This is a genomic window from Serratia sp. MF1(2023) (assembly GCF_030954545.1).
Lineage (GTDB): Bacteria > Pseudomonadota > Gammaproteobacteria > Enterobacterales > Enterobacteriaceae > Serratia > Serratia sarumanii.
In genome coordinates this window covers 1-57,671 of sequence record NZ_JAVHUX010000005.1, presented here as the reverse complement: position 1 = coordinate 57,671, position 57,671 = coordinate 1, and the positions used below count along the sequence as shown (strand labels likewise).

General features: G+C 60.6%; 43 protein-coding genes (1 of these 43 running past the window's edge). 11 read left to right on the top strand and 32 right to left on the bottom strand.

Going from position 1 to position 57,671, the window contains the following annotated elements; genetic code table 11:
- On the bottom strand, positions 1-2,445 hold the 5' portion of the coding sequence (gyrA, locus tag REA38_RS01710; protein ID WP_004935906.1) for a DNA topoisomerase (ATP-hydrolyzing) subunit A. Its footprint begins 198 nt before the window's first position; the window shows 2,445 of its 2,643 coding nt (coding positions 1-2,445); its start codon is at positions 2,443-2,445; the stop codon falls past the left edge of the window.
- Positions 2,446-2,657: 212 nt separating this feature from the next.
- Here gyrA and ubiG point away from each other — a divergent pair, with 212 nt between their 5' ends.
- From ubiG to yfaE, 4 genes are all read left to right on the top strand, one after another.
- Positions 2,658-3,383 carry a bifunctional 2-polyprenyl-6-hydroxyphenol methylase/3-demethylubiquinol 3-O-methyltransferase UbiG gene (gene ubiG / locus REA38_RS01705; protein ID WP_004935909.1) on the top strand — a complete coding sequence of 242 codons (726 nt, stop codon included), beginning with the start codon at positions 2,658-2,660 and terminating at the stop codon, positions 3,381-3,383.
- Between the two features lie 438 nt (positions 3,384-3,821).
- A complete protein-coding gene (gene nrdA, locus REA38_RS01700; protein WP_033635301.1) occupies positions 3,822-6,110 on the top strand; it encodes a class 1a ribonucleoside-diphosphate reductase subunit alpha in 2,289 nt (762 codons plus the stop codon).
- Positions 6,111-6,177: 67 nt separating this feature from the next.
- Positions 6,178-7,308: a class Ia ribonucleoside-diphosphate reductase subunit beta gene (nrdB, locus tag REA38_RS01695; protein ID WP_019453694.1), complete on the top strand. Its 1,131-nt coding sequence runs from the start codon at positions 6,178-6,180 to the stop codon at positions 7,306-7,308.
- A 3-nt stretch (positions 7,309-7,311) separates the two neighbouring features.
- Positions 7,312-7,572, top strand: a complete 261-nt coding sequence (gene yfaE / locus REA38_RS01690; protein WP_033635302.1) for a class I ribonucleotide reductase maintenance protein YfaE — start codon at positions 7,312-7,314, stop codon at positions 7,570-7,572.
- A 59-nt stretch (positions 7,573-7,631) separates the two neighbouring features.
- Here yfaE and REA38_RS01685 read toward each other — a convergent pair whose 3' ends face one another.
- The 3 genes from REA38_RS01685 to REA38_RS01675 form a co-directional block, all read right to left on the bottom strand.
- Positions 7,632-7,784 carry a Hok/Gef family protein gene (locus REA38_RS01685; RefSeq protein ID WP_004935921.1) on the bottom strand — a complete coding sequence of 51 codons (153 nt, stop codon included), beginning with the start codon at positions 7,782-7,784 and terminating at the stop codon, positions 7,632-7,634.
- A gap of 231 nt (positions 7,785-8,015) precedes the next feature.
- Complete coding sequence (locus REA38_RS01680) at positions 8,016-8,138, bottom strand: helix-turn-helix domain-containing protein (RefSeq protein ID WP_228657843.1); 123 nt, start codon at positions 8,136-8,138, stop codon at positions 8,016-8,018.
- Positions 8,139-8,273: 135 nt separating this feature from the next.
- On the bottom strand, positions 8,274-9,470 hold the full coding sequence (locus REA38_RS01675; protein WP_151265909.1) for a nicotinamide mononucleotide deamidase-related protein YfaY: 1,197 nt from the start codon (positions 9,468-9,470) through the stop codon (positions 8,274-8,276).
- A gap of 245 nt (positions 9,471-9,715) precedes the next feature.
- Between REA38_RS01675 and tyrP the strand changes: the two genes are divergently transcribed.
- Positions 9,716-10,924 (top strand): tyrosine transporter TyrP, encoded by a 1,209-nt coding sequence (tyrP, locus tag REA38_RS01670; protein WP_060430352.1) that lies wholly within the window; start codon positions 9,716-9,718, stop codon positions 10,922-10,924.
- A 47-nt stretch (positions 10,925-10,971) separates the two neighbouring features.
- On the opposite strand, the gene REA38_RS01665 is transcribed toward tyrP, so the two are convergent.
- Positions 10,972-11,511, bottom strand: a complete 540-nt coding sequence (locus REA38_RS01665; protein ID WP_004935943.1) for a YfaZ family outer membrane protein — start codon at positions 11,509-11,511, stop codon at positions 10,972-10,974.
- Positions 11,512-11,849: 338 nt separating this feature from the next.
- On the opposite strand from REA38_RS01665, the gene katA reads away from it, so the two are divergent.
- On the top strand, positions 11,850-13,286 hold the full coding sequence (gene katA, locus REA38_RS01660; RefSeq protein ID WP_308884739.1) for a catalase KatA: 1,437 nt from the start codon (positions 11,850-11,852) through the stop codon (positions 13,284-13,286).
- A 43-nt stretch (positions 13,287-13,329) separates the two neighbouring features.
- Here katA and menE read toward each other — a convergent pair whose 3' ends face one another.
- The 5 genes from menE to menD are packed head-to-tail and all read right to left on the bottom strand — an operon-like array spanning position 13,330 to position 18,998.
- Entirely contained in the window at positions 13,330-14,715 is a 1,386-nt protein-coding gene (gene menE / locus REA38_RS01655) for an o-succinylbenzoate--CoA ligase (RefSeq protein ID WP_308884738.1), read from the bottom strand.
- On the bottom strand, positions 14,703-15,686 hold the full coding sequence (gene menC, locus REA38_RS01650; RefSeq protein ID WP_060421934.1) for an o-succinylbenzoate synthase: 984 nt from the start codon (positions 15,684-15,686) through the stop codon (positions 14,703-14,705). The genes menE and menC overlap by 13 nt, the downstream gene beginning before the upstream one ends.
- Positions 15,686-16,543 (bottom strand): 1,4-dihydroxy-2-naphthoyl-CoA synthase, encoded by an 858-nt coding sequence (menB, locus tag REA38_RS01645; protein WP_033635308.1) that lies wholly within the window; start codon positions 16,541-16,543, stop codon positions 15,686-15,688. The genes menC and menB overlap by 1 nt, the downstream gene beginning before the upstream one ends.
- Positions 16,544-16,554: 11 nt before the next feature.
- Positions 16,555-17,325, bottom strand: coding sequence for a 2-succinyl-6-hydroxy-2,4-cyclohexadiene-1-carboxylate synthase (gene menH, locus REA38_RS01640; RefSeq protein WP_103829984.1), 771 nt, complete (start codon positions 17,323-17,325; stop codon positions 16,555-16,557).
- A complete protein-coding gene (gene menD, locus REA38_RS01635) occupies positions 17,322-18,998 on the bottom strand; it encodes a 2-succinyl-5-enolpyruvyl-6-hydroxy-3-cyclohexene-1-carboxylic-acid synthase (RefSeq protein WP_308884737.1) in 1,677 nt (558 codons plus the stop codon). Before menD ends, menH begins: the two co-directional genes overlap by 4 nt.
- Before the next feature lie 541 nt (positions 18,999-19,539).
- Between menD and REA38_RS01630 the strand changes: the two genes are divergently transcribed.
- Positions 19,540-28,200 carry a GH36-type glycosyl hydrolase domain-containing protein gene (locus tag REA38_RS01630; protein ID WP_308884736.1) on the top strand — a complete coding sequence of 2,887 codons (8,661 nt, stop codon included), beginning with the start codon at positions 19,540-19,542 and terminating at the stop codon, positions 28,198-28,200.
- A 36-nt stretch (positions 28,201-28,236) separates the two neighbouring features.
- On the opposite strand, the gene elaB is transcribed toward REA38_RS01630, so the two are convergent.
- The 3 genes from elaB to idnO form a co-directional block, all read right to left on the bottom strand.
- On the bottom strand, positions 28,237-28,548 hold the full coding sequence (gene elaB, locus REA38_RS01625) for a stress response protein ElaB (protein ID WP_025303653.1): 312 nt from the start codon (positions 28,546-28,548) through the stop codon (positions 28,237-28,239).
- A gap of 81 nt (positions 28,549-28,629) precedes the next feature.
- Positions 28,630-29,661 (bottom strand): L-idonate 5-dehydrogenase, encoded by a 1,032-nt coding sequence (idnD, locus tag REA38_RS01620; RefSeq protein WP_033653769.1) that lies wholly within the window; start codon positions 29,659-29,661, stop codon positions 28,630-28,632.
- A 22-nt stretch (positions 29,662-29,683) separates the two neighbouring features.
- Positions 29,684-30,448: a gluconate 5-dehydrogenase gene (idnO, locus tag REA38_RS01615; RefSeq protein WP_033648038.1), complete on the bottom strand. Its 765-nt coding sequence runs from the start codon at positions 30,446-30,448 to the stop codon at positions 29,684-29,686.
- Positions 30,449-30,716: 268 nt separating this feature from the next.
- On the opposite strand from idnO, the gene REA38_RS01610 reads away from it, so the two are divergent.
- Positions 30,717-31,700 (top strand): LacI family DNA-binding transcriptional regulator, encoded by a 984-nt coding sequence (locus REA38_RS01610; protein ID WP_060452520.1) that lies wholly within the window; start codon positions 30,717-30,719, stop codon positions 31,698-31,700.
- On the opposite strand, the gene REA38_RS01605 is transcribed toward REA38_RS01610, so the two are convergent.
- Together REA38_RS01605 and REA38_RS01600 are read right to left on the bottom strand one after the other, a co-directional pair.
- Positions 31,680-32,189 (bottom strand): DUF1097 domain-containing protein, encoded by a 510-nt coding sequence (locus tag REA38_RS01605; RefSeq protein ID WP_033648040.1) that lies wholly within the window; start codon positions 32,187-32,189, stop codon positions 31,680-31,682. The two genes, REA38_RS01610 and REA38_RS01605, sit on opposite strands and share 21 nt — an antisense overlap.
- A gap of 130 nt (positions 32,190-32,319) precedes the next feature.
- Complete coding sequence (locus REA38_RS01600) at positions 32,320-33,555, bottom strand: MFS transporter (protein WP_041036053.1); 1,236 nt, start codon at positions 33,553-33,555, stop codon at positions 32,320-32,322.
- A gap of 288 nt (positions 33,556-33,843) precedes the next feature.
- Between REA38_RS01600 and REA38_RS01595 the strand changes: the two genes are divergently transcribed.
- Positions 33,844-34,719 carry a LysR family transcriptional regulator gene (locus tag REA38_RS01595; protein WP_033653764.1) on the top strand — a complete coding sequence of 292 codons (876 nt, stop codon included), beginning with the start codon at positions 33,844-33,846 and terminating at the stop codon, positions 34,717-34,719.
- Between the two features lie 59 nt (positions 34,720-34,778).
- Here REA38_RS01595 and nuoN read toward each other — a convergent pair whose 3' ends face one another.
- From nuoN to lrhA, 14 genes are all read right to left on the bottom strand, one after another.
- A complete protein-coding gene (gene nuoN, locus REA38_RS01590) occupies positions 34,779-36,236 on the bottom strand; it encodes an NADH-quinone oxidoreductase subunit NuoN (protein WP_033635324.1) in 1,458 nt (485 codons plus the stop codon).
- A 6-nt stretch (positions 36,237-36,242) separates the two neighbouring features.
- Complete coding sequence (nuoM, locus tag REA38_RS01585) at positions 36,243-37,772, bottom strand: NADH-quinone oxidoreductase subunit M (protein ID WP_033648043.1); 1,530 nt, start codon at positions 37,770-37,772, stop codon at positions 36,243-36,245.
- A gap of 95 nt (positions 37,773-37,867) precedes the next feature.
- The gene (gene nuoL / locus REA38_RS01580) at positions 37,868-39,715 is read right to left on the bottom strand and encodes an NADH-quinone oxidoreductase subunit L (RefSeq protein WP_015378577.1); all 1,848 of its coding nucleotides are present in this window, start codon (positions 39,713-39,715) and stop codon (positions 37,868-37,870) included.
- Positions 39,712-40,014 (bottom strand): NADH-quinone oxidoreductase subunit NuoK, encoded by a 303-nt coding sequence (gene nuoK / locus REA38_RS01575; protein WP_004936014.1) that lies wholly within the window; start codon positions 40,012-40,014, stop codon positions 39,712-39,714. The genes nuoL and nuoK overlap by 4 nt, the downstream gene beginning before the upstream one ends.
- Complete coding sequence (gene nuoJ / locus REA38_RS01570) at positions 40,011-40,568, bottom strand: NADH-quinone oxidoreductase subunit J (protein WP_019453717.1); 558 nt, start codon at positions 40,566-40,568, stop codon at positions 40,011-40,013. The genes nuoK and nuoJ overlap by 4 nt, the downstream gene beginning before the upstream one ends.
- Positions 40,569-40,581: 13 nt before the next feature.
- Entirely contained in the window at positions 40,582-41,124 is a 543-nt protein-coding gene (nuoI, locus tag REA38_RS01565) for an NADH-quinone oxidoreductase subunit NuoI (protein WP_025160170.1), read from the bottom strand.
- A 14-nt stretch (positions 41,125-41,138) separates the two neighbouring features.
- Positions 41,139-42,116: an NADH-quinone oxidoreductase subunit NuoH gene (gene nuoH, locus REA38_RS01560; protein ID WP_004936022.1), complete on the bottom strand. Its 978-nt coding sequence runs from the start codon at positions 42,114-42,116 to the stop codon at positions 41,139-41,141.
- The gene (gene nuoG / locus REA38_RS01555; protein ID WP_308884724.1) at positions 42,113-44,851 is read right to left on the bottom strand and encodes an NADH-quinone oxidoreductase subunit NuoG; all 2,739 of its coding nucleotides are present in this window, start codon (positions 44,849-44,851) and stop codon (positions 42,113-42,115) included. Before nuoG ends, nuoH begins: the two co-directional genes overlap by 4 nt.
- A gap of 76 nt (positions 44,852-44,927) precedes the next feature.
- Complete coding sequence (gene nuoF / locus REA38_RS01550; RefSeq protein WP_033653762.1) at positions 44,928-46,274, bottom strand: NADH-quinone oxidoreductase subunit NuoF; 1,347 nt, start codon at positions 46,272-46,274, stop codon at positions 44,928-44,930.
- Positions 46,271-46,822: an NADH-quinone oxidoreductase subunit NuoE gene (gene nuoE / locus REA38_RS01545; protein WP_033635327.1), complete on the bottom strand. Its 552-nt coding sequence runs from the start codon at positions 46,820-46,822 to the stop codon at positions 46,271-46,273. Before nuoE ends, nuoF begins: the two co-directional genes overlap by 4 nt.
- A gap of 2 nt (positions 46,823-46,824) precedes the next feature.
- Entirely contained in the window at positions 46,825-48,621 is a 1,797-nt protein-coding gene (gene nuoC / locus REA38_RS01540) for an NADH-quinone oxidoreductase subunit C/D (RefSeq protein ID WP_004936036.1), read from the bottom strand.
- Positions 48,622-48,717: 96 nt separating this feature from the next.
- Positions 48,718-49,392 (bottom strand): NADH-quinone oxidoreductase subunit B family protein, encoded by a 675-nt coding sequence (locus REA38_RS01535; protein ID WP_004936039.1) that lies wholly within the window; start codon positions 49,390-49,392, stop codon positions 48,718-48,720.
- 15 nt (positions 49,393-49,407) lie between these two features.
- Positions 49,408-49,845, bottom strand: coding sequence for an NADH-quinone oxidoreductase subunit NuoA (nuoA, locus tag REA38_RS01530; RefSeq protein ID WP_033648046.1), 438 nt, complete (start codon positions 49,843-49,845; stop codon positions 49,408-49,410).
- Positions 49,846-50,553: 708 nt separating this feature from the next.
- The gene (lrhA, locus tag REA38_RS01525; protein ID WP_033653761.1) at positions 50,554-51,498 is read right to left on the bottom strand and encodes a transcriptional regulator LrhA; all 945 of its coding nucleotides are present in this window, start codon (positions 51,496-51,498) and stop codon (positions 50,554-50,556) included.
- A gap of 855 nt (positions 51,499-52,353) precedes the next feature.
- Here lrhA and REA38_RS01520 point away from each other — a divergent pair.
- Both REA38_RS01520 and yfbR read left to right on the top strand, forming a co-directional pair.
- Positions 52,354-53,568 carry a pyridoxal phosphate-dependent aminotransferase gene (locus tag REA38_RS01520; RefSeq protein WP_004936047.1) on the top strand — a complete coding sequence of 405 codons (1,215 nt, stop codon included), beginning with the start codon at positions 52,354-52,356 and terminating at the stop codon, positions 53,566-53,568.
- Positions 53,569-53,675: 107 nt separating this feature from the next.
- A complete protein-coding gene (gene yfbR / locus REA38_RS01515; RefSeq protein ID WP_025303666.1) occupies positions 53,676-54,275 on the top strand; it encodes a 5'-deoxynucleotidase in 600 nt (199 codons plus the stop codon).
- Between the two features lie 27 nt (positions 54,276-54,302).
- Here yfbR and REA38_RS01510 read toward each other — a convergent pair whose 3' ends face one another.
- The 3 genes from REA38_RS01510 to REA38_RS01500 form a co-directional block, all read right to left on the bottom strand.
- Positions 54,303-56,153 carry an SLC13 family permease gene (locus tag REA38_RS01510; protein WP_071883829.1) on the bottom strand — a complete coding sequence of 617 codons (1,851 nt, stop codon included), beginning with the start codon at positions 56,151-56,153 and terminating at the stop codon, positions 54,303-54,305.
- A gap of 79 nt (positions 56,154-56,232) precedes the next feature.
- Complete coding sequence (locus REA38_RS01505; RefSeq protein ID WP_308884714.1) at positions 56,233-56,889, bottom strand: sugar phosphatase; 657 nt, start codon at positions 56,887-56,889, stop codon at positions 56,233-56,235.
- A 17-nt stretch (positions 56,890-56,906) separates the two neighbouring features.
- Positions 56,907-57,401, bottom strand: a complete 495-nt coding sequence (locus REA38_RS01500; protein WP_016926898.1) for a YfbU family protein — start codon at positions 57,399-57,401, stop codon at positions 56,907-56,909.
- Between the last annotated feature and the right edge of the window lie 270 nt (positions 57,402-57,671).

Sequence of the window (57,671 nt, the reverse complement as noted above, 5' to 3'; positions counted from 1 at the left end):
CACCACGCTGACTTCCGAAACGCGGGTACGCACCAGCGTGCCGGCATCGGTGATCATCATGATCTGGTCGCTGGTTTCCACCTGCACGGCGCCGACCACCTGGCCGTTACGCTCGCTCACCTTGATGGAGATAACCCCCTGGGTGGCGCGCGACTTGGTCGGGTACTCGGTCACCGCGGTACGTTTACCGAAGCCGTTTTGCGTGACGGTCAGGATGTCGCCTTCGCCTCGCGGCACAATCAGCGAGATCACGCTGTCGCCCTCGCCGAGGTTGATGCCGCGCACGCCAGTCGCGGTACGGCCCATCGAACGCACCTGCGTTTCCGGGAAGCGCACCACTTTACCGTTGGCGGAGAACAGCATCACTTCGTTGCTGCCGTCGGTCAGATCGACACCGATCAGCTCGTCGCCCTCGTTGAGGTTGACGGCGATGATGCCGGCGCTGCGTGGGCGGCTGAACTCGGTCAGCGCGGTTTTCTTCACGGTACCGCTGGCGGTGGCCATGAACACGTGGCGCCCTTCTTCATACTCGCGCACCGGCAGAATGGCGGTGATACGCTCATCGGCTTCCAGCGGCAGCAGGTTGACGATTGGGCGACCGCGCGCGCCGCGGCTGGCTTCAGGCAGTTGGTACACCTTCATCCAGTACAGGCGGCCACGGCTGGAGAAGCACAGGATCGTATCGTGGGTGTTGGCCACCAGCAGACGATCGATAAAGTCTTCTTCTTTGATACGCGCTGCAGACTTGCCTTTGCCGCCGCGGCGCTGCGCTTCATAGTCGGACAGCGGCTGATACTTCACGTAGCCCTGGTGAGACAGGGTCACCACCACGTCTTCCTGATTGATCAGGTCTTCGATGTTGATGTCGGAAGTATTGGCGGTGATCTCGGTGCGGCGGCCGTCGTTGTACAGCTCTTTGACTGCCACCAGCTCTTCGCGGATCACTTCCATCAGGCGCTCTGGGCTTTCCAGGATAAAGATCAGCTCGGCGATAAAGTTGAGCAGCTCTTTATATTCGTCCAGCAGCTTCTCGTGCTCCAGGCCGGTCAGTTTCTGCAGGCGCAGATCCAGAATCGCCTGAGCCTGCTGCTCGGTCAGGTAGTACTTGCCGTCGCGGATGCCGAACTCCGGCTCCAGCCACTCAGGGCGGGCGGCGTCGTCACCGGCGCGTTCCAGCATGGCGCTGACGTTGCCCAGATCCCACGGCTGCGCCACCAGCGCGACTTTCGCTTCGGCCGGGGTCGGCGCACGGCGAATCAGCTCGATGATCGGATCGATGTTGGCCAGCGCGATAGCCAGCGCTTCCAGGATATGGGCGCGGTCGCGGGCCTTGCGCAGTTCGAAGATGGTGCGGCGGGTGACCACTTCGCGGCGGTGACGCACGAAGGCTTCGAGGATGTCTTTCAGGTTCAGCAGCTTAGGCTGGCCCTGATGCAGCGCGACCATGTTGATGCCGAAAGTGACCTGCAGTTGCGTCAGCGCATACAGGTTGTTCAGCACCACTTCGCCGACCGCGTCGCGTTTGACTTCGATCACGATGCGCATGCCGTCTTTATCGGACTCGTCGCGCAGCGCGCTGATGCCTTCCACACGCTTTTCTTTCACCAGCTCGGCGATCTTCTCGATCAGACGCGCCTTGTTCACCTGATACGGGATCTCGTGAACGATGATGGTTTCGCGCCCGGTCTTGGCGTCGGCTTCCACTTCCGCGCGCGCGCGCAGGTAGACTTTGCCGCGCCCGGTGCGGTAGGCCTCTTCAATGCCGCGACGGCCGTTGATGATCGCCGCCGTCGGGAAGTCCGGCCCCGGGATGTGTTCCATCAGCCCTTCGATGCTGATGTTTTCATCGTCGATATAGGCCAGGCAGCCGTTGACGACTTCCGCCAGGTTGTGCGGCGGGATATTGGTGGCCATGCCCACGGCGATGCCCGACGAGCCGTTGACCAGCAGGTTCGGGATCTTGGTCGGCATGACGGCCGGGATCTGCTCGGTGCCATCATAGTTAGGCACGAAGTCGACGGTTTCTTTTTCCAGATCCGCCAACAGTTCGTGAGCAATCTTGGACATGCGCACTTCGGTATAACGCATCGCCGCGGCGGAGTCGCCGTCGACGGAGCCGAAGTTACCCTGACCGTCCACCAGCATGTAGCGCAGTGAAAACGGCTGAGCCATACGCACGATAGTGTCGTAAACCGCGCTGTCACCGTGCGGGTGATATTTACCGATCACGTCCCCGACGACACGGGCCGATTTCTTGTATGGTTTATTCCAGTCGTTACCCAATACGCTCATCGCGTACAGAACGCGGCGGTGAACCGGCTTCAGTCCATCACGAACATCTGGCAGCGCACGTCCGACAATAACGGACATCGCATAGTCCAGATACGAGTTTTTCAACTCGTCTTCGATGTTTACCGGTGTGATTTCTCTGGCAAGGTCGCTCATGGAGCTGCTATCCCTCTACTAATGATTCATCTGCCCGCTGCCATAGTGGCAAAGGTGTAAAACTATATCACAAAGCACGCTTTACGGGAAAATAACCGCCGCTGTTTCACGGAAATTGTGCAGATAAGTGCGCTAAAAACGCATCGGCGCAGACGATGCCGCGCCGGAACATGTATAATCCGCGCAACGAGAACAAGGAGCCAGACAAGCCCATGAACGCAGAATCATCCAGCCGAGTGCAAAACGTTGACCACCAGGAAATCGCCAAGTTCGAGGCCGTCGCCTCCCGCTGGTGGGATCTGGAAGGCGAGTTCAAACCGCTGCACCGCATCAACCCGCTGCGCCTGAACTACATCATGCAGCGCGCCGGCGGCATTTTTGACAAGCAGGTGCTCGACGTGGGCTGCGGCGGCGGCATTCTGGCGGAAAGCATGGCGCGCGAAGGCGCCAAGGTGACCGGGCTGGACATGGGCGCGGAGCCGCTGCAGGTCGCGCGGCTGCACGCGCTGGAAAGCGGCATGGACGTCACCTATGTGCAGGAGACGGTGGAAAGCCACGCTCAGGCCAACCCGCAACGCTACGACGTGGTCACCTGCATGGAGATGCTGGAGCACGTGCCGGATCCGGCCTCGGTGGTGCGCGCCTGCGCCCAGCTGGTGAAACCGGGCGGCCACGTGTTCTTCTCCACCATCAACCGCAACACCAAAGCCTGGCTGATGGCGGTGATCGGCGCGGAGTACGTGCTGAAGATGGTGCCGCAGGGCACCCACGATCATAAGAAGTTCATTCGCCCTTCCGAACTGATCGGCTGGGTCGACGGCACGCCGCTGCGCGAAAAGCACATGATCGGCCTGCATTACAACCCGATCACCGATCATTTCAAGCTTGGGCGCAACGTTGACGTGAACTACATGGTGCACACCCAGCACGAAGGTTAAGCGCTGTAAACCGCGCCGGCCCTGCATTACCGGGGGGCGGCGCCGTTGGCGTATTCGGAAAAATACCTAATTTCCGCGATTTCGCTCAAAATACCCGTTGTAAACAGTTTTTTAGAATATTAAATCAGATCAATATGCCGTTTTTTTCTAACGTTTAATAAAGCGCCAAACGATCGATTTTTTCAGTTTTTCAGTAAAATCTGATCGCGCTTATTGACAAGCTTGTCGCGCCAGTCACGGCGCGCACTGCGAACGGCAAGTTACATTTCACCCCCAAGTTATCCACAAATTAGGCCGGTTTTGTTCACTTGCAAACGCCGTTTTTTCTCACTATCTTGTTACCTCACCGACATACAACCCCTATATATAGTGTTTACATACTGAGCAGAGCGACTACACTTCTGCTTAGGGGCACCATACGGACAGGTAAAACACCACATGAACCAAAGTCTGCTTGTAACTAAACGCGATGGCCGTAAAGAGCGCATCAATCTCGACAAAATCCACCGGGTCATCGATTGGGCCGCAGAGGGATTACACAACGTCTCGGTTTCTCAAGTAGAGTTGCGTTCACACATTCAGTTTTATGACGGCATCAAAACCGCCGACATTCACGAAACCATCATCAAAGCCGCAGCCGATCTGATCTCCCGCGATGCGCCGGACTATCAGTACCTGGCCGCTCGCCTGGCGATCTTCCACCTGCGTAAAAAGGCTTATGGCCAGTTCGAGCCGCCGAAGCTGCACGCTCACGTGACGCGCATGGTCGAGATGGGCAAATACGATAAGCATCTGCTGGAAGACTACAGCGCTGAAGAGTTCGAGCAGATGGATTCCTTTATCGATCACTGGCGCGACATGAACTTCTCTTATGCCGCCGTCAAGCAGCTGGAAGGCAAGTATCTGGTGCAGAACCGAGTCAGCGGCGAGATCTATGAAAGCGCCCAGTTCCTGTACATGCTGGTGTCCGCCTGCCTGTTCTCCAACTACCCGCGTGAAACCCGTCTGGACTACGTCAAACGTTTCTACGACGCGATTTCCACCTTCAAGATTTCGCTGCCTACGCCGATCATGTCCGGCGTGCGCACCCCAACCCGCCAGTTCAGCTCCTGCGTGCTGATCGAGTGCGGCGACAGCCTGGATTCCATCAACGCCACCTCCAGCGCCATTGTGAAATACGTTTCGCAGCGCGCCGGCATTGGCATCAACGCCGGCCGCATCCGCGCGCTGGGCAGCCCGATCCGCGGCGGTGAAGCCTTCCATACCGGCTGTATTCCGTTCTACAAACACTTCCAGACCGCCGTCAAATCCTGCTCGCAGGGCGGCGTGCGCGGTGGCGCGGCAACGCTGTTCTACCCGATGTGGCACCTGGAAGTGGAAAGCCTGCTGGTGTTGAAAAACAACCGTGGCGTTGAAGGCAACCGCGTGCGTCACATGGACTACGGCGTGCAGCTGAACCGCCTGATGTACCAGCGTCTGATCAAGGGCGAAGACATCACCCTGTTCAGCCCGTCCGACGTGCCGGGGCTGTACGACGCGTTCTTCGCCGATCAGGACGAATTCGAACGCCTGTACACCCAGTACGAGAAAGACGACAGCATTCGCCAGAAACGCGTGAAAGCGGTTGAGCTGTTCTCGCTGATGATGCAAGAGCGCGCCTCTACCGGCCGCATCTACATCCAGAACGTCGACCACTGCAACACCCATAGCCCGTTCGATCCGCAGATCGCGCCGGTGCGTCAGTCCAACCTGTGCCTGGAAATCGCCCTGCCGACCAAGCCGCTGGAAGACGTCAACGACGAAAACGGCGAGATCGCGCTGTGCACCCTGTCGGCCTTCAACCTGGGCGCGATCGACAGCCTGGACGATCTGGAAGAGCTGGCGACTCTGGCGGTGCGCTCACTCGACGCCCTGCTGGATTACCAGGATTACCCGATCAAGGCCGCGCACCGTGGCGCGATGGGCCGCCGCACCCTGGGCATCGGCGTTATCAACTTCGCCTATTACCTGGCGAAGAACGGCGTGCGCTACTCCGACGGCAGCGCCAACAACCTGACGCACAAAACGTTCGAAGCCATTCAGTACTACCTGCTGAAAGCCTCCAACCGCCTGGCTCAGGAACAAGGCGCTTGCCCGTGGTTCAAAGAGACCACTTATTCGCAGGGTATCCTGCCTATCGACACTTACAAGAAAGACCTGGATGCGGTCTGCAGCGAGCCGCTGCACTACGACTGGGAAACCCTGCGTAAAGAGATCCAGGAAACCGGCCTGCGCAACTCGACCCTGTCTGCGCTGATGCCATCGGAAACCTCTTCGCAGATTTCCAACGCCACCAACGGCATCGAGCCGCCGCGCGGCCACATCAGCATCAAAGCGTCGAAAGACGGCATCCTGCGCCAGGTGGTGCCGGAGTATGAGCGTCTGAAAGACAACTACGAGCTGCTGTGGGAAATGCCGAGCAACGACGGCTATCTGCAGCTGGTGGGGCTGATGCAGAAATTCATCGACCAGTCGATTTCGGCCAACACCAACTACGATCCGACCCGCTTCCCGGGCGGCAAGGTGCCGATGAAGCAGCTGTTGAAAGACCTGCTCACCACCTACAAGTTCGGCGTGAAAACGCTGTACTACCAAAACACCCGCGACGGTGCGGAAGACGCCCAGGAAGATTTGCAGCCTGCCAAGGCCGGCGATGACGACTGCGAAAGCGGCGCCTGCAAGATCTAAAGTTTGACCTAGCGGGCCGGAATTTTCCGGCCCCTTCATTTAGCCACGTTACGATGGATTCAGGCTTATGGCTTACACCACTTTTTCTCAGACCAAAAACGACCAGCTGCAAGAGCCGATGTTCTTCGGCCAGTCGGTAAACGTTGCGCGTTTCGACCAGCAAAAGCATGAAATCTTCGAAAAGCTGATCGAAAAACAGCTCTCCTTCTTCTGGCGCCCGGAAGAAGTTGACGTCTCCCGCGATCGCATCGATTACCAGGCGCTGCCGGAGCACGAGAAGCATATCTTCATCAGCAACCTGAAGTATCAGACGCTGCTGGATTCCATCCAGGGCCGCAGCCCGAACGTCGCTCTGCTGCCGCTGATCTCGATCCCTGAGCTGGAAACCTGGGTGGAAACCTGGTCATTCTCCGAGACCATCCACTCCCGTTCCTACACTCACATTATCCGCAATATCGTCAACGATCCGGCGCTGGTGTTCGACGACATCGTCACCAACGAAGAGATCAAAAAGCGCGCGAAAGACATCTCCGGCTACTACGACGATCTGATCGAGATGACCAGCTACTATCACCTGCTGGGTGAAGGCACCCACCAGGTGAACGGTAAAACCGTCACCGTCAATCTGCGCGCGCTGAAGAAACAGCTGTACCTGTGCCTAATGAGCGTGAACGCACTGGAAGCGATCCGCTTCTACGTCAGCTTCGCCTGCTCCTTCGCGTTCGCCGAGCGCGAACTGATGGAAGGCAACGCCAAAATCATCAAGCTGATCGCCCGCGACGAAGCGCTGCACCTGACCGGCACCCAGCACATGCTGAACCTGATGCGTTCCGGCGCCGACGATCCGGAAATGGCGGAGATCGCCGAGGAGTGCCAACAGCAGTGCTACGATCTGTTCGTGCTGGCTGCCCAGCAGGAAAAAGAGTGGGCGGAATACCTGTTCCGCGACGGCTCGATGATCGGCCTGAACAAAGACATTCTGTGCCAGTATGTGGAATACATCACCAATATCCGCATGCAGGCGGTCGGCCTCGGTCTGCCGTTCGAAACCCGCTCCAACCCGATCCCGTGGATCAACGCCTGGCTGGTGTCCGACAACGTGCAGGTGGCGCCGCAGGAAGTGGAAGTGAGCTCCTACCTGGTTGGCCAGATCGACTCGGAGATCAACGCCGACGACCTGAGCGACTTCGAACTGTAAGCGATGGCGACGCCAATCGTAACGCTGCGCGCCGCCGGCACGCAGCTCTCCTGCCCCAACAGTGAAAGCTGCCTGCTCGACGTGCTGGAGTTGCACGACGTGCAGGTGGAGTACCAATGCCGCTCCGGCTATTGCGGCGCCTGCCGCCTGAAGCTGGTGAAAGGCGAAGTGGCCTACCGCCAACAGCCGCTGGCGTTTATCAACGCCGGCGAGATCCTGCCCTGCTGCTGTATGCCGCTGACGGATATCGAGCTGGAAATGTAAAGTCGGGTGCCGGAAACCGCGCCTGGAGACCAGAAGGCGGGGTTGCCCCCGCCCTATGATTACCGCTTCACCTCACACGCCAACCTGATCAGGATAGTGATATTTTCCTGGTAGATTTTCAGCTCGCACAGCGAGTCTCTTATCATCCAGATAAATAACAAAACCGTAATACATACAACGGTTAGCGAGTGAAACACATGCCTTAAGCGCATGCTTGCCTCCTTGCTGTGAAGGGGCTACCATACCGGTGTCTAGGCGGTATGTGCAGCCCCATTCTGATTGAGAGTCAGTCTGGGGCTTTCATCTATCCGCCTTGTCACACAATGCCCAAGACGAACAGTCTCAAGCACCCGCCAAAAGAGTAACAGCATTCCCTCGCCGCGAATATCCCCTATAACATTATGATTAATCAGGGATATATAACTATCCTCAAAGTATTCCGCTTAGCGCCCCTTTCCTGCCGATGCGGAAAAATAACGCGCCGGAGAATCGCCAAAGGCTTTGCGAAACATGGCGATAAAATTACTCGGCGAGGCATATCCCAGCGTTTCCGCGATCTGCAGCACGGTTTCGCCGCGCAGGCACTCAGGAACTATGGTACAGAACTGCAAACGCGGGGCGCGGCGGCGATACGCCTTTCACGCCTGGCGTCCGAACGGCTGCAGCAAAACCGTGACGCCGGCAACTCGGCGCCATGACCGTCACTCGATAATTTCCACCACCTCCAGCCAGGCGTTTTTACCGCACGCCTGGCCCCCATTCAGCCAGCGGCGCAGCATATCCAGCGCCAGCATCGCCACCGACTCCTGACGCAGCCGCAAGCCGTGGCGCGACGCACGATAACGCACGGTCTGGCCAATGCCGCCGCGCGGCGTATGCAGCGCAATGCTCACCTGCTCGTCGCACATGGCGCTGACCGCCAACGCCAACGGCGCGCCGGTCAATTCCGCCAGCGAGCGGGCGCGCGCCAGCGTGGTTTCCAGCGTTTCGATGCAGTGCGCCGGCAGCAGTTCTCCCCCCGCCAGCGGCGCCCCTTCGCTCTGCAGCTGCAGATTGATCAACCCGGCGCTGAACTGCTCGCTCAACGCCAGCTTCAGCCCTTGCTGATTCAGGCGCTGCGTCAGCGTCGCCGGCAACCCGATAGTGCCTTCAAAGATGCAGTTGTCCCCCGCCACCTCGCGCACGCGCCGCCAGGCCAGTTCCATTTCCGCACGCCGGCTTTCCGGCCCGGTCAGCTTCAGCTCGATGATCGGGCTGGAGGAACGGTAACCCAGCACCACATCCGGCGGCAGCGGCATACCGTCCAGCTCGGCGGCCAGATCGCTCTCGGAGGTGCCGAAGGTGGTCAGGCGCAGGCAGAGCGGCGGCGTCGGCAGGGTGAAGCGCTGGCGCAGACGCGGCACGATCTGCTGTTCGACCATCACTTTGAATTCCGACGGCACGCCGGGGGTGAAGAACATCTGACATCGGTTCAGCTGCAGCGCGAACCCGCAGGCGGTGCCCACCGGGTTATCCAGCATTTCCGCGTTGGCCGGGATCTGCGCCTGCTTGCGATTGGAAGGGGCCATCGGCCGCCCGCGCTCGGCGAAATAGGCTTCCATGCGCGCCAGCCAGTCGGCCCGTTCAACCAATTCGACGCCACAGGCTTTGGCGGCGGCCAGCGCGCTGAGATCGTCGCTGGTCGGCCCCAGGCCGCCGTTGACGATCAGCACATCGGCGATATGGCTGCGTTCCTGCAGGATCTCGATCAAAGCAGAGAGGCTGTCCCCGACCGTTTCCCGCCCGCTCATCGGCACGCCCTGCCGGAACAGGTAGTCCGCCAGCCAGGCGGCGTTGGTATCAATAATTTGCCCGTGCAGCACCTCATCGCCGGTGCTGAGCATCTCCACCCTTAACATTGATCTCTCCCACATTTTTTGGTCATTCCACTATAGAAGCCCGTAAATAACTTTTCACTAGCCGCCTGCGGATAATTTCAGCCATGGGCCCGTTCCTCATGTGCCATGCAGCTCGCTGCAATGTAAACATTACTGTACATTATGCGTAACGTCGGTTTGACACAAATTAGGGCTTCCACTATCCTGCCATCCTCATAAATCGTTACCTATAATTTTCAAAATCTTTCGGCTGGTAGAGAAAAAACGTGAAGAATCGCACTCTTGGCAGTGTTTTTATCGTGGCGGGCACGACCATTGGCGCCGGGATGCTGGCGATGCCGCTGGCGGCGGCCGGCGTCGGCTTCGGCGTCACGCTGGCCTTACTGGTCGGGCTGTGGCTGTTGATGTGTTACACCGCGCTGCTGCTGGTAGAGGTTTACCAGCATGAGCAGGCGGATACCGGTCTGGGCACCCTCGCCAAACGTTATCTCGGCGGCGGCGGCCAGTGGCTGACCAGCTTCAGCATGATGTTCCTGATGTACGCCCTCACCGCCGCCTACATCAGCGGCGCCGGCGAACTGCTCGCCACCAGCATCAGCCAGTGGACGTCGCAGGACTTCCCGGTGTCGCTCGGCGTTCTGCTGTTCACCCTGGTGGCCGGCGGCGTGGTATGCATCGGCACCCACTCGGTCGATTTGTTCAACCGCATCCTGTTCAGCGCCAAAGTGGTATTTCTGGTGGTGATGCTCGGCCTGATGTTGCCGAATATCCACCAAACCAACCTGATGACGCTGCCGCTGGAGCAAGGCCTGGCGCTGTCGGCCATTCCGGTGATCTTCACCTCTTTCGGCTTCCACGGCAGCGTGCCGAGCATCGTCAACTATATGGGCGGCAACATTCGCAAACTGCGCTGGGTGTTTATCATCGGCAGCGCTATCCCGCTGATGGCCTACATCTTCTGGCAGCTGGCAACGCTGGGCAGCATCAGCTCCGACACCTTCGTCGGCATTCTGGCGCAGCAGGCCGGGCTGAACGGTCTGTTGCAGGCGGTGCGCGACGCGGTGGCTTCGCCGCACGTTGAACTGGCGGTGCACCTGTTCGCCGATCTGGCGCTGGCGACCTCGTTCCTCGGCGTCGCGCTCGGGCTGTTCGATTTCCTGGCCGACCTGTTCAAGCGGCAAGACAACGTGCGTGGCCGCCTGCAAACCGGCGCCATCACCTTCCTGCCGCCGCTGGCCTTTGCACTGTTTTATCCGCGCGGCTTCGTGCTGGCGTTGGGATTCGCCGCCATCGCTCTGTCGGTGCTGGCCCTGCTGTTGCCTTCACTGCTGGTGTGGAAAACGCGCCAAAAACATCAGGCACAGTATCGCGTCTGGGGCGGTACGCCGGCGCTGGCGTTGGTGTTTGTCTGCGGGGTGACGGTGATCGCCATTCAACTGGGCATCGCCAGCGGCATGCTGCCGCCGGTAGGGTAAGCGGAACAGAAAGAACAAAGGGGCCTGAAGGCCCCTTTTTCACAGCGTCAGAAGCTCAGACCCACGCCGACGTAAGGGCCATCGGCCAGCGTGTTGTCGCGACGCCCGTCTTTGCCTTCCATTTGCATGTAACGGTAGCCCACGTCCACGCTCAGCGGACGGAACTTCCAGCGCAGGCCGCCGCTGGCTTCGTTATAGGCTTTCACGCCGCTGGTGAAGGATTCAGGGGCAAAGTACCCTTCGCCGTGCAGGCTGAAGTAACGGTTGATCTCCCACTCCAGGCCGCCGCCCAGCGCCACCGCCCCGCCGCTCTTCCCGTCTTTCGGGCTGAGGTACAGCGCTTTGGCACCCACGGTCGCCGTCAACGGCCCCAGCGGCACGCCGAAGTTCAGCCCCACGCTGCCGACGTTACCGTCGTGGTCGCTGCGCGCCCAGTTGCCGGTCAGGCCCAGACCAGAAGAGCCGGTGCTCATGCCAACGCCCAGGTTGGTGTAGTGCTGCCCGGCTTCGCCCGACACGCTGATGGCGTTCGCCGCGCCGGTCACCAACAGCAATCCTGCCGCGCACGCGACCCAAGTCTTTTTCATCATCTTTCCCTCTGGTTTGTCATCCGTACCGAATGATCGAATCAACGCATAATAATAACGTCACGAGTCTATACCAAAGCGCAATGAGTATTTAAGGGATAAAAGCGAAAAAATTCTTCAATAATCAAATAAATGTAAATATTTGCAAACAAGATTCTATATTCGTCAAGGCAATGCCAACGATAACCGAGACCTATTTGCCGTCGCTCGGCAATAGGGCTACAACTAGTAGTGGCTTTGACCAAGGTCAGGGGAAGAAGCCCCGCCAAAGGACTATGCTGATGAACGCTTAAACCGCCCGAGTCTTTACTTAACTGCACTACGATAAGGAGCAAGTGATGAGCAAGAAAGGACTGACCACCGCAGCCGGCGCCCCGGTTGTCGATAACAATAACGTGATCACCGCAGGCAAACGCGGCCCGATGCTGTTGCAGGACGTGTGGTTCCTGGAAAAATTGGCCCACTTCGACCGTGAAGTCATCCCCGAGCGCCGCATGCACGCCAAGGGATCCGGCGCTTACGGCACCTTTACCGTCACCCACGACATCACCCGCTACACCCGCGCCAAGATCTTCTCCGAGGTCGGCAAACAGACCGACATGTTCATCCGCTTCTCCACCGTCGCCGGTGAACGCGGCGCCGCCGACGCCGAACGCGACATTCGCGGCTTCGCCATGAAGTTCTATACCGAAGAAGGCAACTGGGATTTGGTGGGTAACGATACGCCGGTGTTCTACCTGCGCGATCCGCTGAAATTCCCCGATCTCAACCACGTGGTGAAACGCGATCCGCATACCAACCTGCGCAACCCCGTCTACAAGTGGGACTTCTTCTCCCACCTGCCGGAGTCGCTGCACCAGCTGACCATTGACTTCAGCGATCGCGGCATTCCGAAATCCTATCGCCACATGCACGGCTTCGGCAGCCACACCTTCAGCTTTATCAATGCCGCCAACGAGCGTTTCTGGGTGAAATTCCACTTCCGCTGCCAGCAAGGCATTGAAAACCTGATGGATGACGAAGCGGAAGCGATCATCGCCAAGGATCGCGAAAGCTCACAGCGCGATCTGTTCGACGCGATCAAACGCGGCGACTTCCCGCGCTGGAAGCTGCAAATTCAGATCATGCCGGAACACGAAGCCTCGCAGACGCCATACAACCCGTTCGATCTGACCGAGGTGTGGCCGCACGGCGACTATCCGTTGATCGACGTCGGCTATTTCGAGCTGAACCGCAACCCCGACAACTACTTCTCCGAGGTTGAGCAGGTGGCGATGAACCCCGCCAACGTGGTGCCGGGCATCAGTTTCTCGCCGGATAAAATGCTGCAGGGCCGTCTGTTCTCCTATGGCGATGCGCACCGCTATCGCCTGGGCGTCAACCACCACCAGATCCCGGTGAACGGCGCCAAATGCCCGTTCCACAACTACCATCGCGACGGCGCGATGCGCGTGGACGGCAACAGCGGCAACGGCGCCACCTACGAACCAAACAGCTTCGGCCTGTTCCAGGAGCAGCCGGACTTCAGCGAGCCGCCGCTGAGCATTGAGGGCGCGGCCGACCACTGGAATCATCGTGAAGACGACGATTACTACAGCCAGCCGCGCGCGCTGTTCAACCTGCTGAGCGCCGAAGAGCACCAGCGCATGTTCACCCGCATCGCCGGCGAACTGTCGCAGGTGCCGGAGCAAATCCAGCGCCGTCAGGTCGAGCTGTTCACCAAGGTGCACCCGGACTACGGCGCCGGCGTCGCCAAGGCGCTGGGGCTGCAATAACCCCCTGCCGTCATCCACTCAGCCGCCCTTTCGGGCGGCTTTTTTATGCCTGAGAGAGGCGCTGCGCCACCCATTGCTGCAACTGGCGGCGCGAAATCTTGATGCCGCCGTTTATCAGCTCGTCAGGCAGCGGGAGCAGCGCCGCCGGGCGTTGGAAATTGGCCAGCTTGTCCTGCGACCAGGCGAGCAACGCCGCCAGCGACAGCGACGGATCGCCGTCGATTACCGCCACCGGCCGCTGGCCGAACTCGGCGTCCGCCGCCGGCACCACAAACGCCTGCGAGATCTGCGGGTGCGCCGCCAACACGCGTTCGATATCCTCCGGCTGCACCCCTTCGCCGCCGCTGAAAAACAGGTTGTCCAGCCGGCCGAGAATACGCAGTTCCCCCTCGGCCATCGCGCCGCGATCGCGGGTCGCGAACCAGCCTTGTGCATCCGCCAGCGGCTGCAGCTGGCCATGACGCCAGTAGCCGAGCGCCAGGCTGTCGGCGCGGATCCAGACCTCTTCGTCCACCAGTTTTACCTCGCGGCCGCTGAGTGGCAGGCCGACGCCCGGCCGCGCATCGGCGCGCTTGGCGCACACCGTGGAAGCCAGTTCGGTCAGCCCATAGCCGCACCAGCAGCGGATCCCAGCCGCTTCCGCCCGTTCGGTCAGCGCCACCGGGATCATGGCGCCACCGAGCAGCACCTCTTTCAGCGTCATACCCGTCAGCGGTTGCGCCAGCAGCCGCCAGAGCTGTGTCGGCACCAGCGAGGCGTGCGTGCATCCCGCCAACGCCTCGGCCAGCGGATGCATCTCGCGCACCGCCAGCCGCGCCCCCGCCGCCAGCCAGCGCCAGACGATGCCCTGGCCGGAGACGTGAAACAGCGGCAATGACAGCAGCCAGCAATCCTCGCGCTGAAAATCCATCAGCCGCAACACCCCGGCGGCGCTGGCCAGATGGTTGGCGTAGCTGTGCGCCGCCGCCTTTGGCATGCCGCTGGAACCCGAGGTCAGCGTCAGCGTCGCCAGACGTTGCGCATCCCACATCGGCAGGTTCGGCCAGCGCGGCTCGGTCGAGGGCGGCGTCAATCGAATCACCTCTTCCGGCAGCGCCGGCAACGGATCCGGGCCGAAGGCAAAGGTGATGCCCAATTCGGGTAACAGCTGCGCCAACAGCGGCGTCGGCAAGGCAGGATTGAGCGGCAACAGGCGCGCGCCGCATTGCAGCAGCGCCAGATAGGCCAGCAGCAGCGGGTAGCTGTTTTTACCGCACAGCGCCACGCCGCAGCCCGGCTCCACGCCCTGGTGCTGGAAGTCCGCCGCCAGCTCATCCACCTGGCCTTGCAACGCCAGCCAGCTCAGCGGCTGTTCGCCGAGCAGCAGGGCCGTCGCCTGCGGCTGAAGGCGTGCCCAGTGTCGCCACGGCCAATCGCTTAACGGCGCCATAGGCACTCCAGCGCCGAGGCATCCAGCAGCGGCAATGCGCTGCCCGGCCAAGGCCGCAGCACCTGCGCCTGCATCAACCCCAGGGTATCCAGCCCCGGCACGGTGTCCGGCGTCAGCCAGCGGGCGATGCGCGCCAGCTGGGTTAATCCCAGGCTGGACTCGATGCTGGAACTGATCACCGCCGTCAGCCCCGCCGCGTGAGCCTGCGCCACCAGCGCCTGGCAGCGCGCCAGGCTGCCGACCAGCGTCGGCTTGATCACGATGGCTGCCACGCCCGGCTCGGCCTGCACCACAAAGTCCGCCTCGCGCACGCTCTCATCCCAGGCGATGGCGATGCCGGTCGCCCGGGCGAAATCGCGCGATTCATCACGGGTCTTGCAAGGCTCTTCCAAAAAGGCGATGCGATCGCGCCACGCCGGGTTGACGTATTTGGCGAAGCCGTCGGCTTTGGCGCGGGTCCAGCTGCGGTTGGCGTCCAGCCGCAGCCGCAGATCCGGCAGCGCCTCCAGCAGCACGTTGACGATCATGCCGTCGCGCACCGCTTCATACAGCCCCACCTTCACTTTCGCGACTTTTTCGCCCGGCAAGGCGCTCAATGTCTCGAACAGCTCGTCCGGATCGCCGGTACACAGCGGCGCCTTGCGGAAATCCGCCTGCGTCGGCAAGCGCTGCTCCAGCTCGGCCTGCGCGCAGCTGAGCCCAAAGGCCACCGAGGGCAGCGTGCTGTCATCCGGTTCGTTGCCCGCCAACCAGGCCTGCAGCCAGTCCAACGCGGCCTGTTCGGCCTGCGCCAGCGTTTCCCGGCTGAATTCCGGCAGCGGCGCGATCTCGCCCCAGCCTTCACGCTCGCCCTGACGCAGCTGCACCACCCATCCGTCACGCGTTTTCAACCGCTGATTGCGCAGCACCACGCCCGCCTCCATCGGCAGGCTGTAACGGTAAAGCGCCGCGCTGCGGTTTACCCCGCTCATTACGGGTTACGCTTGAATTTGCTGAAGTCCGGCTGACGCTTCTCGTTGAACGCGTTGCGCCCTTCCTGCCCTTCGTCGGTCATGTAGAACAGCATGGTGGCGTTGCCCGCCAGCTCCTGCAAACCGGCTTGGCCGTCGCAGTCGGCGTTCAGCGCCGCCTTCAGGCAGCGCAGCGCCATCGGGCTGTTCTGCAGCATTTCGCGGCACCAGCGCACCGTCTCTTTTTCCAGATCGGCCAGCGGCACCACGGTATTGACCAGCCCCATGTCCAGCGCGGCGGCGGCATCGTACTGGCGGCACAGGAACCAGATTTCGCGCGCCTTCTTCTGGCCGACGATGCGCGCCATGTAAGACGCGCCCCAACCGCCGTCGAACGAGCCCACTTTCGGGCCGGTCTGGCCGAAGATGGCGTTATCCGCCGCGATGGTCAGATCGCACATCATGTGCAGCACGTGACCGCCGCCGATCGAATAACCGGCCACCATCGCCACCACCGGTTTCGGGCAGGTGCGGATCTGGCGCTGGAAGTCCAGCACGTTGAGGTGATGCACGCCGCTGTCGTCGCGATAGCCGCCGTAATCGCCGCGCACTTTCTGATCGCCGCCGGAGCAGAAGGCCTTATCGCCGGCGCCGGTCAGAATAATGACGCCAATGCCGTCGTCGTAACGGGCGTTGGCCAGCGCGTCGATCATCTCTTTAACCGTTTGCGGGCGAAACGCGTTGCGCACCTGCGGCCGGTTAATGGTGATTTTGGCGATGCCGTCGGCGGACTTGTGATACAGAATGTCTTCGAAATCGCCGGTGCAATCCTGCCAGGCGATGGCGGCATACAGCTGTTCTTCATTCGGATAAAGCATGTTCGGTTCCTTTAACCAGGGTTAACGAGAAAGGTCTGCAGCTCGGCGACGAAATCCTGCGGATTGGCCAAGTGCGCGTTGTGCCCGGCCTGCGGCACGATGCGCAACGGCAACCCGGCGTCGCGCGCCAGCCGTTGAAATTTGGGGTCGTTCTCACCGCACAACACCCGCAGCGGCACGGTCAGTTGGCGCAGCTGCGGCGCCAGATAGGGCTGCCGCCCGAGCGACGTGGCTTCGAGCATGTCGGCGATCGCCGGGCCGCTGTTGACCGAGCGCGCGGCGATCAGCGCCTGGCGGTGCACATGGCTAAGCTCTTTGAACACCGGCTGCTGATACCAGTCCGCCAGGACCTCGGCGATCGGCTCACTGCGAAAACGCGCCGCCCACAGCGCATCCTGTTCGCAGCGCCGGCGGCGCTGTTCTTCGTCCTCCAGCCCCGGATTACCGCCCTCGACGATCACCCCCTGCAGGCCGGCATGGCGGCCGTGGCAGGCGTGATACATGGCGATGCGCCCGCCGAGCGAGTAGCCCACCAGCCAATAGCGTTCGATATTGCGCAGCTGCAGCGCGGCGGCAATCTGCGCGCTGATGTCGTCGAAGCCGCGGCAGCTCACCGCCACGGAATCACCGTGGCCGGGCAGATCGATGGCCAGCGATGGCCATTCCGGGCAGCGTGCGGCGATCACCCGCCATTCATTGTTGTTGCCGAGCAGGCCATGCAGCCACACCAGCCACGGGCGGCCCGCTTCGCCCTGTTGCAAAATTCGCGTCGCCAGCATCATTGCACCGCCATCTGTTGCACCAGGTATTGCAGGCTTTCGGCCCCCGCGCTCGGCGGCACCTGCAGTTCGATAAGCGTGGCGCCGCCGCGCCGCCAGCCTTGTTCAACCGCCTGTTGCAGCTGGCTCCAGTTCTCCGGCCGCGCGTAACCCAGCTGGAACATCGCCGCCGCGTGGCTGAACTCGACGTTCTGCGGCATGCAGTAAAAGCGCTGACGATCCTCTTCCGGCGTCGGCAGCAGCGAGAAAATTTGGCCGCCGTTGTTGTTGACGACGATCAGCACCGTCGGCGCCGAGCTCTGGCGCAGCAGCGCCAGCGCATTGAGGTCATACAGAGCGGAAAGATCGCCCACCACCGCCAACGTCGGTCTGGCGGTGGCGCGCTGCACGCCGGCGGCGGTGGAGATCAGGCCGTCGATGCCGCTGGCGCCGCGGTTGCTGAATACCGGGTAGGCGACGGGCAATGGCGTTAACGCGTCGATGAGCCGCACCACCAGGCTGTTGCCGAGAAACAGCTGCCCGTTCTCCGGCAGCAGTTCCGGCAGGCGATGCGCCAGCTGCGCTTCGCCAAAGCTATCGTGCAGATGCGTGGATGCCGCTGTCAGCGCCTTATCCGCCAGCGCGGCCAGCCCGGCGGCCCACGGCGTGCGCGGCTGTGCCGGGTGCTGCGCCAACCACTGCGCCACGCCGGCGCGCAGGCGCCGCCCCCGGTGCTGGGCCGGATCGAGCCGCCCCGGCAGCTCGTCGATGATCCAATACTCTTCAGGCCGGCACTGCGCCTGCCACTGCAGCAGGCGTTTGCCGGTCAGGCTGCCGCCGAACTGCACCACCAGCTGCGCATCTTGCAGTACGCGCTGCGCCTGCGGGTGAGCGAGCCACAAATCGGCGCAGGGCAGCGGTTGCCCGGTCTGCGACAGCACGTCGCCGATCAGCGGCCAGCCCAGCATTGTGGCCCATTCGGCCACCTGAGCGCCCTCTTGCGCGCTCATGCGCCCGGCCAGCACCACGCCGCGTTTCTGCCGCCAGAAGAACCAGTCCGGCTGCGGCAATGGCGCCGCATGCGTCTTGCTTTCCTGCAGCCACGGACGATCGCTCTGCCACCAGTCGCCCAGCGCGGCGGACCAATCGGCATAGTGACGTTCGTCGCCGCCGTACAGCGGCTCGGCGAACGGGCAGTTGATGTGCAAAGCGCCGTGCTGCAGGCGCGCCATCGCGCTGTCGACGCTGGAGGCCAGCCACGCGGCCGGAATATCCGGCGTAGGACGCGGCAGATCGATCGCCAGCGTCGGGTGGCTGCTGTAGAGGCCGTTTTGACGGATCGCCTGATTGGCGCCGCAGTCGATCAACTCCGGCGGCCGATCGGCGGTGAGAAACACCAGCCGCTCACCGGTCAGGCCGGCTTCAATCAACGCGGGATAAAGGTTGGCCGCCGCGGTGCCGGACGTGACGATCACCGCCACCGGCTCACGCGCCGCCTTCGCCAGCCCAAGCGCCAGATGGCCGAGCCCGCGCTCGTCAAAATGGGTATGACAGATAAACGATCGGTTAGCCGCGGCGGCCAGCGTCAGCGGCGTGGAGCGCGATCCCGGAGCGATACAAACATGCCGCACCCCATGGCGGGCCAGCGCCTCGAGCAGCACAGCCGCCCACCGGCGATTAAAAACACTTGTCGACATAGTTCGCTCACAAGTCAGTTAGCAGAGATCGTCTCCGGCGCAGCCGACGGACGCCGCGCCTGTAGTTACGCTCTGTATTATATGAGGTGTTATTTTCACGGCTTTTGCGCCAGCGCAAGAACGCCGTATATCCCTGGGCGTTTACACCAGATAATTATTTGATTTAGAACAAAAAATAAACAATAAAAACACAAATACTTTACACCTGCGACATTCTGAGCTCAATCCGCCCATACAAAAATCAGGGAAATACCCAGTGAGTTTATCCTGACGGATCTTCCCGCCACAGCAAGTCAACCTCCATGACATACCGTTGCTGATCGGGCATAGGTCAGAACGCCCCGCCTCGACAAATGTTTATTAAAATTAAACAATACGATTAAAAAACAGACACATCTCATTCTGAACAGCTATACTGGAAAGGTCTGTTCCTTCCTGCAACAAATCCACGCCATATGCTCCCGGCGCCAGATACAGGATGTTCACGCACTCCCAGCGGGTTTACCGGCTGCCCTTTTGGTCAGAAGTGAGGAGCTTTTGTGTGAAAGAAAAACTTATCAATTGGTTAAGAAGTCAACGCAAAAACAGCAAAATAAAGCCGCTCGCCGCCAGAAGCGCTAAAGGCGAACCGGAACCGCTCGGCGGCACCATCAAGGCCGAGCTGTTTTCCGTCGATCAGATGGAACGCTACGGCCAGCGTCTGGCACGCTCTCACAAACTGGCGACGCGTAAGACCCCCTACTATTTGCTGAAGCGGCTGGATCACAACGAACGGGTGCTGGCTGAGAGCTGCCGCCAGCTCAGCAACGGCAAAAAAAGCAGCATGACGCCCGCCGGGGAGTGGTTGCTCGATAATTACTATTTGATCGAAGAGCAAATCCGCGTGGTGCGACATCACTTGCCTAAGACCTTTGGCCGCGGCTTGCCGCAGCTGACTGCACCGCACAACTGCCCGCGCATTTACGACATCGCCGCCGAAGCCATCACCCACGGCGACGGGCGCTGGGACGCAGAGAGCCTGACGCGCTATATCGCCGCCTATCAAAAGGAAACCAATCTGACGCTGGGTGAACTGTGGGCGCTGCCGGGCATGCTGCGTCTGGCGCTGATAGACAACCTGCGTCGCGTCAGCGTCGAGGTAGCGCAGGCTCAGCGTGAACGCAACCTGGCCGATGACTGGGTCAATAAAATGCTCGAATCGGCGGAAAACGATCCGGCCAATTTGATCATCGTTATCGCCGACATGGCGCGATCCAATCCGCCGCGCACCAGCGCCTTCGTCGCCGAGCTGGTGCGCCGTCTGCAGGGCCACGGCACCATGCTGGCGCTGCCGCTCACCTGGGTGGAACAGCGTCTGGCGGAGGTCAGCATGACTTCCGATGAACTGATCCACCGCTTCAACCAACAGTTGGCAGTCAGCCAACTGTCGGTCAGCAACAGCATCGCCGGCCTGCGCCAGCTGAGCGAAATGGATTGGGCGGAATTTGTGGAAACCATGAGCCTGGTAGATCAAACGCTGCGTCAGGATCCGGCTGGGGTGTATCCGATGATGCACTTCGACACCCGCGATCACTATCGCCACGTGATCGAAATGCTGGCCCGCCACAGCCCGCACGACGAGGTACAGGTTGCGCGACACGTGCTCAACATGGCGCGAGTGGCGGCGGAAGATCCCATCGGCGATGCGCGCAACCATCACATCGGCTACTACCTGATCGACGACGGCAGACCGGCGCTGGAACAGCAGTTGGCGGTACGCCTCAGCCGCATTACCCGGGTGCGCCACGCGCTGAACCAGGCGCCGCTGCTGTCCTGGCTCGGCAGCCTCAGCCTGCTCACCACCGCCAGCTGTGCGGAACTGTTGCGCCACGCGGCGGGCAGCGGCATCAGCTGGTGGGGATTGGCGCTGCTGTTTTTCCCGTTGGCGATCGTCGTCAGCCAATTCGTGCTTAACCTGCTCAGCGAGGTTACGACCCGCAGCCGGGCACCCCGACCTTTGCCGAGGCTCGATTTCTCCTGCGGCATTCCGGCCGAGTACCGCACATTGGTGGTGATCCCCACCCTGCTCGACGAGAAAACCGGCATCGACCGGCTGCTCAACGCGCTGGAGGTCTGTTATCTGGGTAATGCGATGAAACACCTGCATTTCGCGCTGCTCACCGACTTTAACGACGCCCCGCATCAGCGGCAGGCTGACGACGCCGCGTTGCTGGCTTACGTCAGTGAAAAAATCGGCGCGCTGAATGCACGCTATCCCTGTGAAGGGCCGGGCCACTTTTTCCTGTTCCACCGCGATCGGCAGTGGAATGACAAACAGGGCGTGTGGATGGGGCTGGAGCGCAAACGCGGCAAGCTGAATGCGCTTAACGACTGGCTACGCAACCGCGACAACGCCTTCTCCAGCCTGGTTGGCGCCGGCCTTGAGGCTCTGAAAAACGTCAAATACGTCATCACCCTCGACAGCGATACCGTATTGCCGCGCGACACCGCTCACCAGCTGATCGCCGCCATGGCGCATCCGCTCAACCAGCCGCAGTATGACGAAAACAGACAGCGCGTGGTGGAAGGCTACGCCATTTTGCAGCCGCGCATGGCCGAAGAGATCCCGCGTTTTGGTCAGGGACGTTACGCCGCCTTATGCAGCAGCACGCCGGGCAACGATCCCTATACGCGCATGGCGTCGGACATTTATCAGGATCTGTTTGGCGAAGGCTCATTCATCGGCAAAGGCATTTACGACGTGGACGTGTTTGCGCGCAGCCTGCAAGGCACCTGCCCGGAGAATTTAGTGCTGAGCCACGATCTGCTGGAAGGTTGCTATGCCCGCTCGGGGCTGTTGAGCGATGTGCTGTTGTATGAGCAATATCCCAGCAACTATCTGGTCGACGTGGCGCGCCGTTCGCGCTGGATCCGCGGCGACTGGCAGTTGCTTAACTGGCTGCTGCCGCGGGTGAAAAAAGCGGACGGCTCACGCTGCGCCAACCCGCTGAGCGCGCTGTCGCAGTGGAAGCTGTTCGACAACCTGCGCCGCAGCCTGGTGGCCCCCAGCCTGTTGCTGCTTTTATTCTGCTGCCTGACAGGGTTGCCCAACACCGGTTACTGGCTGGCGGTGGTCTTTATCCTTCTGCTGCTGCCTTCCGCGCTGGCGCTGCTGCAGGACATCGCGCGCAAACCGCCACGCCGCCCGTTTCTCCAGCATGTGCGGCTGGCGCTGAAGGGCACGCTGCACCGGTTGGCACAAATCGGCCTGCGCCTCGCGGCACTCCCGCACGAAGCGCTGTACAGCCTGAAAGCGATCGCCGTTACCCTATGGCGCCTGCTGTTCAGCCAACGCAATCTGCAAGAGTGGACCAGCTACGCCCAGAGCAAAACGCGCCTGCGGGTGACGCCGACCAATTTCTATCGCGCCATGTGGGTCAATCCGCTGGCCGGGGCGGGGTTGCTGCTGCTCACCGCGTGGCATAACCCGATGGCGCTCGTCGTCGCCTTGCCGCTTTCCGCGCTGTGGGTATTCGCGCCGTTCTTGCTCTACTACCTGAGCCGCGAGCCGCAGCGCAGCAAAACGGCGATCGATGAGGAGCAACGGCGCTTCCTGCGCCATACCAGCCACCAGACCTGGGACTTTTTCAACACCTTCGTCAATGCTCAGGAGAACTGGCTGCCGCCGGACAACTATCAGGAAATACCGGAACCGGTGATAGCGCACCGCACCTCGCCGACCAATATCGGTTTGTCGCTATTGGCCAACCTCACCGCCTGCGATTTCGGCTACCTGACGCTGTGCGAGGCGCTGCGCCGCATTGAACTGACGCTCGATACGCTGGATCGCATGGAGCACTATCGCGGCCATCTGTACAACTGGTACGACACGCGCACCTTAGAGCCGTTAAACCCGCGCTATATTTCCAGCGTCGACAGCGGCAACCTGGCCGGGCATCTGCTGACGCTCTGCGCCGGGCTGCCGGCACTGGCCCAACAGCCGGTCATCGATCCGCAGCGGATAGTGGCCGGTCTGGGAGACAGCCTGGAACTGCTGGAACAGCAGTGGGGAAACGCAGCGCCGAAAAACCTGGCCAAACTGCGCCAACATTGGCAACAGGCGCAAAACAGCCCGTACGCCGCGCTGCTGCTTGAATTGGACGCCATGCGCAACTACAGCAACGGGTTGCAGGAGCCGGCGTTAAACCACGGCGAAGAAACTAAACGCTGGGCCGGCGCGCTCCATCAGCAGCTTAATGAACTCTGTGCGGAATGGGCGCAATGGTATGGCTGGCTGAGCGATGCGCCGCCGGATCTGGCGCAGCCGCCCAGCCTGCGCTGGTTGGCCGACGCCCCGGCGAACCTGGGGCTTTCGGCCGAGCAACAAAGCCGGCTCGATGCCGCCGCCGCGCTGGCGCAACAGCGCCTGGCGCAACTCGGCAGCCTGCGGCAGCGGCTGGAAAAAATGGCGCAGATGGACTTCCACTTCCTGTATGACGAATCGACCCACCTGCTGAGCGTCGGCTTCAACTGCGACCATAACCGCATGGACAGCAGCAAATACGATCTGCTGGCGTCGGAAATCCGTCTGACCAACTACGTGGCCATCGCGACCAATCAGGTGCCGCAGCGCAGCTGGTTCGCCCTTGGCCGGCTGTTCACCGTCATCGACAAGGAGCCTGCGCTGATGTCGTGGAGCGGGTCGATGTTCGAATACCTGATGCCGCAGTTGGTCATACCCGCCTATCCCGATTCGCTGCTGGTGCAGATGTGCCGCGCGGCGGTGGCGCGCCAAATCGCCTGGGGTAAGGAGCGCGGCGTCCCCTGGGGCGTTTCCGAATCCGGCTATTTCGGCTTCGACGCGCAGCAAAATTATCAATATCACGCCTTTGGGGTGCCCGGTTTGGGGCTGCGGCGCGGCCTGGCCGACGATATGGTGATCGCCCCTTACGCGACGCTGATGGCACTGATCGTTGAGCCCGTCGCCGCTTGCAATAACCTGCTGACGCTGGAACACAACGGCGCCAAAGGGCGATACGGTTTTTACGAAGCGCTCGATTACACCACCGCACGCCTGAGCCGCGGGCAACTGTACACGATCGTCCGCTCCTACATGGCACACCACCAGGGCATGGGGTTCCTGGCGCTGTCGCACCTGCTGCTGGATGCGCCGATGGTGGCGCGTTTCGCCCGCTATCCCGCCTTCCAGTCAGCGCGCCTGCTGCTGCAGGAACGCGTGCCGGACGCAGTCGAGCTCTATAGCCCGCGTCGTCATTTCGAAACCCACGAAGGCACCATCCAGCCGGCCAGCTTCAGCGCGCGTGAATTCACCCGCGTCGATACGCCGATACCCGAAGTGCAACTGTTGTCCAACGCCAACTATCATCTGATGCTGTCGCAGGCCGGCGGCAGTTACAGCCGGTGGCAAAACCTGGCGCTGACCCGTTGGCGCGAGGACGCCACCCGTGATAACTGGGGCGCTTTCTGCTACCTGCGCGATCCGCAAACCGGCGAAGTGTGGAGCAATACCTGGCAACCGATCGGCGGCGGCGGCGGCGCCAAAGACTATCGCGCGGTGTTCAACGACGCCGGCGCCGAATTCCAGCGCCATCTGGGCACGCTTTCGGTCAAAACGCAGGTGGTGGTTTCGCCGGAAGATGATATCGAACTGCGCCGCCTGACGCTCATCAACCGCGGTAAACAGCCGCGCATCCTTGAGATCACCAGCTATGCCGAAGTGGTGCTGGCACCGGCCGGGAACGATCTGGCGCACCCGGCCTTTAGCAATCTGTTCGTGCAAACCGAGCTACTGCCAGACCAGGAAGCGATCCTGTGTCATCGCAGACCGCGCGAGCCCAAAGAGACGTGCCCGTGGCTGCTGCACATGATGACGGTACAGGGAAACAGCGCACAAACCTCGTTCGAAACCGATCGCGGCATATTTATCGGCCGGGGCCGCACGCCGGCCAATCCGCAGGCGTTGTACCACAATGCGCCGCTGACCAACAGCGCCGGGCCGGTTATCGATCCGATCATCGCCATCCGCCAGCGCGTGGTGCTGGAACCCAACGTTCCGCTGACGCTGGATGTGTTTTACGGCGTTTGCGAGGATCGCGCCTCCTGTCTGGCGATGCTGGAAAAGTATCGCGATCGCCACTTGGCGGATCGCGTCTTCGAACTGGCCTGGTCACACAGCCAGGTGGTGTTGCGCCAACTGAACGCCAATGAGGAAGACGCCAATCTGTTCAACCGTCTGGCCGGCGCCGTGGTGTTCCCGGCGCAGGAAATGCGCGCCGGCGGCGGTGAAATCATCAGCAACCGCCGCGGCCAGTCCGGGTTATGGGGGCATTCGATCTCAGGCGATCTGCCGATCGTGCTGCTGACGGTCAGCGACGCGGAGAATATCGCGTTGGTGCAGCAGCTGATCCAGGCACACAACTATTGGCGCCTTAAGGGGCTGCAGGTGGATCTGGTGATCCTCAACGAAGACGTCGGCGGCTACCGCCAGGATCTGCAAAATCAGATCATGGGCTTGATCGCCGCCGGCATGGAATCCACCCTGACCGACAAGCCGGGGGGCATTTTCGTGCGGACCAGCGAACATATGTCGCCGGAAGACCATCGTCTGCTGCTCAGCGTGGCGCGCATCTATCTCGACGACCGACGCGGCGGTTTGGCGGAGCAGCTCAACCAACGCCTGCAGCTGCCGCAAACCCTGCAACAGCCGCTGTCTCCGGTCACCGCGTCGTCGAAGCTGGCGACGGTAGACAACCTGCCGCGCAACCTGCATTCGCCGCAGTTGCCCGCCATCGAAGACCTGCAATTCTTTAACGGGCTGGGCGGATTCTCCAGCGACGGACGCGAATATGTCATTGCGATGAACGAGAACAAGATCACTCCTGCACCCTGGTCAAACGTTATCGCCAACCCGCTGTTTGGCACGGTTATCTCAGAAAGCGGTCAGGCCTATAGCTGGTACGAAAACGCTCACGAGTACCGGCTGACGCCGTGGGATAACGATCCCATCAGCGATCGCGGTGGCGAAGCGTTTTATCTGCGCGACGAGGAAAGCGGCCACGTCTGGTCCCCCACGCCGCTGCCGGCCCGCGGTCGCGGCCACTATTTGACGCGCCACGGCTTTGGCTACAGCGTGTTCGAGCACCGCGAAGGCGGCATCGACAGCCAGCTGACGATGCTGGTGGCGCAGGACGCGCCGGTGAAGCTGTTTTTGCTGACGCTGACCAACGGTTCAGGCCGCACACGCAAACTCTCCGCCACCGGCTACATGGAATTCATCCTCGGCGATTTGCGCAGTAAAACCGCCATGCACGTCGTGACACAGGCCGCGACGACGACGGGCGGCTGCGGCATTCTGGCCACCAACCATTACGGCGGCAACGGTTCCGAGCGCACCGCCTTTTTCGGCGTTACCGGCGCCCACTGTTCCATCAGCGGCGATCGGCGTGAATTCCTCGGCCGCAACGGCACGCTGGCCAATCCGGCGGTGCTGAAACTGCGCCGGCTTTCCGGCAGGGTCGGCGCCGGGCTGGATCCGTGCGGCGCGGTACAGTCGGCGCTCAGCCTGATCGACGGCGATCAGCGCAGCCTGGTGTTCGTCCTGGGACTGGGACAAAACGCCGACGAGGCCGACATGCTGCTGCAGCGCTACCTGGATGAAGATCGCCTGCAAGACGAACGGCAACAGGTCGCCGCCTATTGGGACGGCATCCTGAATAAGGTGCAGATCGGCACGCCGCATCCGACGGTCGATCTGCTGGCTAACGGCTGGCTGCTGTACCAAACTCTCTCCTGCCGCATTCAGGCACGCAGCGGCTACTACCAATCCGGCGGCGCCTTTGGCTTCCGCGATCAGCTGCAGGACACGCTGGCACTGACCCACGCCGCGCCGCAACGGCTGCGCGAACAGATCCTGCTGTGCGCCTCACGCCAGTTTATCGAGGGCGATGTGCAGCACTGGTGGCATCCGCCGCAGGGCAACGGCGTGCGCACCCGCTGTTCCGACGACTATCTGTGGCTGCCGCTGGCGATGTGTCATTATTTGGACGCCACCGGCGACGAGAGCATTTTGACCGAACAGGTGGGCTATCTGGAGGCGCGCCAGCTGGCGCCCGGCGAAGAGTCCGCCTATGAACAGCCGGCGCAGAGCGCAGTGCGGGAAAGCCTGTACCAGCACGGCGCGCGCGCGCTGAAACACGGCCTGACCTTCGGCGAGCACGGGTTGCCGCTGATGGGGGCCGGCGACTGGAACGACGGCATGAACAGGGTCGGGCTGGAAGGCCGCGGCGAAAGCGTCTGGCTCGGCTTCTTCCTGTTTTCCATCCTGCAGCGCTACGGCGATCTGGCGGAACGCCACCACGATGACGACCTGGCCGCACAGTGCCGCCGCCAGGCCGCCGCCCTGAGGGACAACCTGCACAACCATGCCTGGGATGGCGAATGGTACCGCCGCGGCTATTTCGACAACGGCGAACCGCTCGGCTCACACCTGGCCGCGGAGTGCCGCATCGACGCCATTGCGCAAAGCTGGTCGGTGCTGTCCGGCGCCGGCGATCCGCAGCGCAGTCGGCAGGCGATGCAGTCATTGGATACACATCTGGTCGACCCGCAGGCCAGGCTGATCAGACTGTTGACGCCGCCGTTCGACGGCAACGGCCCCGATCCCGGCTATATCCGCGGCTATCTGCCCGGCGTGCGGGAAAACGGCGGCCAATACACCCACGGCGCGGTATGGGCGGTGATGGCCTTTGCCGAAATGGGTGACATCGAACGCGCCTGGCAGCTGATGGCGCTGATCAACCCCATCAACCACAGCCTGGACAGCGCCGCCGCCGAACGTTACAAAGTCGAACCTTACGTGGCGACCGCTGATGTCTACGCAGTTGAGCCGCATATCGGCCGGGGTGGCTGGAGTTGGTATACCGGCTCGGCAGGCTGGATGTATCGCTTGATTCTCGAGTCGCTGCTGGGCCTGAAACGCCGCGGCGATCGGCTGACGATCGATACGCGTCTGCCGGCCGACTGGCCGCAATTCACGATCAACTACCGCGAAGGCGCCAGCGAATATCAGCTGGTCGTGCGCCAGGGAGAAGGCGAAACGCAGATCATCGTTGACGGAATCCCTCAGTCGGAGCCGACGATCGCGCTGCGGGACAACGGCAGGATCCATCAGGTGGAAGTGATTTTGGGGAAAGAAGATACGTAGCTGTCGGGCGGCGGCGCAGGCCGCCGCCCGACGTCGTTATTTTCTGGCCAGCAGCAGCCCCAGCACCAGCCCGACGGTGGCGCCGATGCCTACGCTGTGCCAGGGTTTATCCCGCACGTAGTCGTCGGTGCGGTGCACCGCTTCTTTGGCGCGCGCATAGTAGGATTCGCCGGTGTTCGCCCAGCGCGCCTTAACCTCACTCAGCGCCTGCTCGGCGTGCGACTTGATGTCGATGTAGGCCTGATCCGCGCGATCGCCGGTATATTGCAGCACTTCTTCCAGCGTCTCGGTCAGCATTCTCAGATCGTCATCCAGCGTAGTTTGCTCAGCATCCGTATGTCTTGCCATAGTGAGATCTCCGTGGTTGAAAAATTAAGCGTTCCTACACTATAGACAAGGATCGCCGCCTGCGGCCATCGGACTTTTACCCTAAAACACCAATTGCACCTTGGCGGCCTGGCGCTTATCGCCGGCAAACTCCAGCGCCTGCGCCAGCTGCCCGCTGGCGAACTCCGCCGACAGCAACGGCAGCGGATCGACCACGTCGTCGGCCAGCCACGCCACCGCCAGCGCAAACTCCGCCACGAAGCGGAAGGATCCGAGCAGGTTCAACTCCTTGGCGATCAACAACATCAGCGGAAAATCGGGGAAGCTGGCGCCCATGCCCACCTGCACCACGGTGCCTTTGGCGCGGGTGATCTCCAGGCAGCGCTGCAGCGACTGCGGATGCCCCGCCACTTCGAAGGCGACGTCGAAATATCCTTTGTCCTGCTGATAACCGCTAACATCGTCGTCCGCGGCATGCAGGCACCGATCGGCCCCCATTTGCCTGGCGATCGCCAGGCAGCGCGGGCTGAGATCGGCACAGACAATTTCGGCGGCGCCCAGCGCTTTCAGCGCCGCCACCAGCAGGCAGCCGATCGGGCCGACGCCGGACACGAAGATCTTTTTCCCCGTCACGTCGCCGGGCTGCTTCGCCGCGTGGATCGCCACCGCCAGCGGTTCAGCGAACACCATCACCCTGTCGTCGCGATCGGCGCCGTAAGGAATGCACTGCGCGCTATCCACCACTTTGTATTGGGTAAAGGCCCCGTCGACGTGCGGAAAATACATCGCGCTACCGAAAAAGCGCATCTCGACGCATTGATTGCTTTGCTGCGCCAGACAGTATTTGCACTGCCCACAGGGTTTGCTGGGATTGAGCGCCACCTTCTGCCCGACCGGCAGCTGCGGCGAATCGCTGGCGACCACCTCGCCGATCACCTCATGGCCCAGCACCATCGGCTGGCGCACCTGAAAATTGCCGACCCTGCCTTCCTGAAAGTAATGCAGATCCGAGCCGCAGATGCCGCCGCGGCTGATTTTCACCAGCGTTCCCTGCCCCCGGTAATCCACTTCTTGCGCAATCACCGCCACGTCGCGTTTGCCATTGACCACGCAGGACTGGGTTTGAATTTTCATCTCAACACTCCACGAAAAAAGGTTACACCGCCGCCGACATGCCGCCATCGACAAACAGCAGTTGCCCGTTGACGAAGGCGGAGGCGTCGGCGGCCAGGAACACCGCCGCGCCGATCAACTCCTGCGGATCGCCCCAGCGTGCGGCGGGCGTGCGTTGGGTCAGCCAGGCGGTGAAGGCCGGATCGTCGGCCAGCGCCTGCGTCATCTCGGTTTTGAAGTAACCGGGGGCGATGCCGTTGACCTGAATGTTGTAGCGCGCCAGCTCCACGCACATGCCGCGCGTCAGCATTTTCACCGCGCCCTTGGAGGCCGCATAAGGGGTGATGGTGTCCCGCCCCAGCTCGCTTTGCATCGAGCCGATGTTGACTATCTTGCCGCGCCGGCGCGGCACCATATAACGCGCCACGGTTTGCGACACGATGAAAACCGCCTTCTGGTTGACGGCGATGATGTCGTCCCAGTCTTGCTCCGGAAACTCGGTGAACGGGTGGCGGCGCTGGATGCCGGCGTTGTTGATCAAGACGTCTATCGCGCCAATATCCGCTTCGATACGATCGATGGCGGCATGCACCGCCTGGGAATCGGTGACGTCGAACGCCGCCGCATCGGCGCGCAAGCCCTCTTCGCGCAGGCGATCGGCGGCGTGTCGGGCATGTTCGTCGGTGGTGGCGTTGACCAGAATATGCGCGCCTTGCTGCGCCAGGCCGCGCGCCAGCAGAAAACCGATGCCGCGCGAGGCGCCGGTGATCAAGACAATTTTGTTATCCAGTGAAAACAGGTTGTTCATGGTGATTCCCGGCCATCAGGCCTCCAATCGGACAGGCCTCTATCTCAGCCGATTGTTACCGGTAAAAACGTGATGGGAATCACTGAAAATCATGTTACGAAACCCTGTTACCCTTAACGTGATCTCACGCAGGCAGCAAGCGGGCAAAAAGCAGTTATCCAATTGAAAAATAGCTATTTTCAATAGGAGCGCATTCATTGTTATCGCCAAATCGATTTGTTAACATACCGCTATCCACCCTTGCCGCGCCGCCCGTGAAGGCCACCGAATGAAACACCCTCGCGTTACGCTACAGGACATCGCACAATTGGCCGGCGTGACCAAAATGACCGTCAGCCGCTTCCTGCGCACGCCGGAAAAAGTGGCGGCCGACACCGCCGAACGCATTGCGCAGGTCATGCGGGAGCTGAACGTCACAGATGCCGATGCCGCACAGGCCGGCAGAAAACCGCGCATCGGCGTGCTGATCCCCTCCTTCAACAACCAGATCTTCGCCGATCTGCTGGCCGGCATCGAATCCGTTACCCAAGCGCGGGGTTACCAAACGCTGGTGGTGAACTACGATTACAGCCCGCAGCGGGAAGAAGAGCAGATCGCACAGCTGTTGAGCTACCCGATCGCCGGGCTGATCCTCACCGACTCTGCGCATACCTTGCGCGCAGAGACCTACCTCGGCGCCGCCAAAATCCCCCTCGCGCAGGTGATGGATCTCGACGCGCCGCCGGGGCGGATTGCGGTGGGGTTTGATAATGAACAGGCGGGGTATGACATGACCGAAGCGCTGCTCGCCAGCGGCAAACGGCATATCGTTTACTTTGGCGCCATGTCGGACGCCCGCGACAATAAACGCTATCGGGGGTACTGCCGCGCCATGGCGGCTCAGGGGCAAACACCGCGCCAGATCACGCCGCATCGGGTCTCTTCGGTTTCGATCGGCGCCGACATGCTGGCGATGGCGCGCGAACGCTACCCGCAGTTGGACGGTATCCTGTGCACCAACGACGATCTGGCGGTGGGCGTGTTGCAGGCCTGCCTGCGTCTCGGCGTGCGCGTGCCGCAGGAGATTGCGCTATCGGGTTTTCACGGCCTGGATATTGGCCAGGCGACCACGCCGGGCATCGCCAGCGTGATCACGCCGCGCTTTGACATGGGGAAAACCGCCGCTGAAATGCTGCTGCTGCGGATCGCGGGCGAACCCTGCGCCGAGCGCCACGATCTGCACTACCGCCTCTCACTCGGCGGCACCGTTTGAGCCGGCATTCGGGCTGACCGGCTGTGCGGCACGGGCTTTTTCGCTGCGCGCCGCCCACCACAGACCGCTGTTTTTCATCGCATAGCCAAACAGCAAGCCCACCAGCAGAGAAAGCGTCACCAGCGGCCAATCTCCGCCGCCGGCGAAGGTCGCACAGGCGCCGATAAAGGTGCCGGGCACAAACCCCAGCCACTGCTGTTTGGCCTGAATGCACATCAGGAACGCAACGACGCCGGTCAGCAGATACCCCAGTAGCTCCCACTGCGGCGCCAGTTCGCTGCCGTGGATGATCGCCATTGCCCAGAAGACGCCGCTGCAGCAGGTCAACGCGCCGATCAACAGCCCTTTCAGCCCGCCCTGCGGGCAGGCGAAATACGCCGTGCAGCCGAGAAAACCGGCCCAACCGATCAGCCCCAGGCTGACGGCAACCCAGCCCCAAACGCCGGAGAGGATCCCGGTAGTAACGGCAATGGCGAAAAGAACGTTCATAAAGTGACCCGCGACAAAAAGAAAGCGCGCAGTTTACCCGAAAGCCGGTCATTTCATGTGATTAAAATCACAATATAAATGCAATTAAAGAATGATTAATTAAATAAAAGAGACTTAAATCACAAAATTATTAACGTGGGAACCCTACACGTACCGTCATCCATGCCAACAACAGGCATACCGTGGTGCTGCTCAGGAACAGCAGATGGGTTGCCTGCTGCAGATCGACACGGTCGACCACGATCCCCAGCAAGATCGGCACCCAGTTGGCGATATAAGCGATAACGTAAAACAGTGAAAGCAAACGCGCATGGCTGGCCGGCGGCGAAATCAGGTTTACCAGGGTCGCGCTGCCGACGAAAATGGCGCCGTAAGCATAGCCGGCCACCACCAGGCCCGCAGCCGCCAGCCACAGTGAATGCCATTGGATCGCCGCAGCGAATACCACCGCCGCCAGCACCTGCGCCAGGCAACCGAACAACAGCGAATGACGGGCGTTAAGGCGGCGGCTCAGGATCTGGCTAATACCGGCGATCAACAGATACACCGCAATCGCATAGCCAAAGACGCCCCGCTGGTGCATGCCTAACAGCGTTTCCGCCACGCTGGGGCCAATAGCCAAAATGCTGGCGGCCAGAGCCCAACAGATAAACAGCGCCCCGGCACAGACAAAGAATTTACCGCCGGTGATACGCAGGCCATCGAGCAGCGTGCTTTTTTCTGTCGCCGTCGGCGCAGCGCGGGTCGGTGCCGTAACCACGCCACGCGGCCACGAGAACATCACGCCCAACGCCGCCACGGCGGCAATGATCATGATGAAAATGAACGGCAGCATCGTGGGATGAAAACCGGTCTGCAAAGCGATGCCGCTGAAGATCGGGCCCAGCGCCAACCCTGTGGTAAAGGACAACGTGGCGATCAGCGCGGCGTTTTTACCGCCGTCCTGTGGCCCAAAACGCACCAGGGCGATGTTTGCCGCCCCGGTCAATGCCCCGGTGCCCACCCCGGCCAGCAGTCGCGCCATGAGCATCATGACAAAGGTATCCGCCAGCGCAAACAGCAGCGCACCGCTCAACACCACCAGCAATGCCGGCACGATCACGCTGCGTAAATCCTTCACTTTGCCGGCCAGATTGCCGACGCCGAACAAAGAGATCAGTACGCCGGCGGCGTAGGCACCGTAAACGACGGTCAGGCTGACGGAACTCAGCGCAAACTGCTGCTGATACAGCGGATAAAGCGGCGTCGGCGCACTGCTGTTCAGCAATGCCGACATCAAAGCCAGCGCCAGGAACAATAAAATGGTCCTGCGCGACGCCTGAGCATTTTGCGGCGCCGCGATCTGGCTGGCGGTATTTTCTGACATGTTTCAACTCCCAAAGTCGGCAGACGGCGGCCTGCCATCGACATCTTTCTCACCCGGCGGGCCGGGAACGGCGCTTATCATAGCGTTACGGCGACGGGCGAAGTATCGTCAAGAATGAATCACCCTGATGCATTCTTGCATCACCGGAGAAATAACCGCCGATGTGCAGGCCGCTAGCCGTCTTTCTCTCCCCCCGGGCGGAACAACACTTTATGATAGAAACCGTTATCATTCGTCCGGCCCGGCCTGTTTCCTACCGCGCCGACAAATCTGCAGAGAGGAAATGGCATGATAAATTGGGACGACGCGCGCTTCTTTTTGGCCGTCGCGCGCTGCGGCACGCTACGCAAAGCCGCCAGCCAGCTGCATGTCGATCAGGCGACCGTCGGTCGACGGCTGTCCGCTTTCGAGGATGCGCTCGGCTCCAAGCTGTTTATCCGCACGCCGAAATCCTTCGCCCTCAGCCCGCTGGGGGAGCAAATGCTGGCGGACGTGATGAAGATGGAAAATGCGGTGCAGGCGATCAACCGCAAAGCCGCCAGCGGTGACGAAAGCCTGTGTGGCAACGTGCGCATCGCCACCACCGATACCCTGGCCGAAGCCTTCGTGATGCCGGCGCTGCAAGATCTGCGGGAACGCTACCCCGCCATCACCGTCACGCTGTTGACGGCGGTCAACATCGCCGATATTTCTTACCACGGCGCGGATCTGGCGATCCGTGGCGCCCGCCCCGATGACGATGAGCTGATCATCAAACGCTTAGCCACCATCGAAATGGGTCTGTACGCCAGCCCACACTATCTGGCACGGCGCGGCATGCCGCTCAGGGGCGAGCAGCTGCGCGGCCACGATCTGCTGATGTTCCCGCGCGATCTGGTGCCGCGCCACTGGAACAATTTCTGCGGCGAGGCCCTGCACGAGCCCAACGTGGTGCTGCAATGCAATTCGCAGCTACTGCTGCGTTCCGCCACCCGCAGCGGGCTGGGCATCGGCCTGCTCTCCGCGTTTTTGGCGGACAAAGATCCGGAGCTGGTGCGCCTGTTGCCGGAGAACAAAGACTGGGTGGATATCTGGCTGGTGTTGCATCCCGATTTGCAACGCGCCGCCCGCGTGCGCGCGGTAGTGCAGGCGCTGGAAACCTCGTTTAGCGCCCATTACGGCTGAGTGCCGTTTCCCCATAAAAAAAGGCCGCCGAAGCGACCTTTTTATCGTTTGAAGGGTTATCAGAACGTCGGCTGCGCCATCTGCACCAGCGAAATCAGCGGCTGCGGATAGACGCCCAGCAGCAGCACCAGCGCGGCGGAGATCAGCACCACGACGCCACCGGCGGTCAACGCCCAGTTGTTCGGGGTATCGCGCTGCAGCGATTCCGGCGCGCTGAGGAACAGGCTGACGGTCACGCGCAGGTAGTAGTACAGGCCGATGGCGCTGCCTACCACGACTGCGCCGGTCAGCCACCACAGGTGTGCGCTGACGCCCATCGCGATCACGAAGAACTTACCGATAAAGCCCAGCGTCATCGGGATACCGGCCAGCGACAGCATCATCACCGTCATCACCGCGGACAAGATTGGCTTATGCCAGAACAGACCACGGTAAGAGAACAGCGAATCCGCATCCGGGCCGCGGTACGGGCTGGACATCAGGCTGACCACGCCGAAGGCGCCCAGGCTGCTGAACAGGTAACCGGCCAGGTAAACGCCGGCGGTTTCCAGCGACAGCTGATGGGTTTGCACCGCAATCAGCGCCACCAGCAGGTAGCCCAGGTGAGCGATCGACGAGTAGCCCAGCAGACGCTTGATGTTGGTCTGGCTGATGGCCATCAGGTTACCGAACAAGATGGAGCAGAACGCGATGATCGACAGCACCATGCGCAGCGCTTCGTTGTCGGCGGCCGGGGCATACAGGAACAGACGCATCACGACCGCGAAGATCGCGATCTTGCTGGCGGTCGCCAGGAAGGTCGAGACCGGCGCAGGCGCGCCCTGATACACGTCCGGCGTCCACAGTTGGAACGGCACCAGCGACAGCTTGAAGCCCAGACCGACGATCATCATGCCCATACCGGCCAGGATCAGCGGTTGGTGCATCATGTTTTCCTGCAGGCTCTTGCCGAGGCCGGCCAGCGACAGATCGCCGGATTCGGCATACAGCAGCGCCATGCCGAACAGCAGGAACGACGACGCGGCGGCGGACAGCAGCATGTACTTGATGGCGGCTTCCAGCGGGCGCTTCTGGCGGTAGGCGTAGCCCACCAGGCCGAACAGCGGCAGCGAGATCAGCTCGATACCGATGAACAGCGAAGCCAGATGGTTGGCGCTCGCCAGCAGGATGCCGCCCATGGCGGCGATCAGCACCAGCAGGTAGAACTCTTCGCGGTTATCCGGATAGCCGACCAGCCACGGATAGGCGAAGGTGCAGGTCGCCAAGCTCGCCAGCAGCACCAGCCCGGTGTAGAACATCGAGTAACCGTCAACCCGCAGCAGCGGGGTGACGTCCATTGGGCCTGCCTGGCCGACAAAGTACAGCGAAAGCAGCGCCAGGTTGAGACCGATCACGGTCAGGGTGGCGTTGATAAAGTGGTCGCGTCGCCACGCAATGCCTAGCATCACAACCACCACCGTCAATCCGACGATCAACAGCGGCAGCAGTGCGATCAGTTGTTGAGGAGTTATTGTCATGGCGAATTACGGCCTTGTTGTTGAAATTGCTGAAACTGACGAACCAAACCAGTGTTGCACGTTGCTCATCGCCGCGTTGGAAGTATCCAGAATCGGCTGCGGGTAAACCCCCAGCAGAACCAGCAACACCACCAGCAGCAGAATGATGAACAGTTCGCGCGCGGTCATGCCCTGCAGCGGCTGGTCGGATTTAGGCGCACCGTAGTAAGCGCGCTGCATCATGATCAGCGAGTAAACCGAAGCGAACACCAGACCGAAGGTAGAAATCACGGTGATCACCGGCACCACCTGGTAGCTGCCGAACAGAATCATGAATTCGCCGACGAAGTTACCGGTACCCGGCATCCCCAGCGTAGCCACAGCGAAGAACAGCGACAGCGCAGGGATGAACTTGATACGCCCCCACAGGCCGCCCATCTGACGCATGTCGCGGGTATGCAGGCGCTCATACAGCTGGCCGCAGATGATAAACATACCGGCGGCGGACAGGCCGTGCGCGATCATCTGGATCACCGCGCCCTGATAAGCCAACTGGCTGCCGGTGTAGATGGCGATCAGCACGAAGCCCATGTGCGAGACCGAGGTGTAGGCGATCAGACGCTTGATGTCGGTCTGCGCGAACGCCATCCAGGCGCCGTAGAAGATGCCGATCACGCCCAGCCACATGGCGATTGGCGCAAACTCGTGCGAAGCCTCAGGGAACAGCGGCAGGCTGAAACGCAGCAGGCCGTAGGCCGCGGTTTTCAGCAAGATGCCCGCCAGGTCGACGGAACCTGCGGTCGGCGCCTGGCTGTGCGCGTCCGGCAACCAGCCGTGCAGCGGCACCACCGGCATTTTCACCGCGAAGGCGATGAAGAAGCCCAGCATCAACAGATATTGCACGTTGTGGGACATCGGCGTTTGCAGCAGGTCTTCGTAATCGAAGGTCCACACGCCGGTGGCGTTGTAGTGCACGAACACCAGGCCCAGGATCGCAATCAGCATCACCAGACCGCTGGCCTGGGTGTAGATGAAGAACTTGGTCGCCGCGGTGATGCGGGTTTTACCGTCCGACGCCTTGTGGCCCCACAACGCGATCAGGAAGTACATCGGCACCAACATCATTTCCCAGAAGAAGAAGAACAGGAACATGTCGATGGCGAGGAACACGCCGATAACGCCGCCCAGGATCCACAGCAGGTTGAGGTGGAAGAAGCCCTGATACTTCTGGATTTCACGCCAGGAACAGAGGATCGCCAGCACGCCCAGCAGACCGGTCAACACCACCATCAGCAGCGACAGGCCGTCCAGCGCCAGGTGGATGGAGATACCGAAGCGCGGGATCCACGGCAGCAGGAATTCGCTCTGCCACTGCGGAATGCCTTTCGGCGTGGTCAAGGTATAGCCGCCCTGCAGCCACAGCTGCAGAGAGAGCGCCAACGTCAGCCCCATTGCGATCAGCGCTATCCAGCGCGGCACCTTAGTACCGAAGCGCTCAAGCTGCCAGCACAGCAGACCGCCGATAAAGGGGATAAGAATTAGCCAAGGTAATAGCATGGCGTTTTGTGTCCCTTATACGAATAATTTCAAACTTTGTACGTAGCGCCTGCCCGGCGCTACGCCCGAAAAATGCGTCTGTTTAAATTATTCAATTAAACCAAAATCAACAGAGCCAATACGACCACTGCACCCACACCCATAGACGCTATATACCAACGCACCTGACCATTCTCGCTCACCGTCAGACCGCGGTTCCCCCAGCGGGAGAAGACGGCCGGCAGGTTCATCAGCGAGTTCAGCGGATCGCGCTGCAGCAGCTTCGCAATGCCCAGGTACGGCTTGACGAACACTTTGTCATACAGCCAGTCGAAGCCCCAGGCATGGAACCACCAGGTCGAGAAGAAACGCCCCGGCGCGCTGTTGGCGATGCTGTTGACCAGGCTGCGTTTGCCCAGCCACAGCGCGGCCGCCAGCAGAATGCCGACGATAGCCACCACGCCGGAGGTGATTTCCAGCGTCAGCACACTGCCGTGCGCCAGCTCGGTCGTCTCCGGCAGCACGCCCTGCAACGGCGGCACGATCATCGCACCAACGAAGGTGGACAGCACCAGCAGAACCAGCAGCGGCAGGTGGTGAGTGATGCCTTTACCGGCATGCGCTTTGATTTTCTCTTCGCCGTGGAACACGATGAAAATCATACGGAAGGTGTACAGCGAGGTCATGAATGCGCCGACCAGGCCGGCCACCATCAGGTTGATGTGGCCGTTGGCCATCGCGCCCGCCAGGATCTCGTCCTTACTGAAGAAGCCGGCCGTGACCAGCGGCAACGCAGACAGCGCCGCGCCACCCACCAGGAAGCAGACGTACACCAGCGGGATGCTCTTGCGCAGGCCGCCCATCTTGAAGATGTTTTGCTCGTGGTGGCAAGCCAGGATCACCGAACCGGACGACAGGAACAGCAGCGCCTTGAAGAACGCGTGGGTCATCAGGTGGAAGATCGCCGCGTCCCATGCCTGCACGCCCAGCGCCAGGAACATGTAACCGATCTGGCTCATGGTGGAGTAAGCGAGCACGCGCTTGATGTCGGTCTGCACCAACGCGGCGAAGCCGGCCAGCAGCAGAGTGACCGCACCGACGATGCCCACCAGGTGCAGCACTTCCGGCGCCATCAGGAACAGGCCGTGCGTACGAGCGATCAGATAGACGCCCGCGGTCACCATGGTCGCCGCGTGGATCAGTGCGGAAACCGGGGTTGGGCCCGCCATCGCGTCCGCCAACCAGGTTTGCAACGGCAACTGCGCCGATTTACCGACCGCGCCGCCCAGCAGCATCAGGGTCGCCCAGGTGATGGCCGTATCGCCCACCGCCAGTTTCTGCGGTGCCAGGATCATCAGCTCGCGGATGTTCAGCGTGCCCAGCTCGTTGTAGAGGATGAACAGCGCGAACGCCAGGAACACGTCGCCCACGCGGGTCACGATGAAGGCTTTCATCGCCGCCGCGCCGTTGGCCGGATCTTTGTAGTAGAAGCCGATCAACAGGTAGCTGCACAGGCCCACGCCTTCCCAACCCAGATACATCAGCAGCAGGTTGTCCGCCAGCACCAGGACCACCATGCTGGCGATAAACAGGTTGGTGTAAGCGAAGAAGCGCGAATAGCCCTCTTCACCGCGCATGTACCAGGAGGCGAACATGTGGATGAAGAAGCCGACGCCGGTGACCACCGACAGCATGGTCAGCGACAGGCCGTCCAGCACCAGGGTCACGCCGATATTGAAGTTGCCGACGGCCATCCAGGTCCACAGGCTTTGCTCGAACAGCTGCACGCCGGCGGCTTTCTGGGCGAAGAAATCCATCGCCACATACACCGTGACCAGCGCAGCCAGGCCGATAGAGCCCACGCCGACGGTGGCCGCCGTGTTCTCAGACCAACGACCGCGGGAAAATGCCAACAGCAGGAACCCGATCAGCGGTAGCAGAATTGTTAAATATAATAGGTTCATCCGCGCATCTCACTGACAGTATCAATATTCAGGGTATGACGACGACGGTAGAGCTGCAGTAGCAGCGCCAGGCCGATACTGGCCTCGGCTGCCGCCAGGCTGATCGCCAGGATGTACATCACCTGCCCGTCCGCCTGGCCCCAGTAGCTTCCCGCCACGATAAACGCCAACGCCGCAGCGTTGATCATCACTTCCAGGCTGATCAGCATAAACAGCAGGTTGCGGCGCACCAGCAGCCCGGTCAGCCCGAGCACAAACAGGATAGCCGCCAGGATCAGGCCGTGTTGAAGAGGGATCATGCTTGCTCCTCCGATTTTCTTCTCGCCATTTCGCCACTCGCCGGCGCGTTGCTCAGCACCTCGCCAGGCTTGTGCTCGCGGCCGATATGGAAGGCGACAACCAGACCCGCCAACAGCAGCATTGAAGCCAGCTCAACCGCCAATACGTAAGGCCCGAACAGGCTGATGCCCACCGCCTTCGCGTCGACCATCTCGCCGCTGATACCCTGGTCGGATACGCTGCGGATCGCGACGATCAATACCACCAGCAGCGCCAGCGACAGCAGGCCAGGCCCGATCCACACCGTCGGCTTCATCCAGTCGCGCTCTTGCTGCTGCACGTTGCCGAGGTTCAGCATCATCACCACGAACACGAACAGCACCATGATGGCGCCCGCATAGACGATGATTTCCAACGCGGCGGCAAAGTAGGCGCCGAGCGAGAAGAAGACTGCCGAGATCGCCAATAACGAGACGATCAGATACAGCAGCGCATGCACAGGGTTGGTATGGGTGATCACGCGAATCGTCGCGGCCACCGCAATCAAACCTGCCAGGTAAAATGCAATTTCCATGCTTGCTGGCTCCTTAGGGCAACAGACCTTTGACGTCGATCGGTTTGGCTTCGTTTTCGGCTTCGCCTTTGGCTTTGCCGTCAATCGCCATACCGGCCATCCGGTAGAAGTTATATTCCGGATATTTACCCGGCCCCGAGATCAACAGATCTTCTTTTTCGTACACCAGATCCTGACGCTTGTACTCACCCAGTTCGAAATCCGGCGTCAGCTGGATAGCGGTAGTCGGGCAAGCCTCTTCGCACAGGCCACAGAAAATGCAGCGCGAGAAGTTGATGCGGAAGAACTCCGGATACCAACGGCCGTCTTTCTGCTCCGCTTTTTGCAGCGAGATACAGCCGACCGGGCAGGCCACCGCACACAGGTTACAGGCGACGCAGCGCTCTTCGCCGTCCGGATCGCGCGTCAGCACGATGCGGCCGCGGTAGCGCGGCGGCAGGTAAACCGGTTCTTCCGGATACATCTGGGTTTCGCGCTTGGCGAAGGCATGCATGCCAATCATCCAAATGCTGCGCACCTGGGTGCCGAAACCAACCACTAACTCTTTCAATGTCATGGTTTATTCACCCCTTATTGAGCGTTGTACAAAATGACCGCGGCGGTTGCCAGCAGGTTCAGCAGCGTCAGCGGCAGGCACACTTTCCAGCCGAAGGACATCACCTGGTCATAACGCGGACGCGGCAGCGCGGCACGGATCAGGATGAACATCATCATGAAGAAGGCCGTTTTCAACGCGAACCAGATGAATGGCGGCAGGAACGGACCCTGCCAGCCGCCGAAGAACAACGTCACAATCAGGGCGGACACGGTGACGATACCGATGTATTCCCCCACGAAGAACAGACCGAACTTCATGCCGGAATATTCGATGTGGTAACCGTCGGCCAGTTCCTGCTCGGCTTCCGGCTGGTCAAACGGGTGACGGTGACACACCGCCACGCCGGCGATCGCGAAGGTCACGAAGCCGAAGAACTGCGGAATGACGTTCCAGACGTGCGCCTGGGATTCAACGATAGCCTGCATGTTGAACGAATCCGCCTGCATCACCACGCCCATCAGCGACAGACCGATGAACACTTCGTAGCTCAGGGTTTGCGCGGAGGCGCGCATCGCGCCCAACAGCGAGTATTTGTTGTTGCTCGACCATCCGGCGAACAGCACGGCGTACACCGCCAGGCCGGCCATCATCAGGAAGAACAGAATACCGATGTTAAGATCGGACACCGCCCAGGTCGGGCTGACCGGCACGATGGCAAATGCCAGCAACAGGGAAGTAAAGGCGATCATCGGCGCCAGGGTGAAGATCACCCGGTCGGAGAATCTCGGTACCCAGTCTTCCTTGAAGAACATTTTGATCATGTCGGCGACCAGCTGCAGCGAGCCGCCCCAGCCTACGCGGTTCGGTCCGTAGCGGTTCTGGAACAGGCCGAGCAGGCGGCGTTCGCCAAAGCTCATGAATGCCCCGCACGCCACGACCACCAACAGGATCACGACCGCTTTAAGAATGGCGATCAGAATGTCGATCACCTCAGGGGTAAACCAGCTCATCGTGCCGCCTCCCGCAGATTGTCTACCTTAGCACCCACCAAGATCGGCGGGATCCCTGGCAAGCCGAGCGGCAAACCAACCTGGCCCTGGGTCAGGGTTTCACTCAGACGCACCGGCAGACGCAGGGTCTGGCCCGCACAGCTGAACTCCACCAGGCTGCCCGCGTTGACGCCAAGCGTCGCCGCGTCGGCCGGGTTGACCATCACGTAGGCTTCCGGCATGCGCTGCTGGATCACGTGAGAGCGCTGCGACATTTCGTCGCTGCCGAACAGGTGGTAGTACGGCGCGACACGCCAGCCGTCGTTCGGATTGAACGCGGCAGGCACGCGGTCGAAGTAACCGAGGCTGCCCTCCCCCGCTTCGATCAGGCGCACGCCCGGATCGCCGTGGCGCAGTTTGCCGCCCACTTCGGCCTGGAACTTGTTCCATGCCTGCGGTGAGTTCCAGCCTGGCGCCCAGGCGAACGGGATCTGCTGACGATCGGCCAGCGGGCTGTTGTTCCCTTCCATCGAGAAGGCGAACATGGTGTCTTTATCCTGCGGCTGACGCGGCTCGTGCACGCTGATGTTAGCGCGCATGGCGGTACGGCCGCTGGAGCGGTGCGGCGAACGCGCCAGCTTCTGACCGCGAATGCGGAAAGTCGCGTCCGGCGCGGCGTCGACGATGCCCTGCAGCTGCGGCAACGCGGCGACGCAAGCGGCGATCACGTCATCGAGCTGGGTCCAGTCCACGTGGCGGCTGGTGTAGGTGGAGTGCAGCGAGTGCATCCAGCGCCAGCTTTCCAGCATCACGGTGAACTGATTTTTCTTGGCGTCGTCGTAGTAAGCCGGATCGTATACCTGGAAGAAGCGCTGCGCGCGGCCTTCCTGGTTGATCAGCGTACCGTCGCTCTCGGCGAAGCTGGCCGAGGAGAGGATCAGGTTGGCTTTGTCCATGATCGCGGTGCGCTGGTGGTCGGCGACGATCAGGTTGTTGACCTTGGCCAGCGCCGCGTCCACCTGCGCCGCCGGCGCATGACGATAGAGATCGTTTTCCATCACGATGGCGGTATCGGCTGCGCCGCTCGCCAGCTGTTCCAGCGCCTGATCGAGCGAACCGCCGCCGATCATCGCCAGGCCCATGCTGTTGGCTGCGCCCGCCACGAAGGTGATGCCGACATCGGAACCGCGGCCCTTCAACGCTTTGGCAATGTTGGCCGCCGCTTCGATGATGGCTTCGTTGCCGGCGTTGCTGCCGGTAATAATCAGCGGTTTGCGTGCGCCGGTCAGCGCCTGCACGATGATATCGACTTTCTTATTCAGGCCTTCAGCCAGATCGTTCACCGCCGGCGCCGCGCTGTCCAGCGCGTGAGCGATGGCGAAGCCGAAGCGCGCCTGCTCGTCTACCGGCGCGCGGTAGTTCCAGGCGGCGATGTCGTCCAGGCGGGTGTTGTCGACGTTGGTGGTGAACAGCGGGTACTTGGCGTGCTGGCCGATGTTCTGCACCGCCGCGATCTGCCAGTCGGCCACGCGTTGCGCCGCCGCCATCGCGCGGGCTTTGCCCTTGACGGCCTGGCGCACGGACAGCGCGATGCGCGCGCCGGTTTGCGTCAGGTCTTCGCCCAGCACCAGCACCGCGTCGTAATCTTCGATCTCACGCAGCGCCGGCGTATGGACGCCGCCGTTTTTCAGCACGTTCAGCATCAGCGCCAGGCGTGATTGCTCCGCCTGAGCGATACCGGTGTAGTAGTTCTCGGCGCCGACCAGCTCGCGCAGTGCGAAGTTGCTTTCCAGGCTGGCGCGCGGGGAGCCGATGCCGATGGTTTTCTTCGCCTGACGCAGGATGTCCGCCGCGCCCTGCATCGCCTGCTCGGCGTTCAGGGTGATCCAGTCATCGCCGCGCAGCTGCTGCGGTTGACGCGGACGATCTTTCTGGTTGACGTAGCCGTAACCGAAACGACCGCGGTCGCACAGGAAGTAGTGGTTCACGCTGCCGTTGTAACGGTTTTCGATACGGCGCAGCTCGCCATAGCGTTCGCCCGGGCTGGTGTTACAGCCAATGCTGCACTGCTGGCAAATGCTCGGTGCGAACTGCATGTCCCATTTACGGTTGTAGCGTTCGGAGTGCGTTTTGTCGGTAAATACGCCGGTCGGGCACACTTCCACCAGGTTGCCGGAGAACTCGCTTTCCAGCGTGCCGCTTTCTGGGCGACCGAAGTAGACGTTGTCGTGCGCGCCGTACACGCCGAAGTCGGTGCCGTCCGCATAGTCTTTGTAGTAACGCACGCAGCGGTAGCAGGCGATGCAGCGGTTCATCTCATGCGAGATAAACGGCCCCAGCTCCTGGTTGTTGTGGGTGCGCTTGGTGAAGCGGTAGCGGCGGAAGCTGTGGCCGGTCATTACCGTCATATCCTGCAGGTGACAGTTACCGCCTTCTTCACAGACCGGGCAATCGTGCGGGTGGTTGGTCATCAACCACTCGACCACGCTTTCACGGAACTGCTTCGCTTCACCGTCATCGATGGAGATGAAGGTGCCGTCGGATGCCGGGGTCATACAGGACATCACCAAACGGCCGCGCGTATCTTCCGCGTTTTGGTATTGCTTTACCGCACATTGGCGGCAAGCGCCGACGCTTCCCAGCGCCGGATGCCAGCAAAAGTAAGGAATATCAAGGCCGAGGGAGAGACAAGCCTGCAGCAGGTTGTCCGCCCCGTCTACCTCATACTCTTTGCCGTCTACATGAATCGTAGCCATAGTCAGCATGCTTCCAAGTGGCCTGCCTTGCGGCAGGCGTTAATCAAAAATTCTGGCCGTGTTCGGGCGAGTCGGCTTACCAGCGCTGCTTCAGCAGATTGTTCGGCTGAATGCCGCCAATCGCATGGGCGTTGCTGAAGTGCTGCACGGCGATGCCCGCCTCGAACTCTTCACGGAAATATTTAATCGCGCTTTGCAGTGGCTCTACGGCACCTGGCGCGTGGGCGCAGAAGGTTTTGCCCGGGCCGAGGGAACGGCACAGCTGTTCGAGGGTTTCGATATCCCCCGGCTGCCCTTCGCCGTTTTCCAACGCACGCAGGATCTTCACGCTCCACGGCAGGCCGTCGCGGCATGGCGTACACCAGCCGCAGGACTCGCGGGCGAAGAACTCTTCCAGGTTACGCACCAACGGCACCATGCCAATCTCGTGGTCTACCGCCATCGCCAGCGCGGTGCCGAGACGGCTGCCGGCTTTGCCGATCGCACCGTATTCCATCGGCAGATCGAGGTGATCGGCGGTCAGGAAGTCGGTCCCCGCGCCGCCCGGCTGCCAGGCTTTGAAGCGCAGGCCGTCGCGCATGCCGCCGGCGTAGTCTTCCAGGATCTCGCGCGCGGTGGTGCCGAACGGCAGCTCCCAAACGCCCGGATTTTTCACCCGGCCGGAGAAGCCCATCAGCTTGGTGCCTTTGTCCTCACTGCCGGAGATGCCGGTGTACCACTCCACGCCGTTCGCCAAAATGGCCGGCACGTTGCACAGCGTTTCGACGTTGTTGACGCAGGTCGGCTTGCCCCACACGCCGGCGCTGGCCGGGAATGGCGGCTTGGAGCGCGGGTTGGCGCGGCGGCCTTCCAGCGAGTTGATCAGCGCGGTTTCTTCGCCGCAGATGTAACGGCCGGCGCCGGTGTGCACGATCAGCTCGAAATCAAATCCGGTGCCGAGAATGTTCTTGCCCAGATAGCCGGCTTCGGTGGCTTCCGCGATGGCGCGACGCAGATGCGCCGCCGCTTCGATGTACTCACCACGCAGGAAGATGTACCCACGGTAGGCTTTCAGCGCGAACGCGGAGATCAGCATGCCTTCCACCAGCAGGTGCGGCAGCTGCTCCATCAGCAGGCGGTCTTTATAGGTGCCCGGCTCCATCTCATCGGCGTTACACAGCAGGTAACGGATGTTCATGGATTCGTCCTTCGGCATCAGGCTCCACTTCAAACCGGTGGAGAAGCCCGCGCCGCCGCGGCCCTTCAGCCCGGAGTCTTTCACCAGGTTGACGATCTCGTCCGGGGCCAGGCCTTTGAGGGCCTTTTCCGCGCCGGCATAGCCGTTTTTGCTGCGGTATTCGTCCAGCCACAGCGGCTGCTTGTCATCACGCAGCCGCCAGGTCAGCGGATGCGTTTCGGGAGTGCGTACAATGTGCTTGGTCATTGATACTGCTCCAGTAGCGTCTCGATATCTTCAGGCTTCAGCTGACTGTGAGTGTCGTCGTCAATCATCATGGTCGGCCCTTTATCGCAGTTGCCCAGACAGCAGGTCGGCAGCAGCGTGAAGCGGCCATCAAAAGTGGTTTGACCCGGCTTGATGTTCAGCTTCTTCTCGATAGCGGCCTGAATGCCCTGGTAACCGGTGATGTGACAAACAACGCTGTCACAATAACGGATCACGTGACGTCCTACCGGCTGACGGAAAATCTGGCTGTAGAACGTGGCCACGCCTTCTACGTCGCTGGCGGGGATGCCCAGCACTTCCGCGATGGCGTAAATCGCACCGTCCGGAACCCAGCCGCGCTGCTTCTGCACAATTTTCAGTGCTTCGATGGAAGCGGCGCGCGGATCCTCGTAATGATGCTTTTCGTGCTCGATCGCATCACGTTCTTCCGCACTCAGTACAAATGCATCAACGCCGCTCTGAGGAGCGGCTGCGTTGATGGGCTCGAGCGCATCATTGACTGCGTGATTGTCTTTTTGAGAGTGCATAATTAGCGGTCCACATCTGACATAACAAAATCGATACTACCCAGATAGACGATCAGGTCGGAAACCAAGCTGCCACGGATGACCGATGGGATCTGCTGCAGGTGCGCAAAGCTCGGCGTACGTACCCGGGTGCGGTAGCTCATGGTGCTGCCGTCGCTGGTCAGGTAGTAGCTGTTGATCCCTTTGGTGGCTTCAATCATCTGGAATGATTCGTTGGCTGGCATCACCGGGCCCCAGGAAACCTGCAGGAAGTGGGTGATCAGCGTTTCAATGTGCTGCAGCGTGCGCTCTTTCGGCGGCGGCGTGGTCAGCGGGTGATCGGCCTTGAACGGGCCTTCCGGCATGTTGTTCAGGCACTGTTCGAGGATGCGCAGGCTCTGGCGCAGCTCTTCCACCTTCAGCATCACGCGGGTGTAGCAGTCGCTGGTGCCGTCGCCGACCGGCACTTCGAAGTCGAAGTTCTCGTAGCCGGAGTACGGACGCCATTTACGCACGTCAAACTCGACGCCAGTGGCGCGCAGGCCGGCGCCGGTCACGCCCCACTCCAGCGCTTCTTTGGCGTTGTAAGACGCTACGCCAATGGAACGGCCTTTCAGGATGCTGTTCTTCAGCGCCGCTTTCACGTAGGAGTCCAGACGCTTCGGCATCCAGTCGAGGAATTCACGCAGCAGGCGATCCCAGCCGCGCGGCAGATCGTGCGCGACGCCGCCGATGCGGAACCAGGCCGGGTGCATACGGAAACCGGTGATCGCTTCCACCAGATCGTAGATTTTCTGACGGTCGGTAAAGGCGAAGAACACCGGGGTCATCGCGCCGACGTCCTGAATGAAGGTGGAGATGTACAGCAGGTGGCTGTTGATGCGGAACAGCTCGGACAGCATCACGCGGATGGTGTCGACGCGCTCCGGCACCTTGATGCCGGCCAGCTTCTCGACCGCCAGCACGTAAGGCATTTCGTTCACGCAGCCGCCGAGGTACTCGATACGGTCGGTGTACGGAATGTAGCTGTGCCAGGATTGGCGCTCGCCCATCTTCTCGGCGCCGCGGTGGTGATAGCCGATATCCGGCACGCAGTCGACGATCTCTTCGCCGTCCAGCTGCAGAATGATGCGGAACGCACCGTGCGCGGACGGGTGGTTCGGGCCGAGGTTGAGGAACATGAAGTCTTCGTTCTCGGTGCCGCGCTTCATGCCCCAGTCTTCCGGCTTGAAGGTCAGCGCTTCCATCTCCAGATCTTCTTTCTGCTTGGTCAGCACGAAAGGATCGAATTCGGTGGCGCGCGCCGGGTAGTCCTTGCGCAGCGGGTGCCCTTCCCAGGTCTGCGGCATCATGATGCGCGACAGGTGCGGGTGGCCGTCGAAGGTGATACCGAACATTTCCCAGGTCTCGCGCTCATACCAGTTGGCGTTCGGGAACACCTTGGTCGCCGTCGGCACGTGCAGGTCTTTTTCAGACAGCGCCACCTTCAGCATGATGTCGCGGTTGCGTTCGATGGAAATCAGATGGTAGAAAACGGAGAAATCCGCAGCGGGCAGGCCATCGCGGTGGGTGCGAAGACGTTCGTCCACGCCATGCAGATCGAACAGCATGACATACGGCTTCGGCTGTTTTCTCAGGAACGTCATTACTTCCAGCAACTGGTCAGGTTTAACCCATACCACGGGCATGCCGGTACGGGTGGCCTGAACAGTAAAGGCTTCCGGCCCAAAACGGTTGCGCAGTTCGCCGATCACCGGGTCGTCAAGGTGATCTCGGGTCTGCCAGGCAGGCAAGGCGTCGTGCGTCGTCAAATCTGTCATAATTTTTTTTCACCACACTAAAGGGTTATTCGCCGCAAGTTTCACTTTTCGCTGTGTTAACCAATAGCGCACTAAGATGGACGTTAAATGAACGTCTTAAATCTCGTCAGGCGTCCGGAGGTTGGTCACCGCGATGCGCTCGCCGTGTTTACGCTCTCTTTCAGACTGCATATTGGCGCGGTAAACGCCCTGATCGCCGACAACCCACGACAGCGGGCGACGTTCTTTGCCGATGGACTCCTGCAGCAGCATCAGCGCTTGCATATAGGCTTCCGGACGCGGCGGGCAGCCGGGAATGTACACGTCGACCGGCAGGAACTTGTCCACGCCCTGCACCACGGAATAGATGTCGTACATGCCGCCGGAATTGGCGCAGGCGCCCATCGAGATCACCCACTTAGGCTCCAGCATCTGCTCGTACAGGCGCTGGATGACCGGGGCCATCTTGGTGAAACAGGTACCGGCCACCACCATCAGGTCAGCCTGACGCGGGGAGGCGCGCAGTACTTCCGCACCGAAACGCGCCACGTCGTGAACGGCGGTAAACGACGTCACCATCTCCACGTAACAGCACGAAAGGCCGAAGTTATACGGCCAAATAGAGTTTTTACGCCCCCAGTTCACCATGTCATGCAGCGCATGTTCGAGTTTACCCATGTAAACCGTGCGGTGGACCTGTTGTTCCAGGGGATCGGCGACGATCTCCTGTTTTTGCAGGGGATAACGGTCGTTCTCACCGTTCGGGTCTATGCGGGTGAGCGTATAGTCCATCTTAATGCCTCGCTGTTACTGCGGATGACTGTTGGTGTTAGTGATCGTGCTCGGTTTGCTGCGGCGTTGGGAACGCGCCGGAGTCCAATCCAACGCGCCGACGCGCACCAGATAAACCAGACCGGCCAATAGCACCAAAATGAAAATGGCGGCTTCGATAAAGCCTACCCAACCGCTCTCGCGAACCGAGACCGACCAGGCGTACAGGTATAAGGCTTCAACGTCGAAAATAACGAAGAACATGGCCACCAGGTAGAACTTGGCGGACAAGCGCATGCGCGCCGTACCGACCGAGTCGATGCCTGATTCAAACGGGGTGTGTTTGGCGCGCGCCCGGGCTCTCCCGCCCAAGAAGAACGCACCCAGCAGCATTAAGCCGCAGAGCCCGATAGCCACGACGAGAAATACGGCGAGCGCCCAGTGATGAGCGATAACTTCAGTGGTTGTTGACATACTCTATGCTTACTCATCAAAAGTGGCGTCGATCGCGCTGCTCTTGTCACCGGCAGTTAGTGCGCCACATCGATTTAAGGGAAGGATAAATAACCACACAAACAAACTGCTTTTACAGCGAGTTAGGCAGCGTTTTTCTGTGGGCTTTTTACTCCTTTCTATAACCTTTTGTCAACTTTGACAAAAGTATCTACACACTAGTTTACATACGTATCATTTGATTAACATTTGATGCGCCAGGGGCTGGCTAAATCGTGTCAGTTAATTTTTGTGTAGAAACAGATAGATATAAACCAACGTGCACATTTCAGTTTTACTATACCATTGTCTCAGGAATTCCCTGTTCTTCCACTCACTACCTAGGGGTATTTTTTTGATCCAGGACACGTTTTCAGCATAAATCCTCAAAAAAAGTGTGGCCCTTTAACAATTTTCCTCAAATTAAGCCGCAAAAACGGCCGCTATAAGCTAACAAAATAACCCTTCTATTACCATGCCTTTAACCCATTCAATCTTATTGCTCAAAAAACACACTCAACGTCTTAAACCCGGCCAAACTCTCTTTTCAGCAACGCTTAAAAGTTAATAAAATAGCCAACTCATAACAAAATCGTCATTAAACCCCTATAACAGTAAAAATCCCCAAAAAAAGGGCAAAAAAAAACCTCCGCCGAAGCAGAGGTTTTCATCAGATATCACGCCGCGGCGTTATTCTTCCTCGTCCACCAGGCTGGCGTCATCCTGATCGCCCTGGAGACCGGCCTCTGCGCCGTTGAAGCCATAGCCGTCATTGCCGCCCTGCATGGCGCTGAAGATCGCCATCGCCAGCTCATTGCTGCACTGCGCGTTTTTGCACAGCGCATACTGGGTATCCGGCAGCGGCGGCAAACCTTCCACCGCCCCCAGCACCCGCAGGTCGGGGCTCATCATCTCGATCGGCCGCGCGGTCACGCCCAGGCCGGCCTTACAGGCCGCCCGCACCGCGGACAGCGTGGAGGCGACGTAGGCGATGCGCCACGGGATACCGGCTTCGTCCAGCTGCTTGATCGCCAGCGCGCGGAACGGGCTTGGCTCATCCATCACCACCAGCGGGATCGGTTCGCCGGCCTGATAGTGGTAATCGGCGGCGCAGTACCACAGCGTCGGCGATGTGCGCAGCACGATGTGCGGGTGCCCGGCCGGATCGGCCGTGGTCACCGCCAGATCGATCTCGCCCTCTTCCAGCAGATCGACCATCGTCGTGCTGCGCTTTACGCGCACGTCAATGGACAGCTTCGGATAGATGGCGGTCACGCGGTTCAGCAGGAAAGGCAGAATGGTATCGGCGGTGTCGTCGGAAGCGCCGATGGTCAGAACACCTTTAATATTGTTGTACATCAGCGAGGTACAGGCTTCGTCGTTAAAGCGCAGGATCTTCCTGGCATAACCGAGAAGCTGAATACCATGCTCAGTCAGGAGTTTGTTGCGCCCATGGCGGGCAAACAGTTCTTTGCCGACCAGTTGCTCTAATCGCTGCATTTGTTGACTGACGGCTGATTGAGTACGGCATACGGCGACGGCCGCCGCCGCGAAGGTATTCAAATCAGCAACCGCAACAAAGGTTCTTAGCAGATCGAGGTCGAGATTAAGTATCGGACGATTTGCAGTTGTCATAGTGTATTCTTCACTTTTTTAAATTCTAATTTACGAACTACTACCCTGGTGTGTTTCTCAGACGCCGTTGAAAAGGACGGAGCCTGTTATGACAGTACCCCACTCATAAGTGGAGGGCAAAAAAATTACTTATGATTCGTTACCTCTATCGCTTTTTAAAATGCGATCTATCGATGGTGCTTATAGAACGCGGGGGGCTGAATATCGGTAGAAAGGGAAAACCCCCACCGAACCTGAGATTTTACTCATTCATACTGCCTAATTTCCACTCCATTCGTGCTACTGAGAACCCTTATCAACCGGCGTTCAGACTGCATTACAGAGCAAAAAAGATAAATAATTAACGCTACCGACTTCATGTTACTACTCAATGAATTTAATAAATTCAATCAGTAAGATTTTTACTTTAAATAATAATCCTATAACCACATAAACAATGCTTAAGCTAAAATATAAAGTAAAGCTAATGTAAATATGCCATTTTCTTAGTGTGGTGCGCTAACCGACAACCCGCTATCAGACAACTCCGGTATTATCGTTCCTTTACAGTTTATTGAAGCCCATTCTCACTTTCGGCTTATCAGTTCACTGCTGCCGGCCGCGATCACCGGCACGTCGCGTTTATCGATGCGGGATTTTACAGAACAAAACCCTAGTAAAATTATAGTTCATGAAATTATGAACCACAAAATAACTTTACCTTTGCTTATCATAACTAAAATCTCCCGTTACGACATGCATTTGCACCAAAGGCGTGTAAAACCCTTCAAAAGCAACTACGCCAGGAGTACATTGGGCGGGTTGCGGCGTCCCACGGTAGGAGCGCCCCTATCCCAGCAAAAGGCTCAACTTTTTATGTCCCCCATTGAGAAATCCAGCAAACTGGACAACGTCTGCTATGACATTCGCGGCCCGGTGCTTAAAGAAGCTAAACGTCTTGAAGAAGAAGGCAACAAAGTCCTGAAACTGAACATCGGCAACCCTGCCCCGTTCGGTTTCGACGCCCCTGACGAAATCCTGGTCGACGTGATCCGCAATCTGCCCACGGCGCAAGGCTATTCCGACTCCAAGGGCCTCTTCTCGGCGCGTAAAGCGATCATGCAGCACTATCAGGCGCGCAACATGCGTGACGTGACCGTTGAGGATATCTACATTGGCAACGGCGTCTCGGAACTGATCGTCCAATCCATGCAGGCGCTGCTCAACAGCGGCGACGAAATGCTGGTGCCGGCGCCGGACTACCCGCTGTGGACCGCCGCGGTATCGCTGTCCGGCGGCAAGGCCGTGCACTACCTGTGCGATGAGCAGGCCGGCTGGTTCCCGGATCTGGACGACATCATCAGCAAGATCACCCCGCGCACCCGCGGCATCGTGATCATCAACCCGAACAACCCGACCGGCGCGGTTTACAGCAAAGCGCTGCTGGAACAGATCGTCGAGATCGCCCGTCAACACAACCTGATCATCTTCGCCGACGAGATCTACGACAAGATCCTGTATGACGAAGCCGAGCACCATTCGATCGCCGCGCTGGCGCCGGACTTGCTGACCGTCACCTTCAACGGCCTGTCGAAAACCTACCGCGTGGCGGGCTTCCGCCAGGGCTGGATGGTGCTGAACGGGCCGAAGAAGCACGCCAAAGGCTATATCGAAGGGCTGGAGATGCTGGCTTCGATGCGCCTGTGCGCCAACGTGCCGATGCAGCACGCCATTCAGACCGCGCTGGGCGGTTATCAGAGCATCAGCGAGTTCATTCAGCCCGGCGGCCGCCTGTACGAACAGCGTAACCGCACCTGGGAGCTGCTCAACGACATCCCGGGCGTCTCTTGCGTGAAGCCGCAGGGCGCGCTGTACATGTTCCCGCGCATCGACGCCAAGCGCTTCAACATCCACGACGACCAGAAACTGGTGCTGGATCTGCTGCTGCAGGAAAAAGTGCTGCTGGTGCAGGGCACCGCGTTCAACTGGCCTTATCCGGATCACGTGCGCATCGTCACCCTGCCGCGCGTAGACGAGCTGGAAATGGCGGTCGGCAAGCTGGGCCGCTTCCTGGAAGGCTACCACCAGTAATCGCCTGGGGCGCAGCGCCTTGCTGCGCCCTTCTCTCACTGCCCGGTTGCAAAATTCGCCGTCACTGCTTCACAATGGGGCCCTCACTTGCCGTTAAAGAGAGCACCATGAGCCAGAGCCATTTCTTCGCCCATCTGTCCCGCCTGAAACTGATCAACCGCTGGCCGCTGATGCGCAACGTGCGTACCGAGAACGTTTCCGAACACAGTCTGCAGGTGGCTTTTGTCGCCCACGCGTTGGCGGTGATCAAAAACCGCAAATTCAACGGCAACCTCAACGCCGACCGCGTTGCGCTGCTGGCGATGTACCACGACGCCAGCGAAGTGATCACCGGCGACATGCCGACGCCGATCAAGTACTACAATCCGCAGATCGCCCACGAATACAAGAAGATCGAAAAGATCGCCCAGCAAAAACTGCTGGACATGATCCCCGCGGAGCTGCGCAACGATTTTCGCACTATTCTCGATGAGCACTACTACAGCGAAGATGAAAAGCAGGTGGTAAAGCAGGCGGACGCACTGTGCGCCTACCTGAAATGCCTGGAGGAACTCTCTGCCGGCAACAACGAATTCACCCTGGCCAAGGCGCGGCTGGATAAAACCCTGGAACAGCGCCGCAGCCCGGAAATGGACTACTTCATGGACGTGTTCATCCCCAGCTTCAGCCTGTCATTGGACGAAATCAGCCTCGACAGCTCGCTGTAACCCCGCCGGCGCAGCCTCGCTGCGCCGTTAAAAGCCGTAGAGCCACGGCACCACAATCACGCTGACCGCCATCACCAGCAGGGTGAACGGCACGCCGAGACGCACGAAATCGCCGAACTTGTAATTGCCCGGCCCCAGCACCAGCGTGTTGACCGGTGAAGAAACCGGCGTCATAAAGGCGGCGGACGCGGCGATGGCGATAATCATCGCGAACGGGTATGGCGAAACGCCCATTTCGCGCGCGGCGGCGATGGCGATCGGCGCCATCAGCACCGCCGTCGCGGTGTTGGAAATAAACAGGCCGATGGTGGCGCACAAGACGAACAGGCACAGCAGCATCACGCGCGGCCCCGCGCCGCCGGCGACGTCCATCAGCCCGCTGACGATCAGATCCACCCCGCCGGTCTTTTGCAGCGCCTGCGCGAACGGCATCATGCCGACGATCAAAATGATGCTCGGCCAATGGATCGATTTATAGGCGCTCTCCATATCGATACAGCGGAACTTGCCCATCAGCAGACAGGCGATCAGCGCCGCGATCGGGTTGGGGATTTCGTCGGTCAGCATCATCGCCACCATCAGCGCCAGGCAAAACAGCGCGTGCGGCGCCTGGGTGATCGCCGGCGCCACTTCGTCCACTTCGGCCGGCAGATTGAGCACGATAAAGTCGTGGGTTTTGGCCTGCAGCTGACGGATCGCCTTCCAGTCGCCGATCACCAGCAAGATGTCGCCCAGCTCCAGCGGCTCGTCCACCAGCTTGCCGCCCAGCGTCTCGCCGTGGCGGCGGATGCCCACCACGTTCAGATCGTAGCGGCTGCGGAACGCCGCTTCGCGCAGGCTTTTGCCCAGCAGCGCCGAGTCCGGGATCAGCGACACTTCGGCCATGCCGACGTTGCGCGACTGTTCCGAGAAGTAATCGCCGCGCAGCACCATCGGCTCCAGCCGCTGCTCGCCGCAGAATTCACGCAGATCGACCTGGCTGTCCGACATGTCGATCAAGAGGACGTCGCCCTCGCGCAGCTCGGTGCTGCCGGAAGCGCTGACCATCACCCGCCGGAAGCGTTTCCAGCGCTCAATGCCCACCACGTTGGCGCCATAGCGCGCACGCAGGTGCAGTTCATCCAGCGAACGCCCGATCAGCGGCGAAGCGCTGCGGACAGCCAGCCGCCGCGCGCGGCCGGTCAGCTTGTAGTCGCGGATCAAATCGCGGAAGGTTCGGCGCTGCCAGTCATCGCCGGCTTTGCCCGTGTCACCGCTGCCCAGCCAACGCCGAGCGATCAGCATGTAACCGACGCCCAGCGCCAGCACCGCCAGACCGATGGGCGTCACGCTGAAGAAGCCGAAACCATGGATGCCTTCACGCACCAGTTCGCTGTTGACCACCATGTTGGGCGGCGTGGCCACCAGCGTCATCATGCCGCTGATGAGCCCGGCGAAGCTGAGCGGCATCATCAGCCGCCCCGGCGCAATCTTCATTCTCGCCGTCACGCTGAGCACCACCGGGATAAAGATCGCCACCACGCCGGTCGAGCTCATGAACGCGCCCAGCCCGGCGACCGTCACCATCAGCAGCATCAACATTTTGGTTTCGCTGCTGCCGGCCACTTTCACCAGCCAGTCGCCGACCTGATAGGCCACGCCGGTGCGCACCAGCCCTTCGCCGATCACGAACAGCGCGGCGATCAAAATCACGTTGGGATCGCTGAAACCGACCGTCGCCTCCTGCAGGCTGAGCGTGCCGCTCAGCACGAAGGCGATGATCACCAACAGCGCCACCACGTCCATACGCAGCTTGTTGGTGGTAAACAGCACGATGGCAATCAGCAGTAAACTCAGCACCCACAGTAATTCGCTGTTCAAAACGGCCTCATCCGGCAAATATCCAAGGGCCTAAAAAATAGCATAAAAAAACCCCGTCGAAGCGGGGTCTAATCAATTAGGGTGAAGATAATGCCGCTCAGGCCAGCCGGCGAACGATCGCGCCCTGCGCCGTTTTATCGACGGCGATCTGCGCCAGCGAATCCAGCCGCAGGTCGACCTGCTCCAGCTTCGGCGTATCCGCCGGCGCGTTGACCGCGATCACCTGGCAGCCCGCGGCCAGGCCGGAGAGAATGCCGGCCGGCGCGTCTTCAACCACCACGCACTCGTGCGGCGCCAGCCCCAGGCGCTCGGCGCCCAGCAGATAGGCGTCGGGCTGCGGCTTACCGTGTTTAACCTGCTCGGCGGTGATGAACACCTCCGGCTGCGGCAAACCGCCGGCCTGGCGGCGAGCGCTGGCCACCGGCACCGAACCGGAGGTGACGATCGCCCAAGGGATGCCGAGCGCGTTCAGGCGCTCCAGCAGCGCAATCGCGCCCGGCAGCGCGCGAACGCCGTCGGTATCCTGCGCTTCGGCCTGCTCCAGCAACTCGAACTCGCGCTGAATTTCCGCTTCGCTTTCGCCCGGCATAAAGTGGCGCAGAGAAGTAATGGCCTGTTTACCGTGAATGAAGTCCAGCACCGCTTGCGGGTTGACGCCGCGGCGTTCGGCCCAGTGCGTCCAGGCGCGCTCTACCGCCGGCAGCGAATCCACCAGGGTGCCATCAAGATCGAACAGAAAACCCTTACACTCCACAGAAAACCTCTTCTTAATCAAGCATTGATGATTTGCGCTATCTCAACGGCGCTCAAGTGATACTGGCGCGGACAGGCCAGCCAGATCGCCAGCATGCGCTGGTATTTTTCCCACATTTTGGTCTGGGCGTTGAAACCGTGGCTGCCGGAATCGAAGTGAGTATAGCGCCCCTCGGTGCTGACCAGGAAACGCACGTAGCTCAGGTAGCGCGCCTCGGTGGCGGCGTCGAAGCCGAGAAACGCCAGGCGGCGCTCGTCCAGATCCTGCTTTTCTTTCAGGTTGCCCCAGGAAACCTGCAGCGCATGGTGCATCTCCATCACGTTGATGATGGTGCGGCACACCTCTTCGCTCAGTTCGCCGAAGTCGCGATCCAGTTCGCGCATTTGCAAACCGAAGCCGCGTTCGACGATGGTTTGCAACCGGCGATAACGGTCGCCGTTGTCCGGATCGAGCAGGGTCATCATCTTGTACTGGTTCGACAGGATCAGCCGCTGGGCGTTGGTCATTTCCATCAGGATTTCCTCATTTCTGTGTGATGGCGGGAGCATCGCACAGCGCAAGAACGCAGGAAATCACAACTCGACCGTTCTTTGATTTAAACCGGGGTTATTGGCGCTTTGACGAGAAAGGCCGCACAACGCGTAATGCTGGTCACTTAAGGGTGGCCAGCAACTTTTTTATCTGGATATTTCCTGCTTCTGGCTCTGAGCTCTCTCGGATAACTTCGCTCTCTGCGACCTGGCAACACCAGCCATTTTGCCTGTTCATACAACGTTCTGAGC

Coding starts and splice junctions, on each gene's coding strand:
- ubiG (WP_004935909.1), top strand. CDS start 2,658: ATGAACGCAGAATCATCCAGCCGAGTGCAAAACGTTGACCACCAGGAA.
- nrdA (WP_033635301.1), top strand. CDS start 3,822: ATGAACCAAAGTCTGCTTGTAACTAAACGCGATGGCCGTAAAGAGCGC.
- nrdB (WP_019453694.1), top strand. CDS start 6,178: ATGGCTTACACCACTTTTTCTCAGACCAAAAACGACCAGCTGCAAGAG.
- yfaE (WP_033635302.1), top strand. CDS start 7,312: ATGGCGACGCCAATCGTAACGCTGCGCGCCGCCGGCACGCAGCTCTCC.
- REA38_RS01685 (WP_004935921.1), bottom strand. CDS start 7,784: ATGCGCTTAAGGCATGTGTTTCACTCGCTAACCGTTGTATGTATTACG.
- REA38_RS01675 (WP_151265909.1), bottom strand. CDS start 9,470: ATGTTAAGGGTGGAGATGCTCAGCACCGGCGATGAGGTGCTGCACGGG.
- REA38_RS01665 (WP_004935943.1), bottom strand. CDS start 11,511: ATGAAAAAGACTTGGGTCGCGTGCGCGGCAGGATTGCTGTTGGTGACC.
- katA (WP_308884739.1), top strand. CDS start 11,850: ATGAGCAAGAAAGGACTGACCACCGCAGCCGGCGCCCCGGTTGTCGAT.
- menE (WP_308884738.1), bottom strand. CDS start 14,715: ATGGCGCCGTTAAGCGATTGGCCGTGGCGACACTGGGCACGCCTTCAG.
- menC (WP_060421934.1), bottom strand. CDS start 15,686: ATGAGCGGGGTAAACCGCAGCGCGGCGCTTTACCGTTACAGCCTGCCG.
- menB (WP_033635308.1), bottom strand. CDS start 16,543: ATGCTTTATCCGAATGAAGAACAGCTGTATGCCGCCATCGCCTGGCAG.
- menH (WP_103829984.1), bottom strand. CDS start 17,325: ATGATGCTGGCGACGCGAATTTTGCAACAGGGCGAAGCGGGCCGCCCG.
- menD (WP_308884737.1), bottom strand. CDS start 18,998: ATGTCGACAAGTGTTTTTAATCGCCGGTGGGCGGCTGTGCTGCTCGAG.
- elaB (WP_025303653.1), bottom strand. CDS start 28,548: ATGGCAAGACATACGGATGCTGAGCAAACTACGCTGGATGACGATCTG.
- idnD (WP_033653769.1), bottom strand. CDS start 29,661: ATGAAAATTCAAACCCAGTCCTGCGTGGTCAATGGCAAACGCGACGTG.
- idnO (WP_033648038.1), bottom strand. CDS start 30,448: ATGAACAACCTGTTTTCACTGGATAACAAAATTGTCTTGATCACCGGC.
- REA38_RS01610 (WP_060452520.1), top strand. CDS start 30,717: ATGAAACACCCTCGCGTTACGCTACAGGACATCGCACAATTGGCCGGC.
- REA38_RS01605 (WP_033648040.1), bottom strand. CDS start 32,189: ATGAACGTTCTTTTCGCCATTGCCGTTACTACCGGGATCCTCTCCGGC.
- REA38_RS01600 (WP_041036053.1), bottom strand. CDS start 33,555: ATGTCAGAAAATACCGCCAGCCAGATCGCGGCGCCGCAAAATGCTCAG.
- REA38_RS01595 (WP_033653764.1), top strand. CDS start 33,844: ATGATAAATTGGGACGACGCGCGCTTCTTTTTGGCCGTCGCGCGCTGC.
- nuoN (WP_033635324.1), bottom strand. CDS start 36,236: ATGACAATAACTCCTCAACAACTGATCGCACTGCTGCCGCTGTTGATC.
- nuoM (WP_033648043.1), bottom strand. CDS start 37,772: ATGCTATTACCTTGGCTAATTCTTATCCCCTTTATCGGCGGTCTGCTG.
- nuoL (WP_015378577.1), bottom strand. CDS start 39,715: ATGAACCTATTATATTTAACAATTCTGCTACCGCTGATCGGGTTCCTG.
- nuoK (WP_004936014.1), bottom strand. CDS start 40,014: ATGATCCCTCTTCAACACGGCCTGATCCTGGCGGCTATCCTGTTTGTG.
- nuoJ (WP_019453717.1), bottom strand. CDS start 40,568: ATGGAAATTGCATTTTACCTGGCAGGTTTGATTGCGGTGGCCGCGACG.
- nuoI (WP_025160170.1), bottom strand. CDS start 41,124: ATGACATTGAAAGAGTTAGTGGTTGGTTTCGGCACCCAGGTGCGCAGC.
- nuoH (WP_004936022.1), bottom strand. CDS start 42,116: ATGAGCTGGTTTACCCCTGAGGTGATCGACATTCTGATCGCCATTCTT.
- nuoG (WP_308884724.1), bottom strand. CDS start 44,851: ATGGCTACGATTCATGTAGACGGCAAAGAGTATGAGGTAGACGGGGCG.
- nuoF (WP_033653762.1), bottom strand. CDS start 46,274: ATGACCAAGCACATTGTACGCACTCCCGAAACGCATCCGCTGACCTGG.
- nuoE (WP_033635327.1), bottom strand. CDS start 46,822: ATGCACTCTCAAAAAGACAATCACGCAGTCAATGATGCGCTCGAGCCC.
- nuoC (WP_004936036.1), bottom strand. CDS start 48,621: ATGACAGATTTGACGACGCACGACGCCTTGCCTGCCTGGCAGACCCGA.
- REA38_RS01535 (WP_004936039.1), bottom strand. CDS start 49,392: ATGGACTATACGCTCACCCGCATAGACCCGAACGGTGAGAACGACCGT.
- nuoA (WP_033648046.1), bottom strand. CDS start 49,845: ATGTCAACAACCACTGAAGTTATCGCTCATCACTGGGCGCTCGCCGTA.
- lrhA (WP_033653761.1), bottom strand. CDS start 51,498: ATGACAACTGCAAATCGTCCGATACTTAATCTCGACCTCGATCTGCTA.
- REA38_RS01520 (WP_004936047.1), top strand. CDS start 52,354: ATGTCCCCCATTGAGAAATCCAGCAAACTGGACAACGTCTGCTATGAC.
- yfbR (WP_025303666.1), top strand. CDS start 53,676: ATGAGCCAGAGCCATTTCTTCGCCCATCTGTCCCGCCTGAAACTGATC.
- REA38_RS01500 (WP_016926898.1), bottom strand. CDS start 57,401: ATGGAAATGACCAACGCCCAGCGGCTGATCCTGTCGAACCAGTACAAG.